The organism is Streptomyces sp. SudanB25_2051, assembly GCF_964272635.1.
In the GTDB taxonomy this organism is placed as follows: Bacteria; Actinomycetota; Actinomycetes; order Streptomycetales; family Streptomycetaceae; genus Streptomyces.
This window is the reverse complement of record NZ_OZ186787.1, coordinates 1086206-1141686: the sequence shown is the minus strand read 5'-3', so window position 1 is coordinate 1141686 and position 55481 is coordinate 1086206. Positions and strand designations below refer to the sequence as shown.

Below are 55481 nucleotides of genomic sequence, written 5' to 3'. Positions count from 1 at the left end.
CGGGGTGCGGGCCAGCGCGTACGCCCAGGCGGTGAACGCCAGCGCGGTCGGGAACACCCCCAGGTACACCATGTTCAGCGTCGCGGACAGCGGCGCCCGCCCGGCCTCCTCGACCAGCACCCCGGCGAACGGCAGGCACGCCACCGCCCCGGTCAGGCACCCGAACCCGGTCACCTGGAGGGCGCTCGCGTGCCGCAGCGCCGGCTTCTGCGCGACCACCCCCGCCGCGTACCCGGCGGCGGCGAGGAGGCACAGGCCCACGCCGAGCACCGACGACCGCCCCCCGCCCGACAGGGACAGCCCCACGGCGACGGCCCCGGCGAACGACGCGGCCATGCCGGCCACCAGCCGGGGCGGCGCCGCCTCGCCCAGGAACCGCGCGCCGAGCAGCGCGATGAGCACGGGCCCGATGTTCACCACCATCGCGGCCGTGCCCGCGTCGACCTCCCGCTCGCCCCAGTTGAGCGCCACCATGTACACCCCGAACCACAGCAGCCCCGACACGGCGATGCCCGGCCACGCGGCGCGCGGCGGCAGCCCCTCGCGCCGCGCCAGCAGCAGGCAGCCCAGGACGAGCGATCCGGCGAGCAGCCGCCCGAGCGCCAAGGCGCCGGGGGAATAGGCCGTCCCGGCGCTGCGGATCGACACGAACGCCGACGCCCACAGGACGACGCTGACGGCGGCCGCCGCGACCGCGGCCAGGCGCGCGCGGGAAGGGCGGGTACGGGAGGGAGGGGTGACCGTGTCCATGACGGGACCGTACGGCCCGGACCGTTCGGCCCCCACCGCAACGACGCGTGCCCGCTCGTCGACGCGCGCCCCGCCGCCGTCCCCCGGTTCCCGCACCGGCCGTTCCCGGCCCGCGCCGGTCAGCCGGTCAGCCGGTCAACGCCGGTCAGCGCAGGGGCCGCGCCGGTCAGCGCAGGGCCGCGCCGGAGCCCGGGGACGGCGCCGGTCAGCGCAGGGCCTCCGGGCCGATGCCCAGCAGCTCGCCGAGCGCCCGCTCCCCGGCGGCCGTCACCTTCACCGCGCGTTCCGTCCCCACGCGTACGCACCACCCGGCGTCCAGCGCGTGACGGCACAGCGCCGCGCCCGCCGCCCCCGCCAGGTGCGGTCGGCGCTCGGTCCAGTCGAGGCAGCCGCGCGCGAGCGGCCGCCGCCCTCCGGCGGTCAGCTCCACGCCGAGGTCCCGGAACCACCGCAGCCCGCCGTCGGTGAGCGCGAACCCGGCGTCCTGGCCCAGCAGTCCGCGCGCCGTCATCGCGTCGGTGATGGCCGTCCCGAGCCGCCCCGCCAGATGGTCGTAGCAGGTGCGGCCCCGCGCCATCGCGCTGCGCGCGCCCGCCTCCCGCAGGGTGCGCGGCGGGCTCCCGGCGCCGGGCGCGGCGTACGCGGCGAGGTCCTCCACCAGCTGCGCCGCCCGCGCGTCGGCGAGCCGTACGTACCGGTGCCGCCCCTGGCGCTCCTCCGCGAGCAGCCCGCCCGCGACCAGCCGGCCCAGATGGCCGCTGGCGGTGGACGGCGCCACCCGCGCGTGGCGGGCCAGTTCCCCGGCGGTCCAGGCGCGGCCGTCCAGCAGGGCGACGCAGAACGCGGCGCGGGTCTCGTCGGCCAGCAGGGCGGCGAGCGCGGCGAGGTCCCGGGCGGCGGGGGAGCGGGTCGTCGTCATGCCACCAGGATGACGCCCCTACGGTTCGCCCCCGGCCGCACCGTCCCCGCCTGGCAGGGCCCCGCCCCCGGCCGCACCGTCCCCGCCCGGCAGGGCCCCGCCCCCGGCCGCACCGCCCCCGCCCGGCAAGCGTCCGCCGGTGTCCCGTGCTCCGCCGCGCACCACCGCCCCGTACTGGATCGCCAGCCCGTCCAGCAGCGCCCGCAGGCCCGTCTCGAAGGCGCCCTCGTCGACCTTCTCGCGCCGCTCGGCCAGCAGGTGCGCCTGGCCGAGGTGCGGGTAGTCCGCCGGGTCGTAGGCGGTCTCGTCGTCCACGAACCCGCTGGCGAACGACCCGAGCGCCGAGCCGGTGATGAAGTACCGCATGAGCGCGCCGATGTACGTGGCCTGCGCGGGCGGCCAGCCGGCCCGGACCATCGCGCCGAACACGGCGTCCGCGACCCGCAGTCCGGCCGGGCGGCGGCCGGGTCCGCGCGCCAGCACCGGCACGATGTGCGGGTGGTCGGCGAGGGCGGCCCGGTAGGAGACGGCCCAGTCGTGCAGCGCCGTACGCCAGTCCCGGCCGTCCGACGGGTCGAACATCGTCAGGTCGACCTGCGCGCTCACCGCGTCCGCCACCGCCTCCAGGATCTCGTCCTTGGTGCGGAAGTGGTTGTACAGCGACGGCCCGCTGACGCCCAGTTCGGCCGCGAGGCGCCGGGTCGACACGGCCTCCAGGCCCTCGGCGTCCACCAGGGCGCCCGCCGCGGCGACGATGCGGTCTCGGCTGAGCAGGGGCTTGCGCGGTCGGGCCATGCGGCACATAGTAGGGCTGCCCAACAAAAACTAGCGCCGCTAATTAAAGGGGTCACCGGGTGAACCTGGAGCTGAGCGAGGAGCAGGAGGCCGTCCGCCGGCTGGCCGAGGACTTCGTACGCCGCGAGGTCGTCCCGCACGCCGCCGCGTGGGACCGCGCGGAGAGCGTGGACCGGGGCATCGTCCGCAAGCTGGGCGAGCTGGGGTTCCTCGGGCTCACCGTCCCGGAGGAGTACGGCGGCTCGGGCGGCGACCACCTGGCGTACTGCCTGGTCACCGAGGAGCTCGGGCGCGGCGACTCCTCGGTGCGCGGCCTCGTCTCGGTCTCCCTGGGCCTGGTCGCCAAGACCCTCGCCGCCTGGGGCACCGAGGAGCAGAAGCGCGCCTGGCTGCCCCGCCTCACCTCGGGCGAGGCGCTCGGCTGCTTCGGCCTCACCGAGCCCGGCACCGGCTCCGACGCGGCCGGCCTCGCGACCCGCGCCGTCCGCGGCCCCGGAGGCGACTGGGTGCTGAACGGCTCGAAGATGTTCATCACCAACGGCACCTGGGCCGATGTCGTCCTCCTCTTCGCCCGCACCTCCGACGCGCCCGGCCACCGGGGCGTCTCCGCCTTCCTGGTGCCGGCCGACGCCCCCGGCCTCGACCGCCGCCCCGTCCACGGCAAGCTGGGCCTGCGCGGCCAGCCCACCGCGGAGCTGGTCCTGCGCGACGTGCGCGTCCCCGCCGACGCGCTGCTCGGCCCGGAGGGCAAGGGCTTCTCCGTCGCCATGTCGGCGCTCGCCAAGGGGCGCATGTCCGTCGCGGCGGGCTGCGTGGGCATCGCGCGGGCGGCGCTCGACGCGGCCGTCGGCTACGCGGGGCAGCGCGAGCAGTTCGGCAAGCCCATCGCCTCGTACCAGCTCGTCCAGGAGCTGATCAGCGACATCTCGCTCGACGTGGAGGCCGCCCGGCTGCTCACCTGGCGGGTGGCCGACCTGATCGACCGGGGCCGGGACTTCGCCACCGCCGCCTCCCAGGCCAAGCTGTTCGCCTCGGAGGCCGCCGTACGGTCCGCCAACAACGCGCTCCAGGTCTTCGGCGGCTACGGCTACATCGACGAGTACCCGGTCGGCAAGCTGCTGCGCGACGCGCGCGTGATGACCCTGTACGAGGGCACCAGCCAGATCCAGAAGCTCATCATCGGGCGCGCCCTCACCGGGATCTCCGCCTTCTGACCCCGCACCCGCCCGGCCGCGACCCCGCACGCCCGCCCCCGGCCGCGGGCCGCGCCGGCCCGCCCTGAGCACCGCCGCCCACCGCCCCTGAGTAGGGGAGCGCATGTGGCGCACACCACAGCGGCGCATCCTCGACGCCATGAGCGACACACCCGTCAAGCAGCAGAACACGGCGGCCTACTACGCGCAGGCGGTCGCCTCCTTCGCCGTCGCCCTGACCGCCGTCGGCCTCGGCATCGCCAATCTGGAGGCGGACGTGTGGGTCCGGGCCTTCCTCGGCGTCGCCGTCCTCTACCTCACCACCTCCTCCTTCACCCTGGCCAAGGTCGTCCGCGACCGGCAGGAGGCCGGGCAGATCATCAGCCGCGTCGACCAGGCCCGGCTGGAGAAGCTGCTCGCCGAGCACGACCCGTTCCAGAAGCTCTGACCCCGCCGCCCCCGGGCCCGGCGGGAGCGCGTTGCGATCCCGCCTCCCCGGGGGGCCCGCGAGGCGGGTCCGAGCCGTCCCCGCCGGGCCTCGCGGGGAGGGCTCTAAGCGCTTGCTCACCCTCGCGGTATGGTGTTCGTCCTTGTACGACGGAAGGGGCGAGCGATGGGTACGGCGGAGGAGACGCCCGGCGGCGAGGAGACGCCGTGGGGCGAGGTCACCCCGGACGCGGCCAGGCGGCTGCTCGTGGCGGCCGTCGACGCCTTCGCCGAGCGCGGCTACCACGCCACGACGACCCGCGACATCGCGAGCCGCGCCGGCATGAGCCCGGCCGCGCTCTACATCCACTACAAGACCAAGGAAGAGCTCCTCCACCGGATCAGCCGCATCGGCCACGACAAGGCCCTGGAGATCCTCCACGAGGCGGCCGACGGGCCCGGTACCGCCGCCGAGCGCCTCGCCGCCGCCGTGCGGTCCTTCGTCCGCTGGCACGCCGAGCGCCACACGACCGCGCGGGTCGTCCAGTACGAGCTCGACGCCCTCACCCCCGAGCACCGCGCGGAGATCGTGGCCCTGCGCCGCGAGACCGACGCGGCGGTGCGCCGCATCATCAACGACGGCGTCGCCGCGGGCGAGTTCGACGTACCGGACGTGCCGGGCACCACCCTCGCCGTGCTGTCGCTCTGCATCGACGTGGCCCGCTGGTTCAACGCCCAGGGCAGCCGCACGCCCGACGAGGTCGGCGCGCTCTACGCCGACCTCGTCCTGCGCATGGTCACCGCCCGGTCCTGAGGGCGGGCCGGTCCCCGGAAGCGGGACGCGGGCGGCTCCTCGCGGGCGGACGCGGGCGGGTCGTCAGAAGTAGAAGCGGGACACCGACTCCGCGACGCACACCGGCTTGTCGCCGCCCTCGCGCTCCACGGTGACCAGCGCCGTCAGCTGCACCCCGTCGGGCACGTCCTCGACCGCCTTCACCAGCGCGGTCGCCCGCAGCCGCGAACCGACCGGGACCGGGGCGGGGAAACGCACCTTGTTCGTCCCGTAGTTGACGCCCATCCGCACCCCGTCCACCCGCATCACCTGCGGGACCAGGACCGGCAGCAGGGACAGCGTCAGATAGCCGTGCGCGATGGTCGTGCCGAAGGGGCCCTCCGCCGCCCGCTCGCGGTCCACGTGGATCCACTGGTGGTCCCCGGTGGCGTCCGCGAACAGGTCGACGCGCTTCTGGTCCACCTCCAGCCAGTCGCTGTAGCCCAGCCGCTCGCCGACCGCGGCCCGCAGCTCGTCGACGGAGGTGAAGATCCTCGGCTCTGCCATCCCCTGCTCCCTGCTCCCTGGTTCCCGAGCGCGACCACGTCATGTCCAAGCGCTTGCTTAGCATGTGGGCGGCGGTCGGCCTTGTCAACGGACCGGTGGGGTCCGACCCGGCGGAGCAGTAGGCTTCGCGGGGTGCCGCAGATTCCAGAGAAGATCCACGAGCTCACCGTCGGCCAGCTCTCCGCCCGCAGCGGCGCGGCCGTCTCCGCCCTGCACTTCTACGAGGCCAAGGGCCTGATCACCAGCCGCCGGACCAGCGGCAACCAGCGCCGCTACAGCAGGGACGCGCTGCGTCGCGTCGCCTTCGTGCGCGCGGCCCAGCGCGTCGGCATCCCCCTCGCCACCATCCGGCAGGCCCTCGCCGAGCTCCCCGAGGAGCGCACGCCCACCCGCGAGGACTGGGCGCGGCTCTCCAAGGCCTGGCGGGCCGAACTGGACGCCCGGATACAGCAGCTGGCCCGCCTGCGCGACCACCTCACCGACTGCATCGGGTGCGGCTGCCTCTCCCTCCAGACGTGCGTCCTGTCGAACCCGGACGACGTCCTCGGCGAGCGCCTCGCCGGCTCCCGCCTCCTCGCCGAACGCCTGCCCCGGGACGGCCAAAAGACCGGCCCCGGGACGTCCGGGGAGCGGTGCGCGCAGGGCTGAAGGGCCTACTCGTACTCCGTGCCGCCCTTGCGGGTCAGATAGGCGGGGCTCACCGCCTTCGCGATGGCCCGGCCGCCGACCACCGGGCTGTAGCGCTCGGTGGCCGGCCGGATCACCACGCCCTCGCGCAGGTGCAGGCCCCGCCCCGACACGGTCTCCCGGCCGGTCGCCAGCTCCGTCACCGTCGCGATGTCGTACGGCCCGGTGAACAGCACGGGCACCAGCGGCAGTTCGCCCTCCAGCACCCGGTGCAGCTCCGCCGCGTCCAGCCGCCGCACCTGCCCGGCCACCTCCACGGACACGTCGAACACCGCGTACCCGAGGCGGTCGGCGCGGGCGTCGGCGCCGTACGGCAGGTCCTGCACCCCGGCGCCGTACACCTCGCCGAACACGCCGACCCTGGTGGCGCCGAACCGCTCGGCCAGCCGGGCCGCCGCCTCCGGTACGCCGTGCCCGCGCACGGCCCGCCAGTACACGTTGCGCGGGTCCTCCCGCAGCGCGAGGCCCTTGGCGCCGAAGCCCTTCGACGAGACCTGCACCCGGCCGTCGGCGGCGTGATACGTCACCAGGCACGCCGTGCCGTGGACCTTCTCCGTCAGCACGACGGGCTCGCCCGGCGCGAACAGGTCCGGGTAGCGCTGGATGTTCTCCACATCGCCCCACGGCAGCAGATCGGGGGCGGCCTCCACGTCACCGCTCATGCTCGTGGGCACCGGGGGCACCCACTTGGTGATGCCGAGCCGCTCCGCGAAGTCCGTGCGGTCCCGCGCCGCCGCCTCCAGGTCCACCCCGGCCAGCGCGCGCGGCCGGCACACCAGGCCCTGCGACAGCTCGCCGCGCAGCCGCACCGCCTTCACCCGGTTCGCCGCGGACCCCGCCAGCCGCCCGGTCAGCCCCAGCTCGTCGATCAGGTCCGCCGGGAGGACCGCCTGCTCGGGGATGTACACGGCGGCGTCGCCCGTGCGGTAGGCGCCCTTGGCGACGACCGCGCGGTACAGGCCCACCTGGGCCAGTTCGAGCGCGTCGGCGTCGGGATGCGGATGGACGGTCAGGACTTCGGCGGTGACGCGCAGCGTGGACATGGCGCGGCTCCTCACGGTCGGTGGATCGGTCACCGCCACTGTCGCCGCGCGAAATGCGGTCGCTCACCGCCTTTTCCGGCTGCTACGGTCCGCGAGGGCCGGCCGGATCCGTGCGCACGCCTGTGCGAACTGCCCCGCGAATGGCCTGAACCAGCCCCTCGGCGCCCGCCCCGCGGGGGCGCGCGGGCACGCTTCCCGAGACCCCGCGCACGCGCCCCGAAGGCTCCTGCGCGCCCCGGAGCCGCCGTGCCGCGCCGACGGCCCCGCGTGCGCGCACGCCGGAAGCCGCCACGCCGACGGCCCCGCGCGCACACGCCCCGGAAGCCGGCCCGCGCCCCGGACGTCCGCGGCCGGGCTACGCCGCCGCGACCGGCTCCCGTACGCCCGCCGCCCGGGCCGCGCGGCGGCGGGCCGATCCGAGCGCCTCGGGCGACAGGAGGGGCGCCGGCACCAGCACCCCGCAGTCGCCGCACACCGGGCCGCGCGCCGCGTCCCGGCCGTCCCACCGCCACAGGAACCGGTCGCCGCCGCACACCGGGCAGCAGCCGCCCGGCCCCGCCTCCAGGGCCGCGATCAGCCGCCGCAGCGCCTCGGCCAGCGGCAGGTCCGGGTGCACGGACGGGTCGACGCACCGCGCCACGCTGTTGCCGCCCCAGGTGCGCCGGTGCCAGTCGTCCATGGGTCCCGGTGTGCGCAGCCCCAGCCGCTTCTCCCTGCGGCGCCGCTCGGCGAACCGCCGCTCGTAGGCGAGCCACACCGCCCGCGCCTCCTCCACCTCGTCGAGCGCGGCCACCAGCCGCGCCGGATCGAGGTCCCGGTCCTCGTGCCCGAACCCGTGCCGCCCGCACAGGTGGTCCCACGTCGCCCGGTGCCCGTACGGCGCGAACCGCTCCAGGCACTTGCGCAGCGAGTAGCGCCGCAGCGCCGTGTCGCACCGCGGGTCACGAACCTGTCTGGCGAGACTCCGGAAACCGGCCATCGCTCCGCCACCTCCGTCGCTGGTACTTCGGCGTCGTTGAAGAGACGTACGGGTGCCCGTTCCGGCTCCGTCGAAAATCGGCGGGGGTCCGGTCTCCGCCACGTCCCCCCACTGGTACGCAGGCGCGGGGCGCGGCGCTCGACCCGGCGCACTGCGGATGGTGACGGCCCGTCACCCCGTCGTACGGGCACCCGCGTCCCGGCTCAGCGGTACAGCAGGTACTCCTCGCGCACCGCGCGGAACGCCGCCAGGTCCCGCTCCCACGCCGCGGCCACCTCGTCCGGCCCGGCGCCCGCGTCGACCAGGGTGCGCACGGTCGCCGAGCCGGTCAGCTTGTCGATCCAGCGGTCGGCGCGCCACGCGAACCCGCTCCACGTCCGCTTCGCCGTCACCAGCAGCCCGATCCCGGTCCGCACCGGGTCGAACGCCGCCCGGTCGTGGACGTGCAGCTGCACCCCGCCGACGGTCTTCCCCTGGTACTTGGAGAACACCGGCGCGAAGTAGGCCTCCCGGAAGGCGACGCCCGGCAGGTCCAGGGCGTTCGCCGCCTCCGCCCAGCGCCGGTCCACGCCCTCGGCGCCCAGCAGCTCGAACGGGCGGGTCGTGCCGCGCCCCTCCGACAGGTTCGTCCCCTCGAACAGGCACGTCCCGCCGTACACCAGCGCCGTGTCCGGGGTCGGCATGTTCGGGCTCGGAGGCACCCACGGCAGGCCCGTCGCGTCGAACAGGTCCCGGCGCCGCCACCCCGCCATCCGCACGGTCTCCAGCGGCACGGGTCGCGCCAGGAACTCGGCGTTGAACAGCCGCGCCAGCTCCGCCACGGTCATCCCGTGCACCTGCGCGATCGGCTCCCGGCCCACGAAGGTGGCGTACGCCCGGTCGAGGACCGGCCCGAGCGCGGCCCGCCCGCCGACCGGGTTGGGCCGGTCCAGTACGACGAATCGTTTCCCCGCCAGCTCGGCGGCGACCATGCAGTCGTACATCGTCCAGATGTAGGTGTAGAAGCGGGCGCCCACGTCCTGGATGTCGAACACGACCGTGTCCACGCCCGACGCGGCGAACACGTCCGCGAGCGCCCGGCCGCTCTTGCCGTACGTGTCGTACACCGGAAGCCCGGTCGCCGGGTCGTCGTACCGGCCCTCCGAACCGCCCGCCTGGGCCGTGCCCCGGAAGCCGTGCTCGGGCCCGAACACCGCCACCAGCCGCACCCGCTCGTCGGCGTGCATCACGTCCACGATGTGCCGCACCTCGGCGGTCACCCCGGTCGGGTTGGTCACCACGCCCACCCGCTGCCCGTCCAGCAGGGCGTACCCGTCGGCCGCCAGCCGGTCGAAGCCGGTCCGCACCCGCCGCCCGGCCGCCGCCGCGCCCGGCACCCCGGCCGCCGCACCCGCCGCGCCCGTGGCGGCCTGCGCCCCGGCCGCCTCCGCCTCCGCCCCGGCTCCGGCCCCCGGTGCCGCCCCCGTCGCACCGGCCGCCGCCAGCGCACCTCCCGCCACCGCCAGCAGACCCCGTCTGGACACGCTCATGGGACACCTCCGTGATCGTTCCGTCACGCTCGGGCACGAGACCTCGCAGGCTAGCGCGGCACCCCTTCCCGCTGGACATACCGACCGGTTAGTCTGCCGGTCGTACGGCCGGTCCTCGCGGTCGGCCTCCCGGCGGGAACACGGCGAAGGGATTGCGGGCATGAGCACGTTCCAGGGCGCACACGTGGTCGTCACGGGGGCGGGCGGCGGCATCGGCGCCGCCCTCGCGCGCAGGTTCGCCGCCGAGGGCGCCCGCGTCGTCGTCAACGACCTGGACCCGGGCCGCGCCAAGGCCGTGGCCGAGGAGATCGGCGCCGTCCCGCTGCCCGGCGACGCGTCGGCGGTGGTCGGGGAGGCCCGCGACGCCCTGGACGGCACCGTCGACGTCTACTGCGCCAACGCCGGGCTCGCCTCGCCCGGTGACGCCTTCGCCGGCGAGGAGGTCTGGGCCGCCGCCTGGGACGTCAACGTCATGGCCCACGTCCGCGCCGCCCGCGCCCTGCTGCCCGGCTGGCTGGAGCGCGGCAGCGGCCGGTTCGTGTCCACCGTCTCGGCGGCCGGGCTGCTCACCATGATCGGCGCCGCCCCGTACAGCGTGAGCAAGCACGGCGCGTACGCCTTCGCCGAGTGGCTGTCCCTCACCTACCGGCACCGGGGCCTCAAGGTCCACGCCATCTGCCCCCAGGGCGTGCGCACGGACATGCTGACCGCCGCCGGGTCGGCCGGGGAGCTGGTCCTCGCCCCCACCGCCATCGACCCCGGCGACGTCGCCGACGCGCTGTTCGCGGGCATGGCGGAGGACCGGTTCCTGATCCTCCCGCACCCCGAGGTCGCCGGCTACTACCAGGCCCGCGCCACCGAGCCGGACCGCTGGCTCGGCGGGATGAACCGGGTGCAGCGGACCTGGGAGGCCACCGGGCGGTGAACCTGGTCTGGACTAGTGGGAAGATCGGTCGGGCGAGCAGCCGACCGGACGATGACGAGGAGAGGTGGCGGACATGGCCAGGACGACCGACGGGAGCGGAGCCACACCCGTCCCGCGCAGGCTGCTGGCCGCCGCCACCCGCCTCTTCGCCGAGCGCGGCTACGACCGGACGTCCGTCCAGGAGATCGTCGAGGCCGCCGGGGTCACCAAGGGCGCCCTCTACCACTACTTCGGGTCCAAGGAGGACCTGCTGCACGAGGTGTACGCCCGTGTGCTGCGCCTCCAGCAGGAGCGGCTGGACGCGTTCGCGGACGCCGACGCGCCGGTCGAGCAGCGCCTCAGGGACGCGGCCGCCGACGTCGTCGTCACCACCATCGAGAACCTGGACGACGCCGCCATCTTCTTCCGCTCCATGCACCATCTGAGCCCGGAGAAGAACCGCCAGGTCCGCGCCGAGCGGCGCCGCTACCACGAGCGGTTCCGGGCCCTGGTCGAGGAGGGGCAGCGCTCCGGGGTGTTCTCCTCCGCCACCCCCGCCGACCTGGTGGTCGACTACCACTTCGGCTCGGTGCACCACCTGTCCACCTGGTACCGGCCGGACGGCCCGCTCGGCCCGCGCGAGGTCGCCGACCACCTCGCCGACCTCCTGCTGCGCGCCCTGCGGCCGTAGGGCGCTCTCGGGGCCGGCCGCCCGGCCCCGCCCTCCGGGCCCCGGCCGAACCGGGGGCCCGGAGGTCTGACCCTCACACGTACCGCTTCAGCTCCCGCCGGGCCAGCGACCGCTGGTGGACCTCGTCCGGGCCGTCGGCGAGCCGCAGCGTCCGCGCCGAGGCCCACAGCTCCGCCAGTGGGAAGTCCTGGCCGACGCCGCCCGCCCCGTGCAGCTGCACCGCCCGGTCGATGATGTCCACCACCGTGCGCGGTGTGGCGATCTTGATGGCCTGGATCTCGGTGTGCGCGCCCCGGTTGCCGACCGTGTCCATCAGCCACGCCGTCTTCAGCACCAGCAGCCGCAGCTGCTCCACCGCCACCCGGGCGTCCGCGATCCACGCCTGCACCTGCCCCTGCGCGGCGAGCGGCTTCCCGAAGGCCGTACGGGACACGGCGCGCCGGCACATCAGCTCGATCGCCCGCTCCGCCATGCCGATCAGCCGCATGCAGTGGTGGATGCGGCCCGGTCCGAGGCGCGCCTGCGCGATGGCGAAGCCGCCGCCCTCCTCGCCGACGAGGTTCGCGGCCGGCACCCGCGCCCCGTCGAACACGACCTCCGCGTGCCCGCCGTGCGCGTGGTCCTCGTACCCGTACACCCGCATCGCGCGGCGCACCTCGACGCCGGGCGTGTCGCGGGGCACCAGCACCATGGACTGCTGGCGGCGCACATCGGGGTTCCCCGGGTCGGTCTTGCCCATCACGATGAAGATCCGGCAGTCCGGGTTCATCGCCCCGGAGATGTACCACTTGCGGCCCGTGACGACGTACGCGTCGCCGTCCCGCTCGATCCGCGTCTCGATGTTCGTCGCGTCCGACGAGGCCACCTCCGGCTCGGTCATCGCGAATGCGGAGCGGATCTCCCCGGCGAGCAGCGGCTCCAGCCACCGCTTGCGCTGCGCTGCGGTGCCGAACTGGGCGAGGACCTCCATGTTGCCGGTGTCGGGGGCGGCGCAGTTCAGCGCGGTCGGCGCGAGGTGCGGGGAGCGGCCGGTGATCTCCGCGAGCGGCGCGTACTGGAGGTTGGTGAGCCCGGCGCCGTACTCCTCGTCCGGCAGGAACAGGTTCCACAGGCCGCGCCGCCGCGCCTCCGCCTTGAGGTCCTCCACCACGGGCGGGGTGTCCCACGGGGAGGCGAGCTTCGCCCGCTGCTCCTCGGCGACCGCCTCGGCCGGGTACACATGCGCCGTCATGAAGTCGAGCAGCCGCTCCCGCAGCTCCTCGGTGCGCGCGTCCATCGCGAAGTCCATGGTCAGCCCTCCTGAAGGGTTGTGAGGCCGTGCTCGATGAAGAGGGGGACCAGCTCCCCGATCCGGTCGAAGCCCGCGCCGACGGTCCGTCCGAGCGTGTAGCGGTAGTGGATGCCCTCCAGGATCACGGCGAGCTTGAACCAGGCGAACGCCGTGTACCAGGAGAGGCGGGACACGTCCCGCCCCGACCGGGCGGCGTACCGCTCGACCAGCTCGCCCGCCGGCGGGTGCCCGGCCGCGGTCGCGGTCGTGGAGATGACGGCACCGGGGACGTCCAGCGGCGTGCTGTACATGACGAGCAGTCCGAGGTCGGTGAGCGGGTCGCCGAGGGTGGACATCTCCCAGTCGAGGACGGCGGTGATCCGGTCGTCGTCGCCGATCAGGACGTTGTCGAGGCGGAAGTCGCCGTGGACGACGGCCGGCGCGGGGGAGTCGGGCAGTTCGCGCCCGAGCGCGGCGTGCAGCTCGTCGATTCCGGCGAGCTCCCGGCCGCGTGAGGCGGCGAGCTGCTTGCCCCAGCGGCGCAGCTGCCGGTCCAGGAAGCCGTCGGGCCGCCCGAAGTCCCCGAGGCCCACGGCCTCCTGGTCCACCGCGTGCAGCTCGACCAGGGTGTCGACCAGGCCCAGCACGGCCGCCCGGGTCCGCTCGGCGCCCAGCGGGGCGAGCTGCGCGGCGGTGCGGTACGGGGTGCCGGGCACGAAGTCCATCACGTAGAACGGCGCCCCGAGCACCGCCTCGTCCTCGCACAGCAGCAGCGGCCGGGGCACCGGCACGGCGGTCGGGTACAGGGCGCTGAGCACCCGGTGCTCGCGCCGCATGTCGTGCGCGGTGGCCAGGACGTGGCCGAGCGGCGGGCGGCGGACGACCCACCGGCGGGTGCCGTCGGTGACCGCGTACGTCAGGTTCGACCGGCCGCCCTCGATCAGCCGCGCGTCGAGCGGTCCGCCCACCAGTCCGGGCAGCTCGCGGTCCAGCAGCGCGCGCAACCGCTCGGGGTCGAGGCCAGGAGGCGGGGCAGAGCTCATGGGGCGCACCTTCCGGGAGCGGGGACTCGGCTACCCGGCATCATGACCGACCAGTCGGTATGTAGTCCACCCCCGGAGGCGCGGACCGGCCACCCGGCGGACCGGCCACCCGGCGGACCGGCCGTCCGGCCACCCGGCAGGACGCGCGGCCGGTCCCCGCGCCGGGTTCAGGCGTGGCAGGCCACCGCCCGGCCGCCGTTCATCGCCGCCATGTCGCCGAACACCGCGGCCACGTCCAGTGGCGACCCCTCGGGCAGCCCGTCCAGCTCGGCGTACGCGCGGTGCACATTGGCCACCAGCCGCTCGGACTCGCGCAGTCCGCCGAAGGCGCCCAGGTCGGCGCCGCGCGCCACCTCCAGCGGCGTCAGCCCCTTGGCGTGGCCCTCCTCCGCCAGTTCGGCGACGAACCGCAGGTACGCCTCCGTCTCGTCGTACACGGACGGGTCCGCGAGCGGCCCGTGCCCCGGTACGACGGTCTCCGCGTCCAGCGACCGCAGCAGTTCGACGGCCCGCAGCGAGCCGCGCAGCGAACCGGTCGCGAGGAACGGCGTCCCGCCGTGGAAGACGAGGTCCCCGGTGAAGACGACGCCCCGCTGCGGCAGGTGCACGATCGTGTCGCCCGCCGTGTGCGCCACGCCCGGGTGGATCAGCCGCACCTCCGTACCGCCCGCGTACAGCGTCATCCGGTCCGTGTACGTCACCGTCGGCGGCGTCACGCGGATGTCGCCGAAGTCGGTCTGCGGCCAGATCAGGTGCAGCTGCCGCCCCGCCGCCAGCAGTTCGCGGCGGCACGCCTCGTGCCCGACGACCGTCGCCCCGGGAGCGAAGACGGAGTTGCCGTAGGTGTGGTCGCCGTGGTGGTGGGTGTTGACCACCGTGCCCGGCGGGGCGGCGCCGTGGGCCAGCAGCGCGTCGCGCAGGGCCAGCGCCCGGCGCTCGGTCGCCGTCGTGTCCACCAGCACGGTGGCGGAGCCGTCGCCGACCCAGCCGGCGTTGTTCAGGCACCAGCCGCCGTCCGGCTGGACGTAGGCGTGCACATCAGGTGCGAGCTGGACGGTGTACGGGTCGTGTGCGGGCACCGCGGTCCCCCCGAGTCGTGGCCGAACTGGACAGGCAGAGCCTGCCAGCCGGAGGCGGCGGGGGACAGTGCGCGATCACCTTCGCGCGGTCGCGGCCCCCGCCCGCGCGCGTCCGGCGGCCGTCGCCCCGGCGGGGGAGCGGCCGTACCGGCGAGGGGTGTTCAGCGGCCGTGCGAGCAGTGGGTGTTCAGCGGCCGTGCGGGCGCCGGGTGTTCAGTGGTCGTCCCAGTGGCCGTCGTGCGCGGCGTGCCGGTGGCCGTCGTGCACGTAGTCCGTGTGGTCGCCGTGGACGACGGCCGGGTGACCGCAGCTGTCGCCGTGCTCATGGGCGTGGCCGCTGTGGGCGATGTGCTCGCCCGGCTCGCACTCGTCCCAGTGCCCGGCGTGCTCGCGGTGCAGATGCCCGTCGTGGGAGTAGTCGACGTGGTCCCCGTGGACCACGGACCGGTGGCCGCAGGAAGGGCCGTGCACATGGGAGTGCGCCTGGTGTTCCTGGTGCAGGACCGTCATGGCGTTGCCTCTGTCCTGAGATCGGCTGACACTCCCAGGTTATCCCTGTTTGCCTGACCCATCCCCTTGGTGGAGGGTCGTCCCATGAAGGCGATCAGCTACGGCCGCTACGGCGGGCCCGACGTCCTGGAGTACGGCGACCGCCCCGACCCGAAGGTCGGCCCCGACAAGGTGCTGGTCAAGGTGCGGGCCGCGGCCGTCAACCCGGTCGACTGGAAGTGCCAGGCCGGCTACCTCGACACGATCCTGGACGCGTACTTCCCCGTGGTCCCCGGCTGGGACGTCTCCGGGGTGGTCGTCCAGCCGGGCGTCTCGGTGCCCGAGTACGGCGTGGGCGACGAGGTGATGGGCTATGTGCGCGAGGACGTGCTGTGCCACGGCACCTTCGCCGAGTACGTCGCCGCTCCCGTCCGCACCCTGGCCCGCAAGCCCCGCACCCTCGGCTTCGAGGAGGCCGCCGCGCTCCCCCTGGCGGGGCTGACCGCCTACCAGGCGCTCACCAAGGCCCTGCGGGTACGGAACGGGGAGACCGTGCTGGTCCACGCGGCGACCGGCGGCGTCGGCTCGCTGGCCGTGCAGATCGCCCGGCACCTGGGCGCGCGGGTGCTGGGCGGGGTCCGGGAGCCGGGCGCCGAACGGGTGCGGGGGCTGGGCGGGGAGCCGGTCGTGTACGGCGACGGGTTCACCCGCCGGGTGCGCGAACTGGCCCCGCGGGGCGTGGACGCCGTCCTCGACACGGTGGGCGGCGAGCCCTTGAGGACCTCCCCGAAGGTGCTGGCCCCCGAGGGCCGCCTCGCCTCCATCGCGGACGGCGAGGTGGTGGGCCTGGGCGGGCTGTACTTCTGGGTGCGCCCGGACGCCGAGGACCTGACGGCCCTGGCGGACCTGGCCGACGGCGGTGTGATCACCGTGCGGGTGGCGCGCACCTACCCGCTGGAGCGGGCGGCCGAGGCCCAGCGCGCGGCGATGGCGGGCGGTCTGGGCGGCAAGGTCGTCGTCACGGTCCCCGAGCACTGAGCATCGGCCCCCGTACGGCCGGGGCCGCACCCACCGGCGCCCCGGCCGGAGCCACCCACCGGGCCCCCGCCCCGCCGCACCCCCCGGCGCCCTGACCGAGGCCACCCACCGCACCCGCCGGCCGGGTCCCTCACACCACCACCGCCACGGCGAACCCCGCCAGCGCCACCGTGCACGCGGCGGCCGCCACCGCGCCCCGCACCCCCAGGGGGCGCGGCCGGTGCCGCCCCAGCGCGGCGATCCGCCGCTGCGCCACCACCAGGAACACCGCCCACACCAGCAGCGAGAGCCCCGCCCCCAGCAGCCCGGCCGCCGACACGTCGCCGCCGTGCACGGACTGCCGGGCGGCCAGCACGGCGGCGACGGTGCACGACAGCGTCGTACGCCGCCACGCCAGCCGCGTCCGCTCCGGCTGCAGCCCCGGGTCGCGGGCCCCCGCCGTCACCCGGCCCACCCGAACAGCACCACCAGCACCATCGCCAGCGCCACCAGCCCCACCGCCAGGCTCAGCACCGCCGGGAAGCGGCTCACCGGCAGGTCCTCGCCGCGCCGCATGGCGCGCTCGCACCGCACCCAGTGGTTGACCGCCCGCAGCGCGCACAGCGCCCCCGCGCCCAGCAGGACGAGCGCCATCCCCACCCGCACGCCCCACCGCAGGCCGGGCAGGAACTGGTCCACCGCGAACCCGCCGCCCACCAGCGCCAGCCCGGTCCGCAACCAGGCCAGGAACGTCCGTTCGTTGGCGAGCGAGAACCGGTAGTCGGGCGTCTCGCCCTCCTCCCGCACCCGCTGCGGCGACAGCCACAGCCGCACACCGCGCCCCAGGTCACCCACCGTGCCGCACGCCCCGCCCCGGCCCGCCCACGCCGGGCACCGTCCGCAGCCGCTCCCACGCCGCGAGCCCGTCCGGCACCCACGGCCACTCGCCGAGCCGCCGCTCCAGCTCGTCCCGCGTCAGGAACGCGTGCCACGCCACCTCCTCGACCTGCGGCGACACCGGCAGGTCGCAGCGCACCTCGTACACCCGCGACCACCACGTGCCGCGCCCGCCCGGCCCGTCGTCGTACAGGAACGACAGCAGCGGCACCGGCTGGTCCAGGCCGCTCACGCCCAGTTCCTCCTCGGCCTCGCGCAGCGCCGCCGTGTCGTACGCCTCGCCCGCGCCGACGACCCCGCCGACGAACATGTCGTACCGCGAGGGGAACAGCAGCTTCGACGCCGTCCTGCGGTGCACGAAGATCCGGTCGGCGCCGTCCCGCACCAGGACGAAGACGCAGCGGTGGCGCAGCCCGCGCGCGTACACCTCCCCCCGCGGCAGCCGCCCGACCACCCGGTCGTGCTCGTCCACGACGTCGAGGATCTCCTCGGCGGGCGATGCGTTCACAGTGGCACTCTCCTTGCTCTCGGCTCCCGGCCGCCGCCTCCCGCGGGCTCTGCCGCGGGACGTGTCCGGCCGCCCGGAGGGTTGACGCGGTTACCGCCGCGTACGGAAGATGCGGACCACTCCGATCATCCCCGGAAGGACGGAAAACCGATGGCCTACGACGCTGACGTGATCGTGATCGGCGCGGGCCTCGCCGGCCTCGTCGCCACCGCCGAACTGGTCGACGCCGGCCGTAGCGTCATCCTGCTCGACCAGGAGCCGGAGCGGTCCATCGGCGGGCAGGCCCACTGGTCCTTCGGGGGACTCTTCCTCGTCGACTCGCCCGAGCAGCGCCGCATGCGGGTGCGCGACTCGCGGGACCTCGCCCTCCAGGACTGGCTGGGCACGGCCGGCTTCGACCGGCCCGAGGACCACTGGCCGCGCCGCTGGGCGGAGGCGTACGTGGACTTCGCCGCAGGCGAGAAGCGCGCCTGGCTGCACCGCCAGGGGGTCCGCTTCTTCCCCGTCGTGGGCTGGGCCGAGCGCGGCGGCTACGGCGCGACCGGGCACGGCAACTCCGTCCCCCGCTTCCACATCACCTGGGGTACGGGCCCGGGCCTCGTCGCCCCGTTCGAGCGCCGCGTCCGGGAGGGCATCGCGCGGGGCCTCGTCCAGGCGAGGTTCCGGCACCGGGTGACCGGCCTGGGCCGCACCGGGGGCGCCGTCGACACGGTCAGCGGGGAGGTCCTGGAGCCCTCCGACGCCCCGCGCGGCACCGCCAGCAGCCGCGAGGTCACCGGCGCGTTCGAGTACCGCGCCCAGGCGGTCGTCGTCACCTCCGGCGGCATCGGCGGCAACCACGACCTGGTCCGCGCCCAGTGGCCCGAGCGGCTCGGCACGCCGCCGGAGCGGATGCTGTCGGGGGTGCCCGCCCACGTCGACGGACTGATGCTGGGCATCGCGGAGGCGGCCGGCGCCCACCACGTCAACCGCGACCGCATGTGGCACTACACCGAGGGCATCGAGAACTGGGACCCGATCTGGGACCGCCACGGCATCCGCATCCTGCCCGGCCCGTCCTCGCTCTGGCTGGACGCCCTCGGCAGGCGCCTGCCCGTGCCGCTGTTCCCCGGCTTCGACACGCTCGGGACGCTGGAGCACATCATGCGCACCGGCCACGAGCACACCTGGTTCATCCTCGACCAGAAGATCATCGGCAAGGAGTTCGCGCTCTCCGGCAGCGAGCAGAACCCGGACCTCACCGGCAAGTCCGTACGGGACGTCATCGGCCGCGCCCGCGCCGACGTGCCCGCGCCCGTGCGGGCGTTCATGGACAAGGGCGCCGACTTCGTCGTGGAACACGACCTGCCGGCCCTGGTGCGCGGCATGAACGCGCTCACCGGTGAGCCGCTGATCGACGAGGCGGAGCTGCGCCGGGAGATCGTCGCCCGCGACCGGGAGATCGCCAACCCGTTCACCAAGGACCTCCAGGTCACCGCCATCCGCGGCGCCCGCAGGTACCTGGGCGACCGGCTGATCCGCACGGCGGCCCCGCACCGCATCCTCGACCCGAAGGCCGGCCCGCTCATCGCCGTACGGCTGAGCATCCTCACCCGCAAGTCGCTGGGCGGTCTGGAGACGGACCTGTCGTCGCGGGTCCTCACGGCGGCCGGGGACCCGCTGCCGGGCGTGTACGCGGCGGGGGAGGCGGCCGGCTTCGGCGGGGGCGGCGTGCACGGCTACCGCGCCCTGGAGGGCACCTTCCTCGGCGGCTGCCTGTTCTCGGGGCGCGCGGCGGGCCGGGCGGCGGCCCGCGCGGTCGCCTGACGGGCCCTCGGGCCACGAGGCGCGGCGGACACCGGTACGCCCGCGCCCCCGCCCCTACGCCACGCCCTCCGGGACCGGGGTGCCCTGGTGGTGGTACAGCCGCCACGGCGCCGCGCCGTCCCGCGGCGCCGCGTCCGGGGCCGCCGCGCGCCACAGGGACGAGCGGCGGGTGCGGCGGCCGTCCGCGACCGTCTCGTACGTCAGGTGCACCACGCCCGGCGCGAGCACCACCCCCGCCATACCGGACACCTCGTAGGCGGGGCCGTCCGCCGCGCCGCCGTCCATCTCCGGCAGCGCGGCCAGCATCTCGTCGCGCGTCCAGCGCCGCCCCGACCGGCCGACCTCGGTGAACTCCGGGTCCAGGAGCCGCGCCGCCTGCTCGCGGGAGGCCCGTACGGCCGGTTCCAGCAGCCGCAGTTCGCCCGCCACGGCCGCGGCGACCGGGTCCAGCACCTCCACCACCCGGAACCGCTCCGCCACCACCGGGGTCGTGTCGTCCACCGTGAACCCGGGGTCCCCGAGCGCGGCCCGCATGGCGTCGCCGTGCCAGAACGCCTCGTGCGCCCTCCGCCACTGCGCCACCGTCCGATGGCCCTCGCCCTCGTCCACGGCGTGCCGCAGGTCCACATCGGCCAGCGGCACGACCCGCACCCGCGTCACCTCCACCACGGCGACGGGCCGGCCCGCCGAGTCGAGCAGCGCCGACCGCGTCCCGGCCGCCGGCAGGGGCTCGCCCTCCCGCTCGTACTCCGCGAGCAGCCCGGTCGTCGCGGTCTTCGCGCCGGTCAGGACGGCGGCGACCAGCCGGTCGCGCAGCGGGCCGGGGAAGCCCAGTTCGTACGGGGGGAGGTCCAGGTGATCGCTCATGCGCCGTAGCGTCACACGGAAACGGGCCGGGGCGCCCCCTCTTTCGGGGGGCGCCCCGGCCCGCTTCGGCCACCGCCGGCTGCCGGCGGCCGGCCGCGGCCGTCCTACAACACCAGCGAGAGCAGCAGGACGAACACGATCCCGACGACCGAGATGATCGTCTCCATCACCGACCAGGTCTTGACGGTCTGGCCGACGTTCATCCCGAAGTACTCCTTCACCAGCCAGAAGCCGGCGTCGTTGACATGGCTGAAGAACAGCGAGCCGGCTCCGATCGCCAGCACCAGCAGCGCCGCGTGCGAGGCGGACATGTCGGCGGCCAGCGGCGCGACCAGACCGGCGGCGGAGATCGTCGCCACGGTCGCGGAACCCGTCGCGAGGCGGATCGCCACCGCGATCAGCCAGCCCAGCAGCAGCGCCGGGATCGCCCAGTCCTCCGACAGGCCCAGGATCATCCGGCCCACGCCGATGTCGATCAGCGTGGTCTTGAAACCGCCGCCCGCGCCGACGATCAGCAGCACACCGGCGATGGGCGCCAGCGACTTCTCCACCGTGCGGGAGATCCGGTCCTTGGTGAACCCGGCCGCGCGGCCCAGCGTGAACAGTCCGACGAGGACGGCCGCGAGCAGCGCGATCAGCGGCGAGCCGATGACGTCGGTGACCCGCTGGACGCCGTTGGACGGGTCGTCCACGACGATGTCCACGAGGGCCTTCACCATCATCAGGACGACCGGCAGCATCACGGTCGCGACGGTGATCCCGAATCCGGGCCGCTTCACCGGCGTGCCGTCCTGGGCGGTCCGCTCCGGCAGCATGCCGTCGGGCGCGGGGATGTCCACCCAGCGGGCGGCGTACCGGGAGAACAGCGGGCCCGCGATGATCACGGTCGGTATGGCGACGACGAGGCCGAGCGCCAGGGTGATCCCCAGGTCGGCGCCGAGCGCGTCGATCGCGACCAGCGGGCCGGGGTGCGGAGGGATCAGCCCGTGCATCACGGACAGGCCGGCCAGCGCCGGGATGCCGATCCGCATCAGCGAGTAGCCGCCGCGCTTGGCGACCATCAGCACGACCGGGATCAGCAGCACGATGCCGACCTCGAAGAACAGCGGCAGGCCGATCACGGAGGCGATCAGCACCATCGCCCAGGGCATGGCGCGCCCGCCCGCCCGCGCCAGGATCGTGTCCACGATCTGGTCCGCTCCGCCCGAGTCGGCGAGCAGCTTGCCGAGGATCGCCCCGAGTGCGACGAGGACGCCCACGCCGGCGACCGTCGAGCCGAGGCCGCCGGTGAACGAGGCGATGGTCTTGTCGAGCGGCGCGCCCGCGAAGACGCCCAGCGCCAGTGAACCGATGGTCAGGGCGAGGAAGGCGTGCAGCTTGAACCGGGTGATGAGGAGGACGATGAGGGCGATGCCCGCGAGCACGGCGATGCCCAGCTGCGCGTCACCCGCCGAGGTGATCGGTTCGGCGGCGTCCGCTGCCAGCGACTCGACGCTGAGTCTGGTCACGGTGAGTCCTTGGGGGAGGAGGAATCAGGGGATCGGGGGAGGGGGAGCGGGGGAGAGGACCGGGGAGGTCAGGGCACGCACCGCGAGTCGTCGGCGAGCCGCCGCAGCGCGGCCACGGCCCGCTCGGTGATCTCCTCCGGCGTACCGGAGACGTCGACGGCGACCCCCGCCTCGTCCGGGCCGAGCGGCTGGAGCGTCGCGAACTGGGAGTCGAGCAGCGCCGTCGGCATGAAGTGGCCGCGCCGCGCCGCCATGCGCTCCTCGATCAGCGCCCGGTCGCCCGTCAGATGGAGGAACACCACGCCGGGCGCGGCCGCGCGCAGCCGGTCCCGGTACGAGCGCTTCAGCGCCGAGCTGCTGACGACCCCGCCGAGCCCGGCGCGCCCGCCGGCCCACCGGCCGATCGCGTCGAGCCACGGCCACCGGTCGGCGTCGTCCAGCGGGACCCCGGCCGACATCTTGGCGATGTTCGCCGGGGGGTGGAAGTCGTCGCCCTCCGCGTACGGCACGCCGAGCCGTTCGGCGACCAGCGGCCCGATGGTGGTCTTGCCGGTGCCGGCGACCCCCATCACCACGACGACCAGGGGTTTGTCCATGGCTGACTGCCTCACTGTCAGGGTCTGCGCTACGCGACACCGCCTGCGGCGTCGGAACACTGAAACCCATTGGGTACGACGTATTCAAGTCCCTGTGACGCAAAAGTCATATGTTTTGTTCCCGCTCTCGGACGGCGCATAGGCTTGCCCCATGACGACACAGGCCCAGGGGCTCCATACGCATGTGCTGGACACCCTGGGCCTGGCGATCACCGCGGGGGAGTACCCGCCCGGCAGCGTCCTGCGCACCGACGACCTGGCGCAGCGCTTCGACGTCTCGCGCACGGTCGTGCGCGAGGTGATCCGCGTCCTGGAGTCCATGCACCTGGTCGCCTCACGCCGGCGCGTCGGGGTCACGGTCCTGCCGACCGAGCAGTGGAACGTGTACGACCCGCGGGTCATCCGCTGGCGGCTCGCCGGCACCGACCGCCCCCGCCAGCTCCGCTCGCTCACCGTCCTGCGCTCGGCGGTCGAACCCGTCGCCGCGGGGCTCGCCGCGCTGAACGCCACGCCCGAGCAGTGCCGCGCCCTCACCGAGGAGGCCCTCGGCATGGTCGCCACCTCGCGCGGCCGGCGCCTGGAGGCGTACCTGGTCCACGACGTCGCCTTCCACCGGGTCGTCCTCAACGCCTCGGGCAACGAGATGTTCGCCCGCCTCGGCGACGTCGTGGCCGAGGTCCTCACGGGCCGTACGCACCACCACGTCATGTTCGACGACCCCGACCCGGCCGCCGTCACCCTCCACGTCCAGGTCGCGGAGGCCGTACGGGAGCGGGACGCCGTCCGCGCCGAGGAGCTGACCCGGCAGATCGCCCTGGGCGCCCTGCGCGAGCTCGACGTCCTCGCCCCCGGCGGCGACCCCGACGCCGCCCCCGGGTCCGCCGGCACCGCCCGGTAGCGCAGTGCCTGCCTCACGGCGGTACGCGCCGCCGCGCCCCGCGGTCTTCGCCCGCGCCGCGGCGTAGCGGATCGCGCCCGGACCGTAGCGGTGGCGGGGCCCTTCCGCGGGCGACGGCCCGCGTATACCGACCCGTAACCTCAAAAGCACCTCAGATCCACCCCTACACCCCATTTCTGTGACATCGGCCACAGCGCACAACCCCCTCTGCTGTGACGATGTCCCGCATGCCCGCGGCCGCGTGGACCACCCCCCTCACCCGGCCACCGAGCGGAGCACACCGCACAGATCTCCCCTCACAAAGGCGAACCCCTCTCCATGAGCGACCGCACGCTGTCCGCGGGATCCACCCCGGACACCGCCGCTCCGGCACGCCCGGACGCCCCTCACGTCGACGCCGGCGACGTCGGCTACAGCAAGGACCTCAAGTCCCGGCACGTCAGCATGATCGCCATCGGCGGCGCGATCGGCACCGGCCTCTTCCTCGGCGCCGGCGGCCGCCTCGCGGGCGCGGGCCCCTCGCTCGCCATCGCGTACGCGGTCTGCGGCGTCTTCGCGTTCTTCGTCGTCCGCGCCCTGGGCGAGCTGGTGCTGTACCGCCCCTCCTCCGGCGCCTTCGTCAGCTACGCCCGTGAGTTCATGGGCGAGAAGGGCGCCTACACGGCCGGCTGGCTGTACTTCCTCAACTGGTCGACCACCGCGATCGCGGACATCACCGCGGCGGCCACCTACGCCCACTTCTGGTCGATGTTCAGCGACATCGACCAGTGGATCCTGGCCCTGATCGCCCTCTCCGTCGTCCTCGCCGCGAACCTGATCTCGGTGAAGTACTTCGGCGAGATGGAGTTCTGGTTCGCCATCGTCAAGGTCGCCGCCCTGGTGATCTTCATGGGCATCGGCATCTTCCTCGTCGTCACCTCCCACGACATCGGCGGCCACACCCCCGGCCTGCACACGATCACCGACAACGGCGGCATCTTCCCGCTCGGCATGCTCCCGCTGCTGCTCGTGATCCAGGGCGTCGTCTTCGCGTACGCCTCCGTCGAGCTGTGCGGCGTCGCCGCCGGCGAGACCGAGAACCCCGAGAAGGTCATGCCCCGGGCGATCAACTCGATCATGTGGCGCGTGGGCCTGTTCTACGTCGGCTCGGTCGTCCTGCTCGCGCTGCTCCTGCCGTACACCGCGTACTCCGCCGACCAGAGCCCGTTCGTCACCGTCTTCGACAAGCTCGGTGTGGGCGGCGCCTCCCACGTGATGAACTTCGTCGTCCTCACGGCCGCGCTCTCCAGCCTCAACTCGGGCCTGTACTCCACCGGCCGCATCCTGCGCTCGATGGCGATGGCCGGTTCGGCGCCGAAGTTCACCGCCCTGATGAACCGGGGCCAGGTGCCCTACGGCGGCATCCTCCTCACGGCCGGGTTCGGCGTCCTGGGCGTCGGACTCAACTACCTCATGCCGGGCGAGGCCTTCGAGCTGGTCCTCAACTTCGCGTCGATCGGCATCATCGGCACCTGGGGCATGATCATGCTCTGCTCGCTGGTCTTCTGGTGGCGCGCCAAGGAGGGCAAGGTCGCCCGGCCCGCCTACCGGCTGCCGTGGGCCCCGTACACGCAGATCGTGACGCTGCTGTTCCTGGCGTCGGTGCTGTTCCTGATGTGGTGGGGCGGCGGTGTCGGCCGGACCACCGTGGCGTGCGTCCCGCTGATCGCGGCGCTCCTCGTCGGCGGCTGGTTCGTGGTCCGCAAGCGGGTGGCGGCGCTGTCCGCCACGCGCCAGGACTGACACCCCGGGCCTACGCCCGTACGGCTCACCCGCGCGGCCACGCGAGCCCCAGCCGGCTCTCGAACCGCACGGGTGAGCCGTCGTACGGGTCGGTGAACTCCAGCGCCCGCGCCAGCAGCCGCAGCGGGCGCCCATAGTCCTCCGGCCCGTCCTCCCGGACCTCCGGGTAGAGCGGGTCGTCGAGGATCGGCACGCCCAGCGCGCTCATGTGGAGGCGCAGCTGATGGGTGCGGCCCGTCTCCGGGACCAGCCGGTACCGGGCGAGCGGGCCGCGCCGCTCCAGCAGCTCGACCCGGCTCTCGCTGTTCGGCTCCGCACCCGGCACCTCGTACGCGGCGACGACCCCGCGCTCCTTCACGATGTGGCTGCGCACGGTCGCGGGCAGCGGCAGGTCCGGGTCGTAGGGGGCGAGCGCCTCGTACTCCTTGCGGACCCGCCGGTCCCGGAACAGCGTCTGGTACGCGCCCCGGTCCTCGGGCCGTACGACGAACAGCACGAGCCCGGCGGTCAGCCGGTCCAGCCGGTGCGCGGGCTGCAGATGCGGCAGCCCCAGGTCCCGCCGCAGCCGGGCGAGCGCCGTCTCGGTCACATGGCGGCCGCGCGGCGTGGTGGCCAGGAAGTGCGGCTTGTCCGCGACGACGATCCGCTCGTCGCGGTGGACGATCCCCACCTCGAACGGCACCCGCTCCTCGGGCGGGAACTCCCGGTGGAACCAGAGCGTCCGCCCGGCCCGGTACGGCTCGCCACCGGCGACGGGGCGGCCGTCGGCCCCGACGAACGCGCCCTCGGCGAGCATGGCGTCCACCCGCTCGGCGCCGATGACCCGCGCGTACCGCTCGACCAGGTGGTCCCGCACGGTGTGCCACGCCCCGACGGGCAGCCGCACCCGTACCGCGTCCACCCCGTCCCGCTGCGGCAGCGGCCCCGACCCCCCAAACCCACGACGCCCCATCCCCCCAACCTAACCCCACCCCGTTGCCGGGCCGGTATCCGGCCCCGCCGCCCACCCGTATCGGCCCTGTACACGACGCAGGCCCGCGGGCCGCCGCCCGCCCTGCCGCTGGGCAACGGGCCCGCCCCGCTGTGGGCAGTCGTTCCGCCGTAGGGCGTGTTGCGAAGGCGATCTCATAGAACCGGTGCCCCCGGGATTTCGTCGTCCATACGTCGTCGGGGTCAGGCGGAAGGACGTCAAGGCCCCTAGGATGACGCGGACTTACGGATGATCACGAAGGTACGGGGGACGCCATGGTGCTCCAGAAGACACGCGCCGGGGCCGTTGGGCTCGCGCTGACACTGGCACTGGCCGGTTGCTCGGACGACGGGGGAACGAGCGGCGGCGGAACGAGCGGCAGCGACAAGAAGACGGTCGCCGCGCCGCTCACCACCGCCCAGGTGGCGCAGGCCATTCCGAGCGAGCTGGCCGCGCCCAAGGGGTGGAAGGGGAGGACTCCCCGGGTTCAAGAGGGCGGCGAACTGCGGGAGTTCTGCGAGATGAAGGGCGCCTGGAGCTGCGCCGGGCTCACCACCGCAGCGACCACCCAGCACTTCAAGCCGGACAGCGGTGGTGAGATCGACGTGGACTTCGAGCTGCTGGCTTACGACTCCGTCGACAGTGCCAAGGTCGGCATGAAGACGGTGGTCGCCCGGCACCATGAGAAGAACGCTGCCGCGATCAAGCCTCTGACGATCGACGTGGGCGCCGACGAGACGGACGCCTACACGAAGGAGGAATCCACGGTTGCGGCGCTCCGCGTCGGCACGGTCGTGGCTCTTCTGTACGGGCACTCGCTGCCGAAGGACCAGGACTTGCGGTCGTTCGCCACGATGCAGGTGGAGCGCATCACCAGCGTCGCCGCCGGTGAGAACCCGGACGCCTAGAGTCCGTCGCGAGAGTGCTGGTCGCGGCGATGCGTCGATGACTGCGGCCGGCACCGTCGCTTCGTGGCGGACGGCGCGTTCGTCGTACCTCGTGGCGACGGCTCGGTGCCGCTGGAGGCGGTCGATTCCGTATTCGGCCACGTGCCGCTGCCAGTGGTCGGCCTTGTTGGCCGCCGGGGGTCGGCCGCCGCGCGAGCCGTGTTCCCGCCGGTTGCGGACGCGGTCCGCCGGGACGGGGATCGTCGCCTTGATTCCGCGCCTGCGCAGCCGGCCGGGCAGTACGCGGGACACGAAGACCTCCGCGTGCGGTGAGCGTAGGGGGCGGGCCGCACGGGCCCAGGGGGCGGGGCAGCCCGCAGGGGGCCGCACCGGCCCGAGCCCCAGCCGGGCGCACCCCGCAAGGGCAGGGCCCCCACGCGCCCAAGCCCAAGTCGGCACACCCCGCAAGGGGACCCGGCACCAGGGGGCGCGGGGGTTACCGCGCCGGGATGTGCACCGTGCCGGTGCCGCGCGCGGAGCCCCCGCCCACCACCCGCACCCGGAACTCTCCCGGCACGCCGTCGGAGACGACCCGCACCCCGCCCGCACCCCGCTCCACGAGAAACCGCCCGGCCTCGGCCCCGTACCGGTCCGGCACCACCACACTCACCCCGCCCGCCTCCCCGGCGTCGGGCTGCACCAGCAGGGTCAGGCCCTCCAGCCACGCCCCGTCGGGCCGCTGGTCGTCCGCGCCGAGCGGCAGCACCGCACCGGGCCGCACGTACAGCGGCAGGCTGTCGTACCCGTGCCGCTCGCGCCGCCACCCCGGTCCGGTCACCCGCTCCCCGGTCAGCAGATGCGTCCACGTCCCGGCCGGCAGGTAGAACTCCACCTCCCCGTCCGCCGAGAACACCGGCGCCACCAGCAGATCGGGGCCGAGCATGTACTGCCGGTCCAGCGTCCGGCAGCCCGGATCGCCGGGGAACTCCACCAGCATGGGCCGCATCACCGGCACCCCGGTCCGGTGCGCCTCCACCGCCGTGCCGTACAGGTACGGCATCAGCCGGTGCTTCAGCTCCGTGAACTGCCGGGCGACCTCCACCGCCTCGTCGCCGAACTCCCACGGCACCCGGTACGACATGTTCCCGTGCAGCCGGCTGTGCGACGACAGCAGCCCGAACGCCAGCCACCGCTTGAACACGGCCGGCTCGGGCGTCCCCTCGAACCCGCCGATGTCATGGCTCCAGAAGCCGAACCCGGACAGCCCCAGCGACAGCCCCCCGCGCAGCGACTCCGCCATCGCCTCGAACGACGCGAAGCAGTCGCCGCCCCAGTGGACCGGGTACTGCTGCCCGCCCGCCGTCGCGGACCGCGCGAACAGCACCGCCTCGCCCCGGCCGCGCTCCCGCTCCAGCAGCTCGAAGACGCACTGGTTGTACAGGTGGGTGTAGTAGTTGTGCATCCGCTCCGGGTCGGAGCCGTCGTGCCAGACCACGTCGGTCGGCACCCGCTCCCCGAAGTCCGTCTTGAAGCAGTCGACGCCCTGGTCCAGCAGCGCCTTCAGCTTGCTTTGGAACCAGGCCCGCGCCGCCGGGCTGGTGAAGTCCACCAGCGCCATCCCGGCCTGCCACAGGTCCCACTGCCAGATGTCGCCGTTCGGCCGCCGCACCAGATGGCCCAGCTCCGCGCCCTCCGCGAACAGCGCGGACTTCTGGCCGATGTACGGGTTGATCCACATGCTGACCCGCAGCCCGCGCTCCTTGAGCCGGGCCAGCATGCCCGCCGGGTCCGGGAAGGTCTCCGGGTCCCACTGGAAGTCCGACCACTGGTACTCGCGCATCCAGAAGCAGTCGAAGTGGAACACCGACAGCGGGATCTTCCGCTCCGCCATCCCGTCGACGAACGACGTGACGGTCTCCTCGTCGTACGAGGTGCAGAACGACGTCGTCAGCCACAGCCCGAACGACCAGGCCGGCGGCAGCGCCGGACGCCCGGTCAGCGCCGTGTACCGGTTCAGCACGTCCTTCGGCGTCGGCCCGGCCACCACGTAGTACTCCAGCGTCTGGTCCTCGACGCTGAACTGCACCTGCCCCACCGACTCGGAGCCCACCTCGTACGACACCCGGCCGGGGTGGTTGACGAAGACGCCGTAGCCGCGCGACGACAGGTGGAACGGCACGTTCTTGTACGCCTGTTCGCTGCTGGTGCCGCCGTCCGCCTGCCAGATGTCCACGCTCTGGCCGTTCTTCACGAACGGGGTGAAGCGCTCGCCGAGCCCGTACACCTGCTCGCCAACGCCCAGCGCCAGCTGCGCCACCATGTGGTGCGCCCCGTCGCCGTCCACCACGAACGCGGTGCCCTTCGGCCCGACCTCGGTGAGCCGCCGCCCCTCCCCGTCCAGGAACGTGAGCCCCCACGGCCCGTCCCGGTCCAGCCGTACCGTCAGCGGGCCGCTGGTCAGCTCCGTCACTGTGCCGTCCCGGCTGGTGCGGGCGAACCCCCCGCCGCCCGCGTCGGCCCCCGGCAGCGCGAACTCCGGCCCCCGGTGCGCCCTGCCCGCGTGGTGGGTGGCGCGCACGCCGATCACGCCTTCGGCGGGGGAGAAGCACTCCACCGTCAGCAGCGGCGAGTTGAGCGTGTGCCCCCGGTGCTCGACCCGCCTGACCGCCGCGTACGCGGTGAAGTGGTCGGCGCTGACGTGCAGGTCCCGCACCTCGGTCGCGTACGAGGCGCGAACGCCGTCCCGCATCAGCCAGAAGCCGTCGGTGAACTTCATCGGTGTCCCTGTGTGGTGAGGAGAGCGGTTGCCCGGTCGAGTACGGCGGCGATCCGGTCCAGCGTGTCACGGTCCGGCGCGACGGGCGGCAGCGTCTCGCCCTCGCCGGTCCGCCACCCGGCCGCGACGGCCACCGGGTCGCCCGCGCCCGCCGCCCCGGCGGCCAGCGCGGCGGCCCCGACGGCGACGAGCTCCGTCGTACGGGGAAGGACGACGGCCCGCCCGGACAGCCGCCGCACGGTCTCCACCCAGAAGCGCCCCCGCGCCCCGCCGCCGACCAGCCGCAGCGGCGCGTCGCCCCCGCCGCCGCCGGGCAGCGCCTCCAGGGCGCGCAGCAGCGCGAACACGGCGCCCTCGTAGGCGGCGCCGAGCAGCTGCTCCGGGGCGGTCGTGTGCCGCAGCCCGGTCATCAGGCCGGAGGCTCCCGGCAGGTCGGGGGTGCGCTCCCCGTCGAGGTACGGCAGCACCACGGCCTCCCCGCCCGGCCGCGCGTCCTCCCGGTCCAGGCCGAGCAGGGCGGCGATCCGGTCCACGGCGAGCGTGCAGTTGAGGGTGCAGCCGAGCGGCAGGTACGTGCCGTGCCCGTCGGCGGCGGCGAACCCGGCGAGCGCCGCCGTCGCGGGCCGCGTGCGGGTCGCCGCGAACACGGTGCCGGACGTGCCGAGCGACACGGCCGGGTGGTCGAGCAGCCCCGCCGCGCCGAAGCCCAGGCCGACGGCGGCGGCCATGTTGTCGCCGGTCCCGGCGGCGACGGCGGTCCCGGCGGGCAGGCCCAGCGCCTCGGCCGCCTCCGCGGTGAGCGTCCCGACGCGGGTACCGCCCGACGGGGCGAGCCGAGGCAGCAGCGACGCGTCGAGGCCGAGCAGGTCGAGGAGCCCGGAGTCGTACGCGCCGGTCGCCGTGGAGTACCAGCAGGTCCCCGAGGCGTCGCCCGGATCGGTGGCGGCCGTCCCGGCGAGGCGCTCGGTGAGGTAGTCGTGGGGCAGACGCACGGCGGCGGCCGCGCCGGCGGTGCGCGGCTCGTTCTCCCGCAGCCAGCGCCACTTGGCGGCCGTCATGGAGGCGACGGGCACGGACCCGGTGCGCTCCAGCCACGCCGCGGCGCCCAACTCGCCGGTGAGCGCCGCCGCCTGGGGCGCCGAGCGGGTGTCGTTCCACAGCAGCGCGGGGCGCAGCGGACGTCCGGCGCGGTCCAGGACGACGAGCCCGTGCTGCTGCCCGGCGACCGCGATCCCGGTCACCGCGCGCGGATCGGCCCCGGCCTCCTTCAGCCCGGCCGACACCGCCTCCACGAGGGCGTCCCACCACTGGAGTGCGTCGCTCTCACGGGCGCCGCCCTCGCCGGTCACGGTGTGCGGGGCGCGCCCCACGGCCAGGAGCCGGCCGGTCGCGGCGTCCACGACGGCCGCCTTGGTGGACTGCGTCGAACTGTCCACGCCGATGACTAGGGAGTCCATCTTTTGATCGTACCCAAAACAAATACCGGCTCAACAGTGTCGAAGCGGCCACGCCCCCTTGGTTCAGCCCCCCGCGTAGGCTATTAGTAATCAAAGCAAACAAAATCCGAGCCCGAGGGAACAGGACCATGCCGGATCGCTACACCCCCACCCCCGAGGACAGGTTCACCTTCGGTCTGTGGACCGTCGGCTGGCGCGGCGCCGACCCGTTCGGCACCGCCACCCGTCCCGCCCTCGACCCCGTGGAGACCGTCGAGCGCCTCGCCGCCCTCGGCGCGTACGGCGTCACCTTCCACGACGACGACCTCGTCCCGCCCGGCTCGTCCGACACCGAGCGGGAGACGGCGGTCAAGCGCTTCCGCGAGGCCCTGGACCGCACCGGCATGAAGGTGCCGATGGCCACCACCAACCTCTTCACGCACCCCGTCTTCAAGGACGGCGCCTTCACCGCCAACGACCGCGACATCCGCCGGTACGCGCTCCGCAAGACCATCCGCAACATCGACCTCGCCGTAGAGCTGGGCGCGACGACCTACGTCGCCTGGGGCGGCCGCGAGGGCGCCGAGTCGGGCGCCGCCAAGGACGTCCGCGTCGCCCTGGACCGGATGAAGGAGGCCTTCGACCTGCTCGGCCAGTACGTCACCGAGCAGGGCTACGACCTGCGCTTCGCCGTCGAGCCCAAGCCGAACGAGCCGCGCGGCGACATCCTGCTGCCCACCATCGGCCACGCGCTCGCCTTCATCGAGCGCCTGGAGCGCCCCGACCTCGTCGGCGTCAACCCGGAGACCGGCCACGAGCAGATGGCCGGGCTCAACTTCCCGCACGGCATCGCCCAGGCCCTGTGGGCGGGCAAGCTGTTCCACATCGACCTCAACGGCCAGTCCGGCATCAAGTACGACCAGGACCTCCGCTTCGGCGCCGGCGACCTGCGCCAGGCGTTCTGGCTGGTGGACCTCCTGGAGAGCGCCGGCTACGACGGCCCGCGCCACTTCGACTTCAAGCCGGTCCGCACCGACGGCTTCGACGGGGTGTGGGAGTCCGCGAAGAACTGCATGCGCAACTACCTCGTTCTCAAGGAGCGCGCCGCCGCCTTCCGCGCCGACCCCGAGGTCCGCGAGGCCCTGAAGGCGTCCCGCCTCGACGAGCTGGCCCGACCCACCGCCGAGGACGGCCTCGCGTCGCTGCTCGCGGACAGGACGGCGTACGAGGAGTTCGACGCCGACCGCGCCGCCGAGCGCTCCATGGCCTTCGAGCGCCTCGACCAGCTGGCCCTGGACCACCTCCTCGCCGTCCGCTGACCCCGCCCGGGGGGCGGCCCCAGGGAAGCCGCCCCCCGCCGGTCCCGTCCGGCCCCCAGGGAAGCCGCCCCCCGCCGGTCGCGTCCGGCCCACGGGGAAGCCGCCCCGCGACGAGCCCGCAAGCCGGGGCGGCCCCCGCAAGGACCGCCCCGGTCACGTCCGCCGCGCCCCGGCCGGCCGGGGTGCCCCGCAAGGACCGCCCCGGCCACGTCCGCCGCGCCCCGGCCGGCCGGGGTGCCCCGCAAGGACCGCCCCGGCAACGTCCGCCGCCCGCCGGCCGGCCGGGGCGCCCCGCAAGGACCGCCCCGGCAACGTCCGCCGCCCGCCGGCCGGCCGGGGCGCCCCGCGAGGACCCGCCCCGGTCACGCCGCCGGCCTGCCGGGACCGCCCCGGCTACCGCCCGCCGGCCTCCCGCGCGTACCCCACCGGGTCGGCGATGACGTCCCGTACGACCAGCGCCGCCGCGCCCCGCGCCGCGTCGCCCGACGAGGACGCGCCCCGCAGCCGCCCGCCGCCCGGAGACCACAGCCCCGACACGACCCGCCGGGCCAGCTCCGCGTCCACGGCGGGCCCCAGCCACGGCATCAGCCCCCGGTACACCCCGCCCAGCACCACCGCGTCCGGGTCCAGCAGGTTCACCGCCCCGGACAGCACCAGCCCGAGCGCCCGCCCGGCCCGCTCCAGCGCCTCCACCGCCCGTACGTCCCCGTCGGCGGCGCGCCGCTCCAGCTCGGCCACACCCGGCCCGCCCGCGTCCTCGGCGAGCCCCGCGCCCCGCAGCAGCGCCGCCTGCCCGGCGTACTGCTCCAGGCACCCCCGCGAACCGCACCGGCACGCGGGTCCGTCCGCGTCCGCCGGCACGTGCCCGATCTCCCCGGCGAACCCGTGGGCGCCCCGCAGCAGCTCACCGTCCACGACGATCGCGCCGCCCACGCCGATCTCCCCGGACACGTACACGAAGCTCCGGGCCCGCTCACCTCCGCCGTCAGGTCCGTCCGGGCCGCCGAACCACAGCTCCGCCAGCGCCGCCGCGTTGGCCTCGTTGTCGGAGCCCACCGGCAGGGGCGCGGCCCCCGGCCGCGGGGCGCCCAGCGCGGCGGCGAACAGCTCCTCGGCGGCGACCCGGTTCCAGCCCAGGTTGGGCGCCTGCCGCACGGCGCCGCCCGACACGAGGCCGGGCAGCGCGAGCCGCACGCCGGCCGGGCGCAGCTCCTGCTCGGCCGCCGACCGCAGCGTGCGGGCCGCGATCCGCGCCGCCCGCGCGAGCACGTCGCCGGGCGGCACGTCCCGGTTGTCCAGGTGCTCGGTGAGCCGCACGCGGTCGGTTCCGGCCAGGTCGACCACGCACACGGAGACGTAGTCGACGTTGATCTCCACGCCGAGCCCGGCGGGCCCGGTGCGCGCCACCCGCAGCGCCGTCCCCGGCCGCCCGGCGAGCCCGCTGAACGTCTTGCCCGACTCGGTGAGGAACCCGCCGGCCAGCAGCTGCTCCACCAGCGACGACACCGCCGCCCGGGTCAGGCCCACCCGCGCCGCCACCGCGGCCCGCGTCGTCTCGCCCTCGTCGTGGACGGCACGCAGCACCAGGCTGAGGTTGTGCCGCCGCACGGTCGCCTTGTCGGCCTTGGGCTCCAGCGGATCCAGTGAGTTCTTCATCGCCCCTCGCACCAGCCACCCGCCAACGCCCGGCCCTGCCCGGCGGAAGATTCCCCAGTCTGCCCGCCCCCGCCGCCGACGGCGCACCGGGGTCGGCGGAAATCCTCCCGCCAGGCCGGGCGGCGCCGCGCCCGGGTCCGGCCGACGCCAGGAAAACAGAAAGACCCCAGATCGACTGGGGTCTTCCGCTGGTGTCCGAGGGGGGACTTGAACCCCCACGCCCGATAAAGGGCACTAGCACCTCAAGCTAGCGCGTCTGCCATTCCGCCACCCGGACAAGGTGTCTGTCTCGCGGCCCTGGGCCGTTCCGACGTGGAAAACCATAGCAAACATTCGGCGTGCCCGATCACGCCCCCGGCCCCCGTGTGATCAAGCTCCCGCCCCCGGCGCGATCACGCGCCGGGGGCGCCCTTGGGCGCGGGGCCGGTCGGTAGCAGGATGGCGGCAGACCAGCGACCACGACAGCACGACGCGGGAGGAACCAGCGTGAGCGAGTCGAACCGGGCCGAGGCCGGCCCCGGAGTCACGGCGGAGAACGAGGTCGTCGACCTCTGCAGCGAGCTCATCCGCATCGACACCAGCAACTACGGCGACCACTCCGGCCCCGGTGAGCGGGCCGCCGCCGAGTACATCGCCGAGAAGCTCGCGGAGGTGGGGCTCGAACCCCGGATCTACGAGTCCCACAAGGGCCGCGCGTCGACGGTCGTCCGGATCCCCGGCGAGGACCCGTCGCGCCCCGCCCTGCTCATCCACGGCCACACCGACGTCGTCCCGGCCAACGCCGCCGACTGGACGTACGACCCGTTCTCCGGGGAGGTGGCCGACGGCTGCGTCTGGGGGCGGGGCGCGGTCGACATGAAGGACATGGACGCGATGACCCTCGCGGTCGTCCGCGAGCGGATGCGCGCCGGCCGCAAGCCGCCCCGCGACATCGTCCTGGCGTTCCTCGCCGACGAGGAGGCCGGCGGCACGTACGGCGCGCGCTTCCTCGTCGACCGGCACCCCGAGCTGTTCGAGGGCGTCACGGAGGCGATCGGCGAGGTCGGCGGCTTCTCGCTCACGGTCAACGAGGACCTGCGCCTGTACCTGGTGGAGACGGCGCAGAAGGGGATGCACTGGATGCGCCTCACCGTCGACGGCACCGCGGGCCACGGCTCGATGATCAACACCGACAACGCCATCACGGAGCTGTGCGAGGCCGTGGGCCGCGTCGGCCGCCACCAGTGGCCGGTCCGCGTCACCAAGACCGTACGGTCCTTCCTCGACGAGCTCTCCGACGCGCTGGGCACCCCGCTCGACCCGGACGACATGGAGGCCACGCTCCAGAAGCTGGGCGGCATCGCCAAGATGATCGGCGCCACGCTCCGCAACTCGGCGGCGCCCACGATGCTCGGCGCCGGGTACAAGGTGAACGTCATCCCCGGCCAGGCGACGGCCCACATCGACGGACGGTTCCTGCCCGGGTACGAGGAGGAGTTCCTCGCCGATCTCGACCGGCTCCTCGGGCCGCGGGTGCGCCGCGAGGACGTCCACACCGACAAGGCGCTGGAGACCAGCTTCGACGGCGCCCTGGTCGACGCCATGCAGACGGCGCTGCGGGCCGAGGACCCGATCGCCCGGGCCGTGCCGTACATGCTCTCCGGCGGCACCGACGCCAAGTCCTTCGACGACCTCGGCATCCGCTGCTTCGGCTTCGCCCCGCTGCAGCTGCCGCCCGACCTCGACTTCGCCGGGATGTTCCACGGCGTGGACGAGCGGGTCCCGGTGGACGGCCTGAAGTTCGGCGTCCGCGTCCTGGACCGCTTCATCGACGCGAGCTGAAAGTCAGGTGAAACGACCCTCCAATAATCGCCCGCGTGTACAGATCTGACCGAAAAGGGTGAACGAGGGCGCCGCCTCGTAGCCCGGTTGCCTCCTCCTCGTTACAGGTGATGCGGTCCGCGGCTGGGACCGCATTGCCAACTAGGAGGAAAAATGATCAAGAAGGTCGTCGCGACCGCGGCCGCCACCGGTGGTCTGGTTCTGGCGGGTGCGGGCATGGCCGTCGCCGACGCGGGTGCGCACGGTGCCGCCGTGGGTTCTCCGGGTGTCATCTCGGGCAACGTGGTCCAGGTTCCGATCCACGTGCCGGTGAACGTCTGCGGCAACACGATCAACATCATCGGGCTGCTGAACCCGGCCTTCGGCAACACCTGCGTCAACGCCTGAGCTCTCGTCTGACGTTGAGTCCCGACCCATCGGGTCCAGCCCGGCCGGCCTCGGAGCGCGCGCCATGCGCTCCGGGGCCGGTGGGCATTCGGTCGCCGCGCGAGGTGCGCGGCGGCAATCGGAAGCCAAGAAGGCAGGAACAAGCTATGCGACAGGTCACGCGCAAGGGCCTGACCATTGTGGCGGCGGCGGGCGGCGTGCTCGCCCTCGGCGGCTACGCCCACGCCACCACGGGCGCCGGGGCGGACGGTGCCGCGGCCAACTCCCCGGGTGTCGCGTCCGGCAACAACGTGCAGGCGCCCATCAGCGTGCCGGTGAACGCGTGCGGCAACACCGTCGACGTCGTCGGCGTGCTCAACCCGGCGTTCGGCAACAAGTGCGTCAACAAGTCGAGCGGCGCCCAGGCCAACGGCGCGGCCACCAACTCGCCGGGCGTCGCCTCCGGCAACAATGTGCAGGCCCCCGTCAGCGTGCCGGTGAACGCCTGCGGCAACAGCGTGGACGTGGTCGGCGCCCTGAACCCGACGTTCGGCAACGGCTGCGGCAACGGCGCGACCCCCGGCCACCCGGGCGAGCCCGGTGAGCCCGGCAACCCGGGTGAGCCCGGCAAGCCCGGTGAGCCCGGCAAGCCGACCACCCCCGGCAAGCCGAGTGAGCCGGCCCAGCCCAGCACCCCCAGCACGCCGAACAAGCCGGACCCGCACGGCGGCACCACGCCGAAGGACGACGACCAGCTCGCCGCGACCGGCGCCTCCGCGCTCGGCCTGCTCGGCCCGGCCGGCGCCGCCGCCCTCATCGGCGGCACGATCCTCTACCGCCGCGCCCGCGCCGCGTAAGCACGGCGTATCCGGTCGGGTACCAAGCGAAAGCGGGCCCCGCACTCCAGCGGGGCCCGCTCCATCCTGTTTCCCTCCACGGGGCCGCCATGGGCGGCATGCCCCGTTCCGTCACACTCTGTCCTTCACCAGGTCGCGCGCACCTGACGGATGATGCGCCTGCGCAGCCGCACCCGGCGGCTCCCGTCCCGGAGCAGGCTCAGGCGGTCCAACTCCCAGTGCCCGTACTCGGCGTGGTCGGTCAGCAGCCGCGTCGCCTCCTTGCGGGAGACCCCTCGCGGCACGTACACATCGACAAATTCGTATTCCGGCATCGCATCTATTGTGCGTGTACGGCCCCGGTACGGATAGCGTCTGCGGTATGTCTGATGCTGCGCAGCCCACCGCTGCCGAGGTACGTGCCGCCGCCGAGGCGGTCAAAGCCGCACTGGACCGTCACCTGGCGGCGGTCGAGAACCGCACCGGTGACGACGACCCGGCGGTCTACGCCGCGTTCAACGACCTGGCCGCCGCCGCCGAGGCGTACGACGAGCGGCTCTACGACCGCTACGACGAGGTCACGCCCTTCGAGATCCCCGGTGTCGAGGACTCCCTGCCCCCGTACGCGGGGCCGGACCAGCCGAACGCGCTGAGCGTACTGATCCGCCGCGACTACGCGGTGGCGGAACCCCAGCGGCTGCTCGCCCAGGCCCAGCGCATCGCCGACGCCGAGCGCGACGACGACGAGCCGGGGACGGCCGCCGCCGTCGGGTCCAGCGTCCACGCGGCGATCGGCATGCTGTTCGGCGAGTACGAGCCGGACGAGATCGCCTCCCGGCACAAGGAGTTCGGACTGGAGGAGGGCGACTCCACCCTGTGGGTGGCGGCCGCCGACGAGCTGCCCGAAGCGGGGGAGTGGCTCGCCACGCCCTTCGACCAGGCGGACCCGAGCCGCGTCATCTGCCGCTTCGACGTGAGCGCCGTCTTCGACGAGGACGAGCTGTACGAGGAGGACCCGACCGGCCGCTCCCACGAGCACCCCTGACCCCGGCAGCGGGCACGGGCCCCGGGCCCTCCGGTGCCCGCCCCGGCCGGCAGCCCCGGCACACCTGTGCCGACACGGGCCATGGGCCCGGCCCCGTCCCCGCCATGGGCCCGGCCCCCGTGCCGCACGGGTCACGGGGGCCGGGCCCGCGGTCCCGCTACTCCTCCACGGGCTCCGGTACGGCCTCCAGCAGGCCGCGCAGCCGGGTCACACGGTCCGGGCCGGGCGGCCCGGCCACCGCGCGGGCCAGCGCCTGGTCCACCCCGTGGACGACCGAGAGATGCCGCTCGCCCCGGCTGAACGCCGTGTACACCCACGCCCGGCTCAGCCCGCCCACCGCGTCGCCCGGCAGCACCGCCACCGCCGCGGGCCACCGCATGCCTGCCGCCTGGTGCGCGGTGAGCGCCCAGCCGTGCCGCACGGTGGACTCCACCCGCTCCTTCGGCACGACGACCCGCTCCCGCCGCCCCTCGCAGTCGAGGTGCAGACCCTGCGCGTCCGCCGACACGACCGTGCCCTGGAGCGTCCGCCCCGGCGCCTCCGCGTACGCCACCCGGTCGCCCGGGTCGAAGCCGCCGAACCGGCCGGGCCCCGGGTTCAGCCGCTGCTTCAGCGCCGCGTTCAGCGCCCGCGTGCCCGCCGAGCCGCCATGGCCGACCGTGATCACCTGCGTGTGCTCCACCGGCACGCCCAGCGCCCTCGGCACGGAGTCGGCGACCAGCTGCACCGTCCGGTGCACCGCCTCGCCCGCGTCCCGCACCGGGACGATCACGACCTCCCGGCCCGGCGCGTCCACCTGCGCCAGCTCGCCCGCGCCGATCCCGGACACCAGCTCCCCGACCGGCCCCGGGTCCGGCGTGCGCGACGCCACCTGCGGGCACACCCGCGCCGCCAGCAGGTCCCCGAAGACCCGCCCGGCGCCCGCCGACGGCAGGACGTGCGGGTCACCGCTCAGCACCAGCCGGCAGCCGTCCGGTACGGACTCCACCAGCATCGCCGCGGTCTCCACGTCCAGCTGCGGCGCGTCCAGCACCACCAGCAGGTCGAGGGCGAACGCCCCCTCCTCGTCCCGGCCGGGACCGGCGGCGCCCGACAGCAGCGCCGCCACCGTGACGGCGTCCGTCCCGGGGCCCAGCCTGCGGCGGCCGTTCTCGCTGTGCACCGCCACCGCCGCGCGCAGCCCGGCGGCGCGCGCGGCCTCCGCGAGCGCGACCGGCTCGGCGCGCGCCGCCTCACCGCCCGTGTGCAGCACCAGGCCCTGCGCGGCGACCGCCCGCGCCAGCTCCCCCGGCGCGGTCCCCGCCCAGCGCGGGTCGGGACCGGAGCGCGCCAGCCGCGCCAGTCCGTCCGCGAGGCTCTCCTCCGCCATGGCGTACCGGTCCAGCCCCAGCAGCACCGGCGACGCCGCGGTCTCCTCCGCCTCCTCGCCGTCCGGCTCCGCCGGCTCCTCGTCCTCGTCGTGGAAGACCAGCACGGCGCCCTCCGCGACGGCGTGCCGCACGGCCTCCTCCGGGTCCGGCACGGAACGCTCCGCGAGCGCGGCCCGCACGGCGGCCGCGTCCAGCGCCGTGTGCCCCTGCAGGGCGGCCCGCTCCAGCAGCCACACCACGAGCGCGTCCGTGCGCCGCGGGTCACCGGGCCCGCACCCCGCGCCCAGCAGCGCCCTGGCGAAGCCGTCCGCCTGCTCGGGCCGCACGCCCGGCACGGCGAGGAGCCGCCACGGGTCCTCGCGCAGCAGCTCGCCGGCCGCGTCACCGAGCACGTCCGCGACCCGCGCCGCCAGTGCCTCCGGCGCACCGCCCTCGGCGAGCACCGCCCGTACGGCGGCGACGGCCTCGGGCGCCGCCACGCGCGGAGCTCGCGGGGGCGGGGCGAGGGGGGTCCGGGGCGGCGCGGCCGGCGGGGGAGCGACCCGGCGGGGCGCGGCGACCGGCGCGGGGGACTCCGGGAACGTGACGGCCGGCTTCTCGCCGCTCTCCACGGCCCGTACCGCCGCCAGCAGGTCGGCGGCCGGCCCGCTCAGCTTGGCGCCGCTCGCGATGGGGCCGCCGCGCTCGGCCTTGCGCCGCTCGATCCGCTCCCGCAGCTCCCGCTGGGCCGCCAGCTCGGCCTCGGCCTCGGACACCCCGGCCGCGTCGCCGCCCGGGGTTTCGCCGTCGGCGGCGCCTTCCCCGGCCGTCTCCGCAGCGGCGTCCGCGTCCTCCCCGGCGTCCGGCGCGTCCCCGTCTGGCGCGGAAGGCGCGTCCCCGGCCTCCGCCGCGTCCTCGTCCCGCGCCGGAGGCGCGCCCTCCGGCTCCGGCGCCGCGGTGTCCGGTGACTCCGCCTCCGTGGCGACGGCGGCGGCGGGCTCGGCGGCCGGGGAGTCGGGGTTCTCCCCCCGGGGGTGCGCGGTCACAGCGTGCTCCAGTCCTGGTCGGGGTAGCGGTGCACGGGCGCCGACACATCGTCCAGCGCCCTGCGGATCTCGTCAGGAAGACTAAGGCTCTCCACTGACAGCGCCGCCGTGAGCTGCCGCGCCGTCCGCGCGCCCACCACCGGCGCGGTCACGCCCGGCCGGTCCCGCACCCAGGCCAGCGCGACCTGCAGCGGGGTCACCGCCAGCCCGTCGGCGGCCGTCGTCACGGCGTCCACGATGCGCCGCGCGGACTCGTCGAGGTACGGCTCCACGAAGGGCGCCATGTGGTCCGACGCGCCCCGCGAGCCGGCCGGGACGCCGCTGCGGTACTTGCCGGTCAGCACGCCGCGCCCGAGCGGCGACGAGGGCAGCAGGCCGACGCCGAGGTCCCGGGCGGCGGGCAGCACTTCCCGCTCCACACCGCGCTGGAGCAGCGAGTACTCCATCTGCGTACCGGCCAGCCGCGCCCTCGTGCCCGGCGCGGCGAGCTGCCAGGTCGCCGCCTTGGCGAGCTGCCAGCCGCAGAAGTTCGCCACGCCCACATACCGGGCCCGGCCGCTGGTCACCGCTATGTCCAGCGCCTGGAGCGTCTCCTCCAGCGGCGTCCACGGATCGTAGGCGTGCACCTGCCACAGGTCCACGTGGTCCGTGCCGAGCCGTGCCAGCGACGCGTCCAGGGCGGCCAGCAGATGGCCGCGCGAACCGTCGAAGCGGCGCTCCGGGTCCGGGTCGGCCACACTGCCCGCCTTGGTCGAGATGACCAGGTCGCGGCGCGGCACCAGCCGCTCCACCAGCTGCCCCAGCAGGTACTCGGCCTCGCCGCCGCCGTACACGTCCGCCGTGTCGACGAGGGTCCCGCCCGCCTCCCAGAACGCCTTCAACTGCTCGGCCGCCTCGTGCTCGTCCGTGTCCCGCCCCCAGGTCAGGGTGCCCAGCCCGATCCGGGACACGCGCAGGCCGGTGCTGCCGAGATGCCTCTGCTCCATGGCGGCGAGATTACTGGCCGGAAGCCCACGCCGAGTGACCCTGTGGACAACCCCGCCCGGCAGGCCCACTGCCGCCGGACCCGCCCGCGCGCTAGAGTCCGCACACCACACACGTTACTGATCAGTAAAAGGGGATCGGCATGCGGCTCGGCATCAACCTCGGCTACTGGGGGGCGGGCATGGACGGCGACAACCTCGCCGTCGCCCAGGAGGCGGACCGCCTCGGCTACGACGTGTGCTGGGCCGCCGAGGCGTACGGCTCCGACGCGCCCACCGTCCTCGCCTGGGTCGCCGCCCAGACCGAGAACATCGACGTCGGCTCGGCCATCATGCAGATCCCGGCGCGCCAGCCGGCGATGACCGCCATGACGGCCGCCACCCTCGACTCGCTGTCCGGCGGCCGCTTCCGCCTCGGCCTCGGCGTGTCGGGCCCGCAGGTGTCCGAGGGCTGGTACGGCGTCCGGTTCGACAAGCCGCTGGGCCGCACCCGCGAGTACGTCGAGATCGTCCGCAAGGCCATGGCCCGCGAGCGCCTCACCCACGAAGGCGAGCACTGGACGCTGCCGCTGCCCGGCGGCCCCGGCAAGCCGATCAAGCTGACCGTCCACCCGCAGCGCGAGCACATCCCGCTGTACATCGCCGCCATCGGCCCCAAGAACCTGGAGCAGACCGGCGAGATCGCCGACGGTGCCCTGCTGATCTTCCCCTCCGCCGCGCACCTGGAGGAGACCGCCCTGCGGCACATCCGCGCCGGGCGCGAGAAGGCCGGGCTGACCATGGACGGCTTCGACGTGTGCCCGACCGTCCCGCTCGCCGTCGGCGACGACGTGCGGGCGCTCGCCGACATGTTCCGCCCGTACACCGCCCTGTACGTCGGCGGCATGGGCAGCCGGAAGCAGAACTTCTACAACCGGCTCGCGCAGCGCATGGGGTACGAGAAGGAGGCCACCGAGATCCAGGACAAGTACCTGGCGGGCGACAAGGACGGCGCCGCCGCGGCCGTACCGCACCGGCTCATCGACGACACGACGCTGCTGGGCTCCGTCGAGCGGATCGCCGACCGGATGCGGGCGTACGCGGAGGCCGGTGTCACCACCCTGACCCTGGCCCCGGCCGGCTTCACCCTCGACGAGCGGATCGCCGCCCTGCGCGCCGGCACCGAGGCGCTGGAGCGCGCCGGCCTGGTCGACTGATCCGCGGCACCGGGGCGCCGCCCCGGGCAAGTCTGCGGCCGTGGTGGGGGCTCGGGGTCATCCCCGCCACGGCCGTCACGCAGCACAACGCGCCACCCACCCCGTCGGTTACGCCCCCGCGGCGGTTCCCCCGTGATTCGCTGAGCCGTTCGGCGCAGCGGTAGCGGTGTGCTGTTGCCGCCCCCGCCTCCCGGCAGTTGACTCGGGTCCGACACGTGGAGGTGACAGCCATGCTCTCGGCCCGCAGCCTGTTCCAGGAAATCGTCGACAGCGACGAGGCCTTCCAGCTGTTCTGTTCGATCGCGGCCAGCGGCGAGGCCCAGGGAGGCTGGGAGAACGGCCGGATCGCCGCGCTCGTCCCGCGGTCCCTCGCGGACCTCGCGCCGAAGATCACCCGGCACGGCGCCGACGAGGACAAGCACGGCCGCATCTTCAACGGACTGCTGAAGAAGCGTGGCCTGAGCCCCGTGCCGGTCCCGCCGGAGACCGACTACACGATGCTCCTGGAGCGCTCCGGCATCGGCCTCGCCCACGAGAAGCTGCGCCGCGACGAGCCGCTCACCGAGTACGACATCGTCGTCTACCTCTCGCACAGCCGGGTCACCGAGCAGCGCGCCGCCGACCAGATGGACATGCTCGTACGGCACTTCGGGGGCCACCCGGAGGTCGGCAAGGCCATCCGGATCATCAGCAACGACGAGGACAACCACCTCGCGTACTGCCACGAGGAGCTGCTGCGCCTCGCCCGCGCCGGCCACGGCCGCACCATCCAGCGCACCCTGCGCGAGTGCGCCCTCGCCGAGATCGCCGTCTACCGCGACGTGAGCCTCGCCGTCATGGACCACATGGGCCGCGTACTGCAGTGGCCGCGGGCCAAGTCGGCGGTCCTCGCGGCCGGAATCCACGCCGTCTACGCGTACGAACGGGCCGGCGGCTGGCGGCGCATGGTCACCCTCTCCATGCCCGAGCGCCTGGGCGCCCTCGGCGGCCCCGCCGAGACCGCCCCCGCCTTCTGACGCCGCCGGGACACCGGGCCACCGGGCACCGGCCCGGCCCCCCGGCCGCGGGGCGGCGCCCCACCGCGCCGCCGTCCGCCGGGGCGTCCGCCACCGGCCGCCGGCGCCCGTACCGCTACAGCCAGCCGCGCCGCTTGAACAGCCGGTACAGGCCGATCACCGCGACGACCATCACGCCCACCACGGCCGGATAGCCCCACACCCACCCCAGCTCCGGCATGTGCGTGAAGTTCATCCCGTACACGCCCGCGACCATCGTCGGCACCGCCGCCATCGCCGCCCAGGCGGAGATCTTCCGCATGTCGTCGTTCTGCCGCACGCCCATCTGCGCCAGGTGGGCGGACAGGATGTCCGACAGCAGCCGGTCCAGCCCCTCCACCTGCTCGCCGGCCCGCGTCAGATGGTCGCTGACGTCCCGGAAGAACGGCCGCGACTCCTCGCTCACATACGGCACCCCGGCGCCGGCCAGGCGCTCCATCGGCCCGCCCAGCGGCCCCGCCGCCCGCCGGAACTCCAGCACCTGCCGCTTGAACCGGTAGATCCGCGACGCGGTGTTCTTCGCGTCGCTCCCCGCCGGCTGGAAGACCTCCGCCTCCAGCTCCTCCAGGTCCAGCTGGAGCTCGGCCGCCACCTCTATGTACCGGTCCACGACGGCGTCGCTCACCGCGTACAGCACCGACGTGGGGCCCTGCCGCAGCACCTCCGGCTCCGCCTCCAGCCGCCGCCGCACCGCCCCGAGCGGCGACCCCTCGCCGTGCCGGACGGTCACCACGAACGAGTCGCCCATGAACACCATCAGCTCGCCGGTGCTCACCGTGTCGCTCTCCGGCTCGTACATGACCGGCTTCAGCACGAGGAACAGCGAGTCGTCGTACACCTCCAGCTTCGGCCGCTGGTGCGCCTTCAGCGCGTCCTCCACGGCCAGCGGGTGCAGCCCGAACTCCTCCGTCACCCGGTCGAACTCCTCGGCGGTCGGTTCGTGCAGCCCGATCCACACGAACGCGTCGACCGCGTCGCGGGCCTCCTCCAGAGCGGCGACGATGTCGGAGGGGCCCTGGCGGCGGCGCCCGTCCCGGTAGATGGCACAGTCCACGATCACGGCGCGTATTCTTCCCCGGACCGCCCGCCCCACGCCTGCCCAGCGCCGCCTACCCTTGCGGGCATGGCGACGTTGATCCTCGTACGACACGGCCGGTCCACCGCGAACACCGCCGGCGTCCTCGCGGGCCGCACCCCCGGTGTCACCCTCGACGAGCGGGGCGCCGCGCAGGCCGCCGCGCTGCCCGCCCGGCTCGACGGGGTGCCGCTCGCCCTGGCCGTCACCAGCCCCCTGGAGCGCTGCCGGGAGACCCTCGCCCCGCTCCTGGCCGCCCGCCCCGGCCTGGCCCTCCACACCGAGGAGCGGATCAACGAGTGCGACTACGGCGACTGGTCCGGCCGCAAGCTCGCCGAGCTGGCCGACGAGCCGCTCATGGACGTCGTCCAGCACCACGCGTCCGCCGCCGCCTTCCCCGGCGGGGAGTCCATGCGGGCCATGCAGGCCCGCGCGGTCGACGCCGTACGGGAGTGGAACGCGCGCGTGGAGGCCGGGCACGGCGACGACGCCGCGTACGTGATGTGCTCGCACGGCGACATCATCAAGGCGCTCGTCGCCGACGCCCTCGGCCTCCACCTGGACCTGTTCCAGCGGCTGCACGTCGACCCGTGCTCCGTCACCGCCATCCGCTACACCCGCACCCGGCCCTTCCTGATCCGCCTCGGCGACACCGGCGACTTCGCCGCGCTCGCCCCCCGCGACGGCGGCGGTGACGGCGGCAACGGATACGCCGACGGGGGCGCCGCGCAGGTCGGCGGCGGCGCGGGCGCACCGTGATCGCTCCGCACAGTAGGGTGGATGCGCTGCCGAGACGGCCGTAGTCCGGCCCCCACCACGAGACCAAGGGAGAGGGAACGTGTCCCGTCAGGTGTTCCTCTATGACCCACCGGAGCGCTTCGTGGCCGGTACGGTCGGGCTGCCTGGCCGCAGGACGTTCTTCCTCCAGGCGTCCGCGGGCGGCCGGGTGACCAGCGTCGCACTGGAGAAGACCCAGGTCGCCGCGCTCGCCGAGCGGATGGACGAGCTGCTGGACGAGGTCGTGCGCCGCACGGGCGGCAACGCCCCCGTCCCGGCCGTCGCGCCCGCCGACGTCACCGACACGGCGCCGCTCGACACACCGATCGAGGAGGAGTTCCGGGTCGGCACCATGGCCCTCGCCTGGGACGGCGAGGAGCAGCGGCTCGTCGTCGAGGCTCAGGCGCTCGTCGAGCTCGACGCGGACTCCGAGGAGGACCTCGCCGAGGCGGAGGAACGTCTCCTCCAGGACGAGGAGAACGGCCCGCCGATGCTCCGCGTCCGCCTCACCGGCGCCCAGGCGCGGGCCTTCGCCAAGCGCGCCCTCGACGTCGTCAACGCCGGCCGCCCCCCGTGCCCCCTGTGCAGCCTGCCGCTCGACCCGGAAGGACACGTATGTCCGCGCCAGAACGGATACCGCCGCGGGGCCTGACGGCCACCGCCGACGTGCTGGAGCTGCTCGCCGAGGGCGAGCTGACGGTACGCGGCCGGATCCCCCAGGCGTCCAACGCGGTACTGCTCTGCTCCGTCGCGTACGAGGGCGTCGAGGCGGAGTGCGTGTACAAGCCCGTCGCGGGGGAGCGGCCCCTGTGGGACTTCCCGGACGGCACGCTCGCGCAGCGGGAGGCCGCCGCGTACGCCGTCTCGGACGCGACCGGCTGGGGCCTCGTCCCGCCGACCGTGCTCCGCGAGGGGCCGTACGGGCCGGGCATGGTCCAGCAGTGGATCGACGCGGACGCCTCGGCGCCGCCGCTGCTGTCGCTGGTGGACGGCGACGAGCCCGGCGACGGCTGGCGTCCCGTGGGCCTCGCCGACGTGGGCGGCGGGCGTACGGCGCTGCTGGTGCACGCCGACGACCCGAGGCTGCGGCGGCTCGCGGTGCTCGACGCCGTGATCAACAACGGCGACCGCAAGGGCGGCCATCTGCTGCCCGCCGCCGACGGACGCCTCTACGCCATCGACCACGGGGTCACCTTCCACGCCGAGGACAAGCTGCGGACCCTGTTCTGGGGCTGGGCGGGGGAGCCGCTCCCCGCCGAGGCGCTGGACGCGCTGGCCGTCCTCGACGCGGAGCTGGCGCCCGGCGCCCCGCTCGCCACCCGGATGGAGCAGCTGGTCACCCCCGCCGAGCTGGACGCCCTGCGCGCTCGCGTCACGGCCCTGCGCACCACGGCCCGCCACCCCGAGCCGTCCGGCACCTGGCCGCCCATCCCCTGGCCGCCCGTCTGACCCGCCGCGGCCGGGGCACCGCCCGCCGGGCGGGGAGGCACATCCGGGCGCCGCGCGCAAGAGCGCGTAACCGGTCATGAACCTGCATCCGGTTCGTATCCGGAACACCCGTCCGGTTACGCTCGAAGCATGCATGCCTGGCCCGCTTCTGAGGTCCCCGCCCTGCCCGGCAAGGGCCGCGACCTCCGGATCCACGACACCGCGACCGGCGGACGAGTGACCCTCGACCCCGGCCCCGTCGCCCGTATCTACGTCTGCGGCATCACGCCGTACGACGCGACCCACATGGGTCACGCGGCGACCTACAACGCGTTCGACCTCGTTCAGCGCGTGTGGCTCGACACCAAGCGGCAGGTTCACTACGTGCAGAACGTGACCGACGTGGACGACCCCCTCCTGGAGCGGGCCGCCCGTGACGGCATCGACTGGACCGGCCTCGCCGAGCGCGAGACGTCCCTGTTCCGCGAGGACATGACGGCCCTGCGGATGCTGCCGCCGAAGCACTACATCGGCGCGGTGGAGGCGATACCCGGCATCGTCCCGCTGGTGGAGCGGCTGCGCGACATGGGCGCCGCCTACGAGCTGGACGGCGACGTCTACTTCTCCGTCGAGTCCGACCGCCACTTCGGCGAGGTCTCCCACTACGACGCCGAGGTCATGCGGGCGCTGTCCGCCGAGCGCGGCGGCGACCCCGACCGCCCCGGCAAGAAGAACCCGCTCGACCCGATGCTGTGGATGGCCGCCCGCGAGGGCGAGCCCAGCTGGGACGGCGGCTCCCTCGGCCCCGGCCGCCCCGGCTGGCACATCGAGTGCGTCGCCATCGCGCTCGACCACCTCGGGATGGGCTTCGACGTCCAGGGCGGCGGCTCCGACCTGATCTTCCCGCACCACGAGATGGGCGCCTCCCACGCCCACGCGCTGACCGGCGAGTTCCCCTTCGCCAAGGCGTACGTCCACGCCGGGATGGTCGCCCTGCACGGCCAGAAGATGTCCAAGTCGAAGGGCAATCTGGTCTTCGTCTCGGCACTGCGCCGCCAGGGCGTCGACCCGGCCGCGATCCGCCTGACCCTCCTCGCCCACCACTACCGCGCCGACTGGGAGTGGACCGACCAGGTCCTGGACGAGGCCGTCGAGCGCCTCGGCCGCTGGCGCGCCGCCGTCTCCCGCCCCGACGGGCCCTCGGCCGACCAGCTCGTCGAGGAGATCCGCGACGCCCTCGCCGACGACCTGGACACGCCGTCGGCGCTGGCCGCCGTCGACCGCTGGGTGGAGCTCCAGCGCACCGAGGGCGGCACGGACGAGGGCGCGCCCGGCCTCGTCTCCCGCGCCGTCGACGCCCTGATGGGCGTGGCGCTCTGACCCGACCGGTGAGGACCGGCTGACGGCCGCCCCCGGGGACCCGCGTCCCCGGGGGCGGCCGCGTTCACCACCGCCTGCGCCCTGGCACGCGCGCCCGTGCGCCTCTTGCCGGGCGCGCCGTCCGGGGGCGTACGCCCCGCTCCGGGGGTACGGACCTGCTCTGGGCGTACGGCGTGCTCCGGGGGTACGGCGTGCTTCCGGGCATACGGCTGCGGGGCGGCACCGCCGTGACGGTGCCGCCCCGCAGCCGTGACCGGCCGGTGCCGGTGCTCAGTCCTCCCGGCCGCCGGACTCCGCGTCCGAGCCGCCGTCGCGCCGGGTGCCGCCGCTCTCGGGGCCTTCCCCGGAGCCGTCCGCCCGGCCGCCGTCCTGGCCGGGAGCCCCGTCGTCGCCGTCCTCACGGCCGTCCGCGCGCCCCTCGCCGGGCTGCGTCTCGCCGGCCGCCCGCTCCTGCTCCGGGTCCGCCGGGGCCTCGCCCGTGCCCGCCTCGTCGGCCCGCGCGTCGCCGGTGCGCGCCTCGTCCGCCCGTGCCTCGTCCGCGCGGCTCTCCGCCGCCTTGTCGTCGGCGCCCCGGCCCGGGGGCTTCGGCGGGCGGGTGCGGCCGCTCGCCGGGTCGCGCAGGTACGAGGAGCCCTCACCGCCCTCGGCGGCGTGCCCCGCCGCGCCGGGCAGCCCGCCCTGGGGCGTACCGGGACCGCCCGCCGTGCCCGGGCCGCCGTCCCGGCGCCGCAGGTACCGCTCGAACTCGCGGGCGATGGCCTCGCCGGACGCCTCGGGCAGCTCGGCGGTGTCCCGCGCCTCCTCCAGCGTCTGCACGTATTCGGCCACTTCGCTGTCCTCGGAAGCCAGTTGATCCACGCCCAGCTGCCAGGCGCGGGCGTCCTCGGCGAGCTCGCCGAGCGGAATGCGCAGGTCGATCAGGTCTTCCAGCCGGTTCAGCAGGGCCAGCGTGGCCTTCGGGTTGGGCGGCTGCGACACGTAGTGCGGGACGGCCGCCCACAGGCTGACGGCCGGGACGCCCGCGTGGGTGCACGCCTCCTGGAGGATGCCGACGATGCCCGTGGGCCCCTCGTACCGGGTCTCCTCCAGCTCCATCCGGCGCGCCAGGTCCGGGTCGGACGTGACGCCGCTGACCGGGACGGGCCGGGTGTGCGGGGTGTCGCCGAGCAGCGCGCCCAGGATCACGACCATCTCCACGCCCAGCTCGTGGGCGAAGCCGAGCAGCTCGTTGCAGAACGAGCGCCAGCGCATCGACGGCTCTATGCCGCGCACCAGCACCAGGTCGCGCGGCTTCTCGCCGCCGACGCGCACCACGGACAGGCGGGTGGTGGGCCAGGTGATCCTCCGTACCCCGCCGTCCAGCCACACCGTGGGCCGGTTGACCTGGAAGTCGTAGTAGTCCTCGGCGTCCAGCGCCGCGAACACCTCGCCCTTCCACTCCCGTTCCAGGTGCGCGACCGCGGTGGAGGCGGCGTCGCCGGCGTCGTTCCAGCCCTCGAACGCGGCCACCATGACCGGGTCGATCAGCTCGGGAACCCCCTCGAGCTCGATCACCCAGGCCTCCTTCCGAAGTTCCGTCCGTACGGACCAACCTTACGGCGTCCAGGGCCCCTGCCCGCAGCCGTTTGTACACGTCCGGGTGCTGTACCGGCCCCACACGACTACCCCGGCCCGAACCCCGGAACACTCCGCGTCCGGCCCCCGCCGACGCCCCCTCCGGCCCCTTCGCGCACCGCCCGGCGCGGCCAAGGCCGCCCGTCGCGGGCGGCGTTGCGCCGGGGCCGTACGCACGAGGAGGGCGGCCCCCGAAGGAGCCGCCCTCACCGCCCGCCCGTACCCGCCGGGCCCGGCCCGTCAGGCCCGGTCGGCCAGCATGGCCTCGACCTTGCCGCGGATCTCGTCCGTGGCCAGGCCCCGGATCGTCAGCGTCGTACGGCGGCGCAGCACGTCGTCCGCCGTCTCGGCCCACTCGTGGTCGCGGGCGTAGGCGACCTGCGCCCAGATCTCCGGGGCGTCGGGGTGTATCCGCTCGGCGAGCGCCGGGTTCTCGTACGCCATGCGCGCGATGTCGAAGGACAGCGAGCCGTAGTGCGTGGCGAGGTGGCGGGCCGTGTCGGCGGCCATGCGCGGGCCGGGGGTGCCGCCGTCCACGAGGAGCCGGTGGGCGACCGCGTTCGGGTTGGCGATGCCCGGCAGCGGGAGCTTCTTCGGCAGCCGCGCGATCGGCTCCATGTCGTCGGCGAGCGGCCGGCCGGGCAGCGCGGCCAGCTTGTTCATGACCGTGCGGCCGATGTGGCGGAACGTCGTCCACTTGCCGCCGGCGACCGACAGCATCCCGCCGCGGCCCTCGGTGACGACCGTCTCGCGCTTGGCCTTCGACGTGTCGCCGGGGCCGCCGGGCAGCACCCGCAGGCCGGCGAACGCGTAGGTGATCAGGTCGCGGTCCAGCTGCTGGTCGCGGATGGAGAAGGCGGCCTCGTCCAGGATCTGGGCGATGTCCTTCTCGTTGACCGCGACGTCCGCCGGGTCGCCCTCGTACTCCTCGTCGGTGGTGCCGAGGAGCAGCATGTCCTCCCAGGGCAGGGCGAAGGTGATGCGGTACTTGTCGATCGGCGTGGCGAGCGCCGCCTTCCACGGGGAGGTCCGCTTCAGGACGAGGTGCGCGCCCTTGGACAGGCGGATGGACGGGGCCGCGTTGGGGTCCTCCATCCGGCGCAGGTGGTCGACCCACGGGCCGGTGGCGTTGAGCACGAGCCGGGCGTCGACGCCGAACTCGGTCCCGTCGAGCCGGTCGACCAGGTCGGCGCCGGTGACGCGGCCCTGGGTGAAGCGCAGTCCGGTGACGGCGGCGTGGTTGAGGACGGTGGCCCCGGCCTCGACGGCGGCGCGGACCGTCATGAGCGCCATGCGGGCGTCGTTCATCTGGTCGTCGCCGTAGACCGCGACGGCCTTCAGGTTGTCGGTGCGCAGCTCCGGCACGTCCTGCGCGGCCTTGGCGGGGCTGAGCAGGTGGCCTACGCCGTCGCCGAAGGCGGAGAGCGCCGAGTACGCGAAGACGCCCGCACCGAGCTTCGCCGCGCCGTGCGGCCCGCCCTTGTACACCGGGAGGTAGAAGGTGAGCGGGTTCGCCAGGTGGGGGGCGACCTGCCGGGAGACCGCACGGCGCTCGAAGTGGTTCTCCGCGACCAGCTTCACCGCGCCGGTCTGCAGGTAGCGCAGACCGCCGTGGAGGAGCTTGGAGGAGGCGGAGGAGGTGGCGCCGGCGAAGTCGCCGGCGTCCACCAGGGCCACCCGCAGCCCGGACTGGGCGGCGTGCCAGGCGGTGGAGATTCCGAGGATGCCGCCGCCGACGACCAGCAGGTCGTACGTCGCCTTGGACAGCAGCTCCCGGGTCTCTGCGCGGCTCGGCAGGGAACCGGCAGCCGGGTGCGTCCCGAGGGCGGGGACGCTCTGCAGGGTGGTCATGTCGTATTACTCCTCGTCAGTTCTCTTCTTCGAGCCAGCCCATGGAGCGTTCAACGGCCTTGAGCCAGTTCTTGTACTCGCGGTCGCGGGTCTCCGCGTCCATGCGGGGGGTCCACTCGGCGGCCCGCCGCCAGTTGGACCGCAGCGCGTCGGTGTCGGGCCAGAAGCCGACGGCCAGGCCGGCGGCGTAGGCCGCGCCGAGGCAGGTCGTCTCGGCGACCATCGGGCGCACGACGGGTGCGTCCAGGACGTCCGAGAGGGTCTGCATCAGCAGGTTGTTGGAGGTCATGCCGCCGTCGACCTTGAGGGCGGCCAGTTCGACGCCGGAGTCCTTGGTCATGGCGTCGGTGATCTCGCGGGTCTGCCAGGCGGTGGCCTCCAGCACGGCGCGGGCGATGTGCGCCTTGGTGACGTACCGGGTCAGGCCGGCGATCACGCCGCGGGCGTCGGAGCGCCAGTACGGGGCGAACAGGCCGGAGAAGGCCGGCACGAAGTAGGCGCCGCCGTTGTCCTCGACGGACAGGGCCAGCGTCTCGATCTCGGCCGCGGTGCTGATCAGGCCCATCTGGTCGCGCATCCACTGGACGAGCGAGCCCGTGACGGCGATGGAGCCCTCCAGCGCGTAGACCGGCTTGGCGTCGCCGATCTGGTAGCCGACGGTGGTCAGCAGCCCGCTGTAGGAGTTGATCACCTTGTCGCCGGTGTTCATCAGCATGAAGGTGCCGGTGCCGTACGTGGACTTGGCCTCGCCCTCCGCGAAGCAGGTCTGGCCGAACAGGGCCGCCTGCTGGTCGCCGAGCGCGGAGGCGACGGGGATGCCGTCGAGGACGCCGCCCTTGACGTGCCCGTACACCTCGGCGGACGAGCGGATCTCCGGGAGGACCGCGGCGGGCACCTCCATGGACTGGAGGATCTTCTCGTCCCACTGCATGGTGTGCAGGTTCATGAGCATGGTGCGGGAGGCGTTGGTGACGTCGGTGACGTGCCGGCCGCCGTCCGTGCCGCCGGTCAGGTTCCAGATGACCCAGGAGTCCATGGTGCCGAAGAGGATGTCGCCGGCCTCGGCGCGCTCCCGCAGGCCCTCGACGTTGTCCAGCAGCCAGCGGACCTTGGGGCCGGCGAAGTAGGACGCGAGGGGAAGGCCGGTCTCGCGGCGGAAGCGGTCCTGGCCGACGTTGCGGCCGAGCTCCTTGCACAGCGCGTCGGTGCGGGTGTCCTGCCAGACGATCGCGTTGTGGACGGGCTCGCCGGTGTTCTTGTCCCACAGCAGCGTCGTCTCGCGCTGGTTGGTGATGCCGATGGCCTTGACGTCGGCGGCGGTGATGCCGGCCTTCTCGATGGCGCCGGCGACGACTTCCTGGACGTTGGTCCAGATCTCGGCGGCGTCGTGCTCGACCCAGCCGGGCTTGGGGAAGATCTGCTCGTGCTCCTTCTGGTCGACCGAGACGATGCGCCCGTCGCGGTCGAAGACGATGCAGCGGCTGGAGGTGGTGCCCTGGTCGATGGCGGCGATGAAGGGGCCGGTGCCGTGGGAGGTCGTGGCGGTCATGGGGAGGTGCTCCTCGGGGTCTGTGGACGGATCGGGTCGACTGGGCTCAGCCGGCGAACGCGAGGGAGTAGATACCCGCGGCCGCGGCTCCGCCGATCAGCGGGCCCACGACGGGGATCCAGGCGTACCCCCAGTCGGAGCCGCCCTTGTTCGGCAGCGGCAGCAGCGCGTGCACGATGCGGGGACCGAGGTCGCGGGCCGGGTTGATGGCGTAGCCGGTCGGGCCGCCGAGCGACAGGCCGATCCCGACGACGACGAAGGAGACGATCAGACCGCCGAGGACGTTCAGCCCCTTGCCGCTGTCGTTGAGGCCCTGGGTGAGCACGGCCAGGACGAGGACCAGGGTGCCGATGATCTCGGTGGCGAGGTTCTGCCAGACGTTGCGGATCTCCGGGCCGGTGGAGAAGACGCCGAGGACGGGGCCGGGGCCCTCGACGGCGGGCTTGGAGGCGGTCTCCGGGTCGGTCAGATGGGCCTGGAACTGGCCGTAGTAGGCCACCCAGACCAGCGCCGCGCCGATCATGGCGCCGAGGAACTGGCCGGCGAAGTAGTAGGGGACGTTGCTCCAGTCCCCGTCCTTGAGGGCGATGCCGACGGTGACCGCCGGGTTCAGATGGGCGCCGGAGAGGGAACCGGTCATGTAGACGGCCGTCATGACCGCGAAGCCCCACCCGAGGGTGATGGCCAGCCAGCCGGCGTTCTGCGCCTTGGAGCGCTTGAGCACGACGGCGGCGACGACGCCTCCGCCGAGGAGGATGAGTACGGCGGTACCGATGATCTCGCCGATGAAGATGTCGGAGCTGGACACCCGCGACTCCTTTGTCCTTCGTCCAGGGGAAAGGCGAACCCCGGGTCCCTCCGGTGGTCCGTGCCCTCGGATGAGGGCGGTGCCGGCCTCCTGGCGTTGTCACACTCTAACGCGTAATCCCGGTAGGTGTTCGACAATGCCGACCGATGGACGGCAGTTTTGCCCCCAGGTGAACAGCCAGTCAAGGCTTCGAAGGCGAGAAACCCGATCGTTACCGCGGGGCTGACCCCGCACCGCTCCGGCCCTCCGCCACCACGCCGTGGCGCAGCGGCTCCGGGGGCGGCCGACGGGCTTCCCGGGGCGCGGCCCGGGCAGGCGCGAGGGGGCGCGGCCGGGGCGGCCTCCGCGGCCGGGCGGCGGTGCTCCGCGGCCGGGCGGCGGTGCTCCGCGGGGCCCGCCGGGGCGCTGGGCCCCAGGGCGGTACCCGGCGTCCGTGCGCCGCGCTCACGGCGTACGCGAAGGCCCCCGCGTCCGGCGGCCTGGGCCGCGCGCGGGGGCCGGGAGGGCGGCGAGGGTCAGAAGCGCCCCGCGCCCAGGTCCCGCGAGACCGCCCGCGCACACTCCCGTACCGCGGCGATCAGCTCCGACCGCAGCTCGCCCCGGTCGCAGACCCGCTCGACGGCGCCCGTGATGGCCACCGCGCCCACCGGCATCCGCCGCCGGTCGTGGATGGGCGCCGCCACCGACGCCACGCCCTCCCAGGTCTCCTCCACGTCGGCGGCCCAGCCGCGCGCCCGGGTGAGGTCGAGCAGCTCCTCGAACTCGTCCAGCGCCGTGACCGTACGGGGCGTGAACGCCTTGCGCTCCACCTCCACGGCCTCGCTGTGCGCCACCGGGTCGTACGCGGACAGCACCTTGCCGAGCGCCGTGGAGTGCAGCGGCTGCATGGCGCCGACCTCCAGCACCTGGCGGCTGTCGTCGGGGCGGAAGACGTGGTGGATCACCAGCACCCCGTGCTGGTGCAGCACGCCGAGGTGGACGCTCTCGCCGCTCGACCTCGCCAGGTCGTCGGTCCACACTAGGGCCCGCGCGCGCAGCTCGTGCACGTCCAGATAGCTGTTGCCGAGCCGGAGCAGCTCCGCCCCCAGCTGGTAGCGGCCCGACGCGGCGTCCTGCTCGACGAACCCCTCCGCCTGGAGGGTGCGCAGGATGCCGTGCGCCGTGCCCTTGGCCAGCCCGAGTGACGACGCGATGTCGGAGAGACCCAGTCGGCGCTCTCCGCCCGCGAGCAGCCGCAGCATCG

General features: G+C 74.5%; 52 protein-coding genes, 1 tRNA gene and 1 pseudogene (2 of these 54 running past the window's edge). 22 read left to right on the top strand and 32 right to left on the bottom strand.

Annotated elements, in window-relative coordinates:
* The 3 genes from ACSUPT_RS05050 to ACSUPT_RS05040 form a co-directional block, all read right to left on the bottom strand.
* On the bottom strand, positions 1-750 hold the 5' portion of the coding sequence (locus ACSUPT_RS05050; protein ID WP_436943533.1) for a DMT family transporter. It extends 165 nt beyond the left edge of the window; 750 of the gene's 915 nt are visible here — the first part of the coding sequence; its start codon is at positions 748-750; its stop codon lies off the left edge, out of view.
* 205 nt (positions 751-955) lie between these two features.
* The gene (locus ACSUPT_RS05045; protein WP_436943532.1) at positions 956-1669 is read right to left on the bottom strand and encodes an ArsR/SmtB family transcription factor; all 714 of its coding nucleotides are present in this window, start codon (positions 1667-1669) and stop codon (positions 956-958) included.
* Positions 1670-1687: 18 nt separating this feature from the next.
* Positions 1688-2464 (bottom strand): TetR/AcrR family transcriptional regulator, encoded by a 777-nt coding sequence (locus ACSUPT_RS05040; RefSeq protein ID WP_436943531.1) that lies wholly within the window; start codon positions 2462-2464, stop codon positions 1688-1690.
* A 59-nt stretch (positions 2465-2523) separates the two neighbouring features.
* Between ACSUPT_RS05040 and ACSUPT_RS05035 the strand changes: the two genes are divergently transcribed.
* The 3 genes from ACSUPT_RS05035 to ACSUPT_RS05025 all read left to right on the top strand — a co-directional run bounded on the left by ACSUPT_RS05035 (position 2524) and on the right by ACSUPT_RS05025 (position 4897).
* Positions 2524-3678, top strand: a complete 1155-nt coding sequence (locus ACSUPT_RS05035; protein WP_351963147.1) for an acyl-CoA dehydrogenase family protein — start codon at positions 2524-2526, stop codon at positions 3676-3678.
* A gap of 139 nt (positions 3679-3817) precedes the next feature.
* A complete protein-coding gene (locus tag ACSUPT_RS05030) occupies positions 3818-4105 on the top strand; it encodes a YiaA/YiaB family inner membrane protein (RefSeq protein WP_351963146.1) in 288 nt (95 codons plus the stop codon).
* Positions 4106-4270: 165 nt separating this feature from the next.
* The gene (locus tag ACSUPT_RS05025) at positions 4271-4897 is read left to right on the top strand and encodes a TetR/AcrR family transcriptional regulator (RefSeq protein WP_361659716.1); all 627 of its coding nucleotides are present in this window, start codon (positions 4271-4273) and stop codon (positions 4895-4897) included.
* Positions 4898-4960: 63 nt separating this feature from the next.
* Here the strand turns inward: ACSUPT_RS05025 and ACSUPT_RS05020 are convergent, their stop codons facing one another.
* Complete coding sequence (locus ACSUPT_RS05020; RefSeq protein WP_351963144.1) at positions 4961-5422, bottom strand: MaoC family dehydratase; 462 nt, start codon at positions 5420-5422, stop codon at positions 4961-4963.
* 132 nt (positions 5423-5554) lie between these two features.
* On the opposite strand from ACSUPT_RS05020, the gene soxR reads away from it, so the two are divergent.
* Positions 5555-6070 (top strand): redox-sensitive transcriptional activator SoxR, encoded by a 516-nt coding sequence (soxR, locus tag ACSUPT_RS05015; RefSeq protein WP_436943530.1) that lies wholly within the window; start codon positions 5555-5557, stop codon positions 6068-6070.
* 5 nt (positions 6071-6075) lie between these two features.
* Here soxR and ACSUPT_RS05010 read toward each other — a convergent pair whose 3' ends face one another.
* The 3 genes from ACSUPT_RS05010 to ACSUPT_RS05000 form a co-directional block, all read right to left on the bottom strand.
* A complete protein-coding gene (locus tag ACSUPT_RS05010) occupies positions 6076-7152 on the bottom strand; it encodes an RNA ligase (ATP) (protein ID WP_351963142.1) in 1077 nt (358 codons plus the stop codon).
* A gap of 355 nt (positions 7153-7507) precedes the next feature.
* Complete coding sequence (locus tag ACSUPT_RS05005) at positions 7508-8131, bottom strand: hypothetical protein (RefSeq protein ID WP_436943529.1); 624 nt, start codon at positions 8129-8131, stop codon at positions 7508-7510.
* A gap of 203 nt (positions 8132-8334) precedes the next feature.
* Positions 8335-9660: an exo-beta-N-acetylmuramidase NamZ family protein gene (locus tag ACSUPT_RS05000; protein ID WP_436943528.1), complete on the bottom strand. Its 1326-nt coding sequence runs from the start codon at positions 9658-9660 to the stop codon at positions 8335-8337.
* 160 nt (positions 9661-9820) lie between these two features.
* Here ACSUPT_RS05000 and ACSUPT_RS04995 point away from each other — a divergent pair, with 160 nt between their 5' ends.
* Together ACSUPT_RS04995 and ACSUPT_RS04990 are read left to right on the top strand one after the other, a co-directional pair.
* On the top strand, positions 9821-10585 hold the full coding sequence (locus ACSUPT_RS04995) for an SDR family oxidoreductase (RefSeq protein WP_403499844.1): 765 nt from the start codon (positions 9821-9823) through the stop codon (positions 10583-10585).
* 73 nt (positions 10586-10658) lie between these two features.
* Entirely contained in the window at positions 10659-11255 is a 597-nt protein-coding gene (locus ACSUPT_RS04990) for a TetR/AcrR family transcriptional regulator (protein WP_361985070.1), read from the top strand.
* A gap of 73 nt (positions 11256-11328) precedes the next feature.
* Here ACSUPT_RS04990 and ACSUPT_RS04985 read toward each other — a convergent pair whose 3' ends face one another.
* The 4 genes from ACSUPT_RS04985 to ACSUPT_RS04970 all read right to left on the bottom strand — a co-directional run bounded on the left by ACSUPT_RS04985 (position 11329) and on the right by ACSUPT_RS04970 (position 15157).
* Positions 11329-12543 carry an acyl-CoA dehydrogenase family protein gene (locus tag ACSUPT_RS04985; protein WP_365728569.1) on the bottom strand — a complete coding sequence of 405 codons (1215 nt, stop codon included), beginning with the start codon at positions 12541-12543 and terminating at the stop codon, positions 11329-11331.
* Positions 12544-12545: 2 nt separating this feature from the next.
* On the bottom strand, positions 12546-13568 hold the full coding sequence (locus ACSUPT_RS04980; protein ID WP_351963136.1) for a phosphotransferase family protein: 1023 nt from the start codon (positions 13566-13568) through the stop codon (positions 12546-12548).
* A 167-nt stretch (positions 13569-13735) separates the two neighbouring features.
* Positions 13736-14647 (bottom strand): MBL fold metallo-hydrolase, encoded by a 912-nt coding sequence (locus ACSUPT_RS04975; protein WP_365728573.1) that lies wholly within the window; start codon positions 14645-14647, stop codon positions 13736-13738.
* Between the two features lie 213 nt (positions 14648-14860).
* Positions 14861-15157, bottom strand: coding sequence for a hypothetical protein (locus tag ACSUPT_RS04970; protein ID WP_351963134.1), 297 nt, complete (start codon positions 15155-15157; stop codon positions 14861-14863).
* 84 nt (positions 15158-15241) lie between these two features.
* On the opposite strand from ACSUPT_RS04970, the gene ACSUPT_RS04965 reads away from it, so the two are divergent.
* Positions 15242-16174: an NADP-dependent oxidoreductase gene (locus ACSUPT_RS04965; RefSeq protein WP_361659738.1), complete on the top strand. Its 933-nt coding sequence runs from the start codon at positions 15242-15244 to the stop codon at positions 16172-16174.
* 130 nt (positions 16175-16304) lie between these two features.
* Here the strand turns inward: ACSUPT_RS04965 and ACSUPT_RS04960 are convergent, their stop codons facing one another.
* The 3 genes from ACSUPT_RS04960 to ACSUPT_RS04950 are packed head-to-tail and all read right to left on the bottom strand — an operon-like array spanning position 16305 to position 17558.
* Positions 16305-16619, bottom strand: coding sequence for a DUF202 domain-containing protein (locus ACSUPT_RS04960; RefSeq protein ID WP_351963132.1), 315 nt, complete (start codon positions 16617-16619; stop codon positions 16305-16307).
* A complete protein-coding gene (locus ACSUPT_RS04955; protein ID WP_361659742.1) occupies positions 16616-17008 on the bottom strand; it encodes a YidH family protein in 393 nt (130 codons plus the stop codon). Before ACSUPT_RS04955 ends, ACSUPT_RS04960 begins: the two co-directional genes overlap by 4 nt.
* Complete coding sequence (locus ACSUPT_RS04950; protein WP_436943527.1) at positions 17001-17558, bottom strand: NUDIX hydrolase; 558 nt, start codon at positions 17556-17558, stop codon at positions 17001-17003. Before ACSUPT_RS04950 ends, ACSUPT_RS04955 begins: the two co-directional genes overlap by 8 nt.
* Before the next feature lie 150 nt (positions 17559-17708).
* On the opposite strand from ACSUPT_RS04950, the gene ACSUPT_RS04945 reads away from it, so the two are divergent.
* Positions 17709-19364 carry an FAD-binding dehydrogenase gene (locus ACSUPT_RS04945; RefSeq protein WP_361659748.1) on the top strand — a complete coding sequence of 552 codons (1656 nt, stop codon included), beginning with the start codon at positions 17709-17711 and terminating at the stop codon, positions 19362-19364.
* A gap of 54 nt (positions 19365-19418) precedes the next feature.
* Here ACSUPT_RS04945 and ACSUPT_RS04940 read toward each other — a convergent pair whose 3' ends face one another.
* The 4 genes and pseudogenes from ACSUPT_RS04940 to ACSUPT_RS04925 all read right to left on the bottom strand — a co-directional run bounded on the left by ACSUPT_RS04940 (position 19419) and on the right by ACSUPT_RS04925 (position 22335).
* Complete coding sequence (locus ACSUPT_RS04940; protein WP_436946169.1) at positions 19419-19793, bottom strand: DUF4440 domain-containing protein; 375 nt, start codon at positions 19791-19793, stop codon at positions 19419-19421.
* A gap of 18 nt (positions 19794-19811) precedes the next feature.
* Positions 19812-20231, bottom strand: a pseudogene (locus tag ACSUPT_RS04935) (ASCH domain-containing protein); the annotation flags it as partial.
* A 104-nt stretch (positions 20232-20335) separates the two neighbouring features.
* On the bottom strand, positions 20336-21739 hold the full coding sequence (locus ACSUPT_RS04930; RefSeq protein ID WP_436943526.1) for a GntP family permease: 1404 nt from the start codon (positions 21737-21739) through the stop codon (positions 20336-20338).
* 68 nt (positions 21740-21807) lie between these two features.
* Positions 21808-22335, bottom strand: coding sequence for a gluconokinase (locus tag ACSUPT_RS04925; protein ID WP_351963127.1), 528 nt, complete (start codon positions 22333-22335; stop codon positions 21808-21810).
* 151 nt (positions 22336-22486) lie between these two features.
* Here ACSUPT_RS04925 and ACSUPT_RS04920 point away from each other — a divergent pair, with 151 nt between their 5' ends.
* Both ACSUPT_RS04920 and ACSUPT_RS04915 read left to right on the top strand, forming a co-directional pair.
* Positions 22487-23233: a FadR/GntR family transcriptional regulator gene (locus ACSUPT_RS04920; RefSeq protein WP_351963126.1), complete on the top strand. Its 747-nt coding sequence runs from the start codon at positions 22487-22489 to the stop codon at positions 23231-23233.
* A 318-nt stretch (positions 23234-23551) separates the two neighbouring features.
* Positions 23552-25015, top strand: a complete 1464-nt coding sequence (locus ACSUPT_RS04915) for an amino acid permease (protein WP_365728009.1) — start codon at positions 23552-23554, stop codon at positions 25013-25015.
* Positions 25016-25040: 25 nt separating this feature from the next.
* Here the strand turns inward: ACSUPT_RS04915 and ACSUPT_RS04910 are convergent, their stop codons facing one another.
* Positions 25041-25967 carry a pseudouridine synthase gene (locus ACSUPT_RS04910; RefSeq protein WP_399219083.1) on the bottom strand — a complete coding sequence of 309 codons (927 nt, stop codon included), beginning with the start codon at positions 25965-25967 and terminating at the stop codon, positions 25041-25043.
* Positions 25968-26260: 293 nt separating this feature from the next.
* On the opposite strand from ACSUPT_RS04910, the gene ACSUPT_RS04905 reads away from it, so the two are divergent.
* On the top strand, positions 26261-26893 hold the full coding sequence (locus tag ACSUPT_RS04905) for a hypothetical protein (RefSeq protein WP_436943525.1): 633 nt from the start codon (positions 26261-26263) through the stop codon (positions 26891-26893).
* A gap of 475 nt (positions 26894-27368) precedes the next feature.
* Here ACSUPT_RS04905 and yicI read toward each other — a convergent pair whose 3' ends face one another.
* Both yicI and xylB read right to left on the bottom strand, forming a co-directional pair.
* Complete coding sequence (gene yicI, locus ACSUPT_RS04900) at positions 27369-29648, bottom strand: alpha-xylosidase (RefSeq protein WP_436943524.1); 2280 nt, start codon at positions 29646-29648, stop codon at positions 27369-27371.
* Positions 29645-31105 carry a xylulokinase gene (gene xylB / locus ACSUPT_RS04895; protein WP_436943523.1) on the bottom strand — a complete coding sequence of 487 codons (1461 nt, stop codon included), beginning with the start codon at positions 31103-31105 and terminating at the stop codon, positions 29645-29647. Before xylB ends, yicI begins: the two co-directional genes overlap by 4 nt.
* Positions 31106-31233: 128 nt before the next feature.
* Here xylB and xylA point away from each other — a divergent pair, with 128 nt between their 5' ends.
* Positions 31234-32403 (top strand): xylose isomerase, encoded by a 1170-nt coding sequence (gene xylA, locus ACSUPT_RS04890; RefSeq protein ID WP_351963120.1) that lies wholly within the window; start codon positions 31234-31236, stop codon positions 32401-32403.
* A gap of 393 nt (positions 32404-32796) precedes the next feature.
* On the opposite strand, the gene ACSUPT_RS04885 is transcribed toward xylA, so the two are convergent.
* Positions 32797-34059, bottom strand: coding sequence for an ROK family transcriptional regulator (locus tag ACSUPT_RS04885; protein WP_351963119.1), 1263 nt, complete (start codon positions 34057-34059; stop codon positions 32797-32799).
* A gap of 189 nt (positions 34060-34248) precedes the next feature.
* Positions 34249-34336, bottom strand: a tRNA-Leu gene (locus ACSUPT_RS04880).
* A 209-nt stretch (positions 34337-34545) separates the two neighbouring features.
* Between ACSUPT_RS04880 and ACSUPT_RS04875 the strand changes: the two genes are divergently transcribed.
* The 3 genes from ACSUPT_RS04875 (at position 34546) to ACSUPT_RS04865 (ending at position 37103) form a co-directional block, all read left to right on the top strand.
* A complete protein-coding gene (locus ACSUPT_RS04875; RefSeq protein ID WP_351963118.1) occupies positions 34546-35880 on the top strand; it encodes a M20/M25/M40 family metallo-hydrolase in 1335 nt (444 codons plus the stop codon).
* Positions 35881-36033: 153 nt separating this feature from the next.
* Complete coding sequence (gene chpH, locus ACSUPT_RS04870; protein ID WP_351963117.1) at positions 36034-36267, top strand: chaplin ChpH; 234 nt, start codon at positions 36034-36036, stop codon at positions 36265-36267.
* A gap of 146 nt (positions 36268-36413) precedes the next feature.
* Positions 36414-37103, top strand: coding sequence for a chaplin family protein (locus ACSUPT_RS04865; protein ID WP_436943522.1), 690 nt, complete (start codon positions 36414-36416; stop codon positions 37101-37103).
* Positions 37104-37228: 125 nt separating this feature from the next.
* Here ACSUPT_RS04865 and ACSUPT_RS04860 read toward each other — a convergent pair whose 3' ends face one another.
* Positions 37229-37417 carry a DUF5703 family protein gene (locus ACSUPT_RS04860; RefSeq protein WP_014671721.1) on the bottom strand — a complete coding sequence of 63 codons (189 nt, stop codon included), beginning with the start codon at positions 37415-37417 and terminating at the stop codon, positions 37229-37231.
* Positions 37418-37464: 47 nt separating this feature from the next.
* Here ACSUPT_RS04860 and ACSUPT_RS04855 point away from each other — a divergent pair, with 47 nt between their 5' ends.
* Entirely contained in the window at positions 37465-38127 is a 663-nt protein-coding gene (locus tag ACSUPT_RS04855; protein WP_351963115.1) for a hypothetical protein, read from the top strand.
* Between the two features lie 157 nt (positions 38128-38284).
* Here ACSUPT_RS04855 and ACSUPT_RS04850 read toward each other — a convergent pair whose 3' ends face one another.
* Complete coding sequence (locus ACSUPT_RS04850; RefSeq protein WP_436943521.1) at positions 38285-40522, bottom strand: helix-hairpin-helix domain-containing protein; 2238 nt, start codon at positions 40520-40522, stop codon at positions 38285-38287.
* Positions 40519-41508, bottom strand: coding sequence for an aldo/keto reductase (locus tag ACSUPT_RS04845; protein ID WP_351963113.1), 990 nt, complete (start codon positions 41506-41508; stop codon positions 40519-40521). The genes ACSUPT_RS04850 and ACSUPT_RS04845 overlap by 4 nt, the downstream gene beginning before the upstream one ends.
* A gap of 140 nt (positions 41509-41648) precedes the next feature.
* Here ACSUPT_RS04845 and ACSUPT_RS04840 point away from each other — a divergent pair, with 140 nt between their 5' ends.
* Positions 41649-42701 (top strand): LLM class F420-dependent oxidoreductase, encoded by a 1053-nt coding sequence (locus ACSUPT_RS04840; RefSeq protein WP_436943520.1) that lies wholly within the window; start codon positions 41649-41651, stop codon positions 42699-42701.
* 230 nt (positions 42702-42931) lie between these two features.
* A complete protein-coding gene (locus ACSUPT_RS04835; protein ID WP_436943519.1) occupies positions 42932-43717 on the top strand; it encodes a ferritin-like domain-containing protein in 786 nt (261 codons plus the stop codon).
* Positions 43718-43832: 115 nt separating this feature from the next.
* On the opposite strand, the gene corA is transcribed toward ACSUPT_RS04835, so the two are convergent.
* Positions 43833-44825, bottom strand: a complete 993-nt coding sequence (gene corA / locus ACSUPT_RS04830; RefSeq protein WP_351963231.1) for a magnesium/cobalt transporter CorA — start codon at positions 44823-44825, stop codon at positions 43833-43835.
* A gap of 54 nt (positions 44826-44879) precedes the next feature.
* On the opposite strand from corA, the gene ACSUPT_RS04825 reads away from it, so the two are divergent.
* The 4 genes from ACSUPT_RS04825 (at position 44880) to mshC (ending at position 48416) form a co-directional block, all read left to right on the top strand.
* Positions 44880-45590: a histidine phosphatase family protein gene (locus ACSUPT_RS04825; RefSeq protein WP_361662923.1), complete on the top strand. Its 711-nt coding sequence runs from the start codon at positions 44880-44882 to the stop codon at positions 45588-45590.
* 79 nt (positions 45591-45669) lie between these two features.
* Complete coding sequence (locus ACSUPT_RS04820) at positions 45670-46260, top strand: DUF3090 domain-containing protein (RefSeq protein WP_351963109.1); 591 nt, start codon at positions 45670-45672, stop codon at positions 46258-46260.
* Positions 46224-47057, top strand: coding sequence for an SCO1664 family protein (locus tag ACSUPT_RS04815; RefSeq protein WP_351963108.1), 834 nt, complete (start codon positions 46224-46226; stop codon positions 47055-47057). Before ACSUPT_RS04820 ends, ACSUPT_RS04815 begins: the two co-directional genes overlap by 37 nt.
* 129 nt (positions 47058-47186) lie before the next feature.
* Complete coding sequence (gene mshC / locus ACSUPT_RS04810; RefSeq protein ID WP_436943518.1) at positions 47187-48416, top strand: cysteine--1-D-myo-inosityl 2-amino-2-deoxy-alpha-D-glucopyranoside ligase; 1230 nt, start codon at positions 47187-47189, stop codon at positions 48414-48416.
* 270 nt (positions 48417-48686) lie between these two features.
* Here the strand turns inward: mshC and ACSUPT_RS04805 are convergent, their stop codons facing one another.
* The 5 genes from ACSUPT_RS04805 to ACSUPT_RS04785 all read right to left on the bottom strand — a co-directional run.
* On the bottom strand, positions 48687-49970 hold the full coding sequence (locus ACSUPT_RS04805) for a PAC2 family protein (RefSeq protein WP_436943517.1): 1284 nt from the start codon (positions 49968-49970) through the stop codon (positions 48687-48689).
* 300 nt (positions 49971-50270) lie between these two features.
* Positions 50271-51881 (bottom strand): glycerol-3-phosphate dehydrogenase/oxidase, encoded by a 1611-nt coding sequence (locus ACSUPT_RS04800; protein ID WP_351963105.1) that lies wholly within the window; start codon positions 51879-51881, stop codon positions 50271-50273.
* Positions 51882-51897: 16 nt separating this feature from the next.
* Positions 51898-53430: a glycerol kinase GlpK gene (glpK, locus tag ACSUPT_RS04795; protein ID WP_361662913.1), complete on the bottom strand. Its 1533-nt coding sequence runs from the start codon at positions 53428-53430 to the stop codon at positions 51898-51900.
* 46 nt (positions 53431-53476) lie between these two features.
* Positions 53477-54238 carry an MIP/aquaporin family protein gene (locus ACSUPT_RS04790; protein ID WP_351963103.1) on the bottom strand — a complete coding sequence of 254 codons (762 nt, stop codon included), beginning with the start codon at positions 54236-54238 and terminating at the stop codon, positions 53477-53479.
* Positions 54239-54753: 515 nt separating this feature from the next.
* A protein-coding gene (locus ACSUPT_RS04785; protein WP_399219095.1) for an IclR family transcriptional regulator crosses the window boundary here: on the bottom strand, positions 54754-55481 show its 3' portion. 37 nt of this gene lie beyond the right edge of the window; only the last 728 of its 765 coding nucleotides appear in the window; the start codon falls outside the window, past its right edge — the gene reads right to left on this strand; the stop codon is at positions 54754-54756.

Coding starts and splice junctions, on each gene's coding strand:
- mshC (WP_436943518.1), top strand. CDS start 47,187: ATGCATGCCTGGCCCGCTTCTGAGGTCCCCGCCCTGCCCGGCAAGGGC.
- xylA (WP_351963120.1), top strand. CDS start 31,234: ATGCCGGATCGCTACACCCCCACCCCCGAGGACAGGTTCACCTTCGGT.
- ACSUPT_RS05025 (WP_361659716.1), top strand. CDS start 4,271: ATGGGTACGGCGGAGGAGACGCCCGGCGGCGAGGAGACGCCGTGGGGC.
- ACSUPT_RS04910 (WP_399219083.1), bottom strand. CDS start 25,967: ATGGGGCGTCGTGGGTTTGGGGGGTCGGGGCCGCTGCCGCAGCGGGAC.
- ACSUPT_RS04800 (WP_351963105.1), bottom strand. CDS start 51,881: ATGACCACCCTGCAGAGCGTCCCCGCCCTCGGGACGCACCCGGCTGCC.
- ACSUPT_RS04835 (WP_436943519.1), top strand. CDS start 42,932: ATGCTCTCGGCCCGCAGCCTGTTCCAGGAAATCGTCGACAGCGACGAG.
- ACSUPT_RS04865 (WP_436943522.1), top strand. CDS start 36,414: ATGCGACAGGTCACGCGCAAGGGCCTGACCATTGTGGCGGCGGCGGGC.
- ACSUPT_RS04840 (WP_436943520.1), top strand. CDS start 41,649: ATGCGGCTCGGCATCAACCTCGGCTACTGGGGGGCGGGCATGGACGGC.
- ACSUPT_RS05040 (WP_436943531.1), bottom strand. CDS start 2,464: ATGGCCCGACCGCGCAAGCCCCTGCTCAGCCGAGACCGCATCGTCGCC.
- ACSUPT_RS04845 (WP_351963113.1), bottom strand. CDS start 41,508: ATGGAGCAGAGGCATCTCGGCAGCACCGGCCTGCGCGTGTCCCGGATC.
- ACSUPT_RS05045 (WP_436943532.1), bottom strand. CDS start 1,669: ATGACGACGACCCGCTCCCCCGCCGCCCGGGACCTCGCCGCGCTCGCC.
- yicI (WP_436943524.1), bottom strand. CDS start 29,648: ATGAAGTTCACCGACGGCTTCTGGCTGATGCGGGACGGCGTTCGCGCC.
- glpK (WP_361662913.1), bottom strand. CDS start 53,430: ATGACCGCCACGACCTCCCACGGCACCGGCCCCTTCATCGCCGCCATC.
- ACSUPT_RS04825 (WP_361662923.1), top strand. CDS start 44,880: ATGGCGACGTTGATCCTCGTACGACACGGCCGGTCCACCGCGAACACC.
- ACSUPT_RS04815 (WP_351963108.1), top strand. CDS start 46,224: ATGTCCGCGCCAGAACGGATACCGCCGCGGGGCCTGACGGCCACCGCC.
- chpH (WP_351963117.1), top strand. CDS start 36,034: ATGATCAAGAAGGTCGTCGCGACCGCGGCCGCCACCGGTGGTCTGGTT.
- ACSUPT_RS05005 (WP_436943529.1), bottom strand. CDS start 8,131: ATGGCCGGTTTCCGGAGTCTCGCCAGACAGGTTCGTGACCCGCGGTGC.
- ACSUPT_RS04970 (WP_351963134.1), bottom strand. CDS start 15,157: ATGACGGTCCTGCACCAGGAACACCAGGCGCACTCCCATGTGCACGGC.
- ACSUPT_RS04995 (WP_403499844.1), top strand. CDS start 9,821: ATGAGCACGTTCCAGGGCGCACACGTGGTCGTCACGGGGGCGGGCGGC.
- ACSUPT_RS05030 (WP_351963146.1), top strand. CDS start 3,818: ATGAGCGACACACCCGTCAAGCAGCAGAACACGGCGGCCTACTACGCG.
- ACSUPT_RS04905 (WP_436943525.1), top strand. CDS start 26,261: ATGGTGCTCCAGAAGACACGCGCCGGGGCCGTTGGGCTCGCGCTGACA.
- ACSUPT_RS04980 (WP_351963136.1), bottom strand. CDS start 13,568: ATGAGCTCTGCCCCGCCTCCTGGCCTCGACCCCGAGCGGTTGCGCGCG.
- ACSUPT_RS04925 (WP_351963127.1), bottom strand. CDS start 22,335: ATGGACAAACCCCTGGTCGTCGTGGTGATGGGGGTCGCCGGCACCGGC.
- xylB (WP_436943523.1), bottom strand. CDS start 31,105: ATGGACTCCCTAGTCATCGGCGTGGACAGTTCGACGCAGTCCACCAAG.
- ACSUPT_RS04945 (WP_361659748.1), top strand. CDS start 17,709: ATGGCCTACGACGCTGACGTGATCGTGATCGGCGCGGGCCTCGCCGGC.
- ACSUPT_RS04855 (WP_351963115.1), top strand. CDS start 37,465: ATGTCTGATGCTGCGCAGCCCACCGCTGCCGAGGTACGTGCCGCCGCC.
- ACSUPT_RS04990 (WP_361985070.1), top strand. CDS start 10,659: ATGGCCAGGACGACCGACGGGAGCGGAGCCACACCCGTCCCGCGCAGG.
- ACSUPT_RS04920 (WP_351963126.1), top strand. CDS start 22,487: ATGACGACACAGGCCCAGGGGCTCCATACGCATGTGCTGGACACCCTG.
- ACSUPT_RS05010 (WP_351963142.1), bottom strand. CDS start 7,152: ATGTCCACGCTGCGCGTCACCGCCGAAGTCCTGACCGTCCATCCGCAT.
- ACSUPT_RS04860 (WP_014671721.1), bottom strand. CDS start 37,417: ATGCCGGAATACGAATTTGTCGATGTGTACGTGCCGCGAGGGGTCTCC.
- ACSUPT_RS04985 (WP_365728569.1), bottom strand. CDS start 12,543: ATGGACTTCGCGATGGACGCGCGCACCGAGGAGCTGCGGGAGCGGCTG.
- ACSUPT_RS04915 (WP_365728009.1), top strand. CDS start 23,552: ATGAGCGACCGCACGCTGTCCGCGGGATCCACCCCGGACACCGCCGCT.
- ACSUPT_RS04885 (WP_351963119.1), bottom strand. CDS start 34,059: ATGAAGAACTCACTGGATCCGCTGGAGCCCAAGGCCGACAAGGCGACC.
- ACSUPT_RS04965 (WP_361659738.1), top strand. CDS start 15,242: ATGAAGGCGATCAGCTACGGCCGCTACGGCGGGCCCGACGTCCTGGAG.
- ACSUPT_RS05020 (WP_351963144.1), bottom strand. CDS start 5,422: ATGGCAGAGCCGAGGATCTTCACCTCCGTCGACGAGCTGCGGGCCGCG.
- ACSUPT_RS05000 (WP_436943528.1), bottom strand. CDS start 9,660: ATGAGCGTGTCCAGACGGGGTCTGCTGGCGGTGGCGGGAGGTGCGCTG.